This is a genomic window from Streptomyces sp. Rer75 (assembly GCF_013414305.1).
GTDB classification, from domain to species: domain Bacteria; phylum Actinomycetota; class Actinomycetes; order Streptomycetales; family Streptomycetaceae; genus Streptomyces; species Streptomyces himastatinicus.
On sequence record NZ_CP058693.1, the window covers coordinates 8,304,181 to 8,361,851 of the forward strand.

The 57,671-nt window shown below is 66.7% G+C and carries 45 protein-coding genes, 6 pseudogenes and 1 CRISPR repeat array (2 of these 52 only partly in view); of the genes and pseudogenes, 18 read left to right on the forward strand and 33 right to left on the reverse strand.

The window, feature by feature from the left end; translation table 11 throughout:
• A protein-coding gene (locus HYQ63_RS35855) for a helix-turn-helix transcriptional regulator (protein WP_218929601.1) crosses the window boundary here: on the forward strand, positions 1-324 show its 3' end. Its footprint begins 597 nt before the window's first position; only the last 324 of its 921 coding nucleotides appear in the window; the start codon falls outside the window, past its left edge; the stop codon is at positions 322-324.
• 745 nt (positions 325-1,069) lie between these two features.
• Here HYQ63_RS35855 and HYQ63_RS35860 read toward each other — a convergent pair.
• Both HYQ63_RS35860 and HYQ63_RS45715 read right to left on the reverse strand, forming a co-directional pair.
• The gene (locus HYQ63_RS35860; RefSeq protein ID WP_257232355.1) at positions 1,070-2,356 is read right to left on the reverse strand and encodes a site-specific integrase; all 1,287 of its coding nucleotides are present in this window, start codon (positions 2,354-2,356) and stop codon (positions 1,070-1,072) included.
• A gap of 363 nt (positions 2,357-2,719) precedes the next feature.
• The gene (locus HYQ63_RS45715) at positions 2,720-2,962 is read right to left on the reverse strand and encodes a hypothetical protein (protein ID WP_179937874.1); all 243 of its coding nucleotides are present in this window, start codon (positions 2,960-2,962) and stop codon (positions 2,720-2,722) included.
• Between the two features lie 710 nt (positions 2,963-3,672).
• Here HYQ63_RS45715 and HYQ63_RS35870 point away from each other — a divergent pair.
• The 3 genes from HYQ63_RS35870 to HYQ63_RS35880 all read left to right on the forward strand — a co-directional run bounded on the left by HYQ63_RS35870 (position 3,673) and on the right by HYQ63_RS35880 (position 5,939).
• Positions 3,673-4,299 carry a hypothetical protein gene (locus HYQ63_RS35870; protein ID WP_179937875.1) on the forward strand — a complete coding sequence of 209 codons (627 nt, stop codon included), beginning with the start codon at positions 3,673-3,675 and terminating at the stop codon, positions 4,297-4,299.
• A gap of 81 nt (positions 4,300-4,380) precedes the next feature.
• A complete protein-coding gene (locus HYQ63_RS35875; RefSeq protein ID WP_179937876.1) occupies positions 4,381-4,983 on the forward strand; it encodes an SdpA family antimicrobial peptide system protein in 603 nt (200 codons plus the stop codon).
• Complete coding sequence (locus HYQ63_RS35880; protein WP_179937877.1) at positions 4,977-5,939, forward strand: sporulation-delaying protein SdpB family protein; 963 nt, start codon at positions 4,977-4,979, stop codon at positions 5,937-5,939. The genes HYQ63_RS35875 and HYQ63_RS35880 overlap by 7 nt, the downstream gene beginning before the upstream one ends.
• On the opposite strand, the gene HYQ63_RS35885 is transcribed toward HYQ63_RS35880, so the two are convergent.
• Together HYQ63_RS35885 and HYQ63_RS35890 are read right to left on the reverse strand one after the other, a co-directional pair.
• On the reverse strand, positions 5,852-6,208 hold the full coding sequence (locus HYQ63_RS35885; RefSeq protein ID WP_179937878.1) for a GntR family transcriptional regulator: 357 nt from the start codon (positions 6,206-6,208) through the stop codon (positions 5,852-5,854). The genes HYQ63_RS35880 and HYQ63_RS35885 overlap by 88 nt on opposite strands.
• Position 6,209: 1 nt before the next feature.
• Entirely contained in the window at positions 6,210-7,097 is an 888-nt protein-coding gene (locus HYQ63_RS35890) for a DUF1648 domain-containing protein (RefSeq protein WP_257232691.1), read from the reverse strand.
• A 755-nt stretch (positions 7,098-7,852) separates the two neighbouring features.
• Here HYQ63_RS35890 and HYQ63_RS35895 point away from each other — a divergent pair.
• Together HYQ63_RS35895 and HYQ63_RS35900 are read left to right on the forward strand one after the other, a co-directional pair.
• Entirely contained in the window at positions 7,853-8,905 is a 1,053-nt protein-coding gene (locus HYQ63_RS35895; protein WP_179937880.1) for a hypothetical protein, read from the forward strand.
• Between the two features lie 207 nt (positions 8,906-9,112).
• Entirely contained in the window at positions 9,113-9,895 is a 783-nt protein-coding gene (locus tag HYQ63_RS35900) for an IS5 family transposase (protein ID WP_257232356.1), read from the forward strand.
• Here the strand turns inward: HYQ63_RS35900 and HYQ63_RS35905 are convergent.
• A complete protein-coding gene (locus tag HYQ63_RS35905; RefSeq protein WP_179933186.1) occupies positions 9,861-10,343 on the reverse strand; it encodes a hypothetical protein in 483 nt (160 codons plus the stop codon). The two genes, HYQ63_RS35900 and HYQ63_RS35905, sit on opposite strands and share 35 nt — an antisense overlap.
• A gap of 433 nt (positions 10,344-10,776) precedes the next feature.
• Between HYQ63_RS35905 and HYQ63_RS45115 the strand changes: the two are divergent.
• Positions 10,777-11,695: pseudogene (locus HYQ63_RS45115) on the forward strand (IS5 family transposase).
• A 508-nt stretch (positions 11,696-12,203) separates the two neighbouring features.
• On the opposite strand, the gene HYQ63_RS35915 reads toward HYQ63_RS45115, so the two are convergent.
• The 5 genes and pseudogenes from HYQ63_RS35915 to HYQ63_RS35935 all read right to left on the reverse strand — a co-directional run.
• Positions 12,204-12,467, reverse strand: coding sequence for a helix-turn-helix transcriptional regulator (locus HYQ63_RS35915; RefSeq protein WP_179937882.1), 264 nt, complete (start codon positions 12,465-12,467; stop codon positions 12,204-12,206).
• 1,187 nt (positions 12,468-13,654) lie between these two features.
• Entirely contained in the window at positions 13,655-14,335 is a 681-nt protein-coding gene (locus tag HYQ63_RS35920; protein ID WP_179937883.1) for a hypothetical protein, read from the reverse strand.
• Between the two features lie 18 nt (positions 14,336-14,353).
• A complete protein-coding gene (locus HYQ63_RS35925) occupies positions 14,354-15,823 on the reverse strand; it encodes a DUF4185 domain-containing protein (protein ID WP_179937884.1) in 1,470 nt (489 codons plus the stop codon).
• Entirely contained in the window at positions 15,741-16,784 is a 1,044-nt protein-coding gene (locus tag HYQ63_RS35930; protein ID WP_179937885.1) for a hypothetical protein, read from the reverse strand. The genes HYQ63_RS35925 and HYQ63_RS35930 overlap by 83 nt, the downstream gene beginning before the upstream one ends.
• Positions 16,785-17,341: 557 nt before the next feature.
• Positions 17,342-17,543, reverse strand: a pseudogene (locus HYQ63_RS35935) (IS5/IS1182 family transposase); the annotation flags it as partial.
• Positions 17,544-18,367: 824 nt separating this feature from the next.
• On the opposite strand from HYQ63_RS35935, the gene HYQ63_RS35940 reads away from it, so the two are divergent.
• The gene (locus HYQ63_RS35940) at positions 18,368-19,159 is read left to right on the forward strand and encodes an IS5 family transposase (RefSeq protein WP_179937887.1); all 792 of its coding nucleotides are present in this window, start codon (positions 18,368-18,370) and stop codon (positions 19,157-19,159) included.
• On the opposite strand, the gene HYQ63_RS35945 is transcribed toward HYQ63_RS35940, so the two are convergent.
• Positions 19,116-19,652 (reverse strand): hypothetical protein, encoded by a 537-nt coding sequence (locus HYQ63_RS35945; RefSeq protein WP_179937888.1) that lies wholly within the window; start codon positions 19,650-19,652, stop codon positions 19,116-19,118. The genes HYQ63_RS35940 and HYQ63_RS35945 overlap by 44 nt on opposite strands.
• 186 nt (positions 19,653-19,838) lie before the next feature.
• On the opposite strand from HYQ63_RS35945, the gene HYQ63_RS35950 reads away from it, so the two are divergent.
• The gene (locus HYQ63_RS35950) at positions 19,839-20,666 is read left to right on the forward strand and encodes a bifunctional lysozyme/C40 family peptidase (RefSeq protein WP_218929602.1); all 828 of its coding nucleotides are present in this window, start codon (positions 19,839-19,841) and stop codon (positions 20,664-20,666) included.
• 41 nt (positions 20,667-20,707) lie between these two features.
• Here HYQ63_RS35950 and HYQ63_RS35955 read toward each other — a convergent pair whose 3' ends face one another.
• The 8 genes and pseudogenes from HYQ63_RS35955 to HYQ63_RS35990 form a co-directional block, all read right to left on the reverse strand.
• A complete protein-coding gene (locus tag HYQ63_RS35955; protein ID WP_179937889.1) occupies positions 20,708-22,804 on the reverse strand; it encodes a helix-turn-helix transcriptional regulator in 2,097 nt (698 codons plus the stop codon).
• An 866-nt stretch (positions 22,805-23,670) separates the two neighbouring features.
• Entirely contained in the window at positions 23,671-24,270 is a 600-nt protein-coding gene (locus HYQ63_RS35960; protein WP_179937890.1) for an HD domain-containing protein, read from the reverse strand.
• 347 nt (positions 24,271-24,617) lie between these two features.
• Positions 24,618-24,893: direct repeats of the CRISPR family, unit length 32 nt; unit sequence CGTGGGACCATCCCCGCGGGTGCGGGGAGCAG.
• A gap of 279 nt (positions 24,894-25,172) precedes the next feature.
• Positions 25,173-26,255, reverse strand: a complete 1,083-nt coding sequence (locus tag HYQ63_RS35965; protein WP_179937891.1) for an integrase core domain-containing protein — start codon at positions 26,253-26,255, stop codon at positions 25,173-25,175.
• A gap of 69 nt (positions 26,256-26,324) precedes the next feature.
• A pseudogene (locus HYQ63_RS35970) lies at positions 26,325-26,753 on the reverse strand (integrase); the annotation flags it as partial.
• Positions 26,754-27,521: 768 nt separating this feature from the next.
• Positions 27,522-32,291, reverse strand: coding sequence for a putative T7SS-secreted protein (locus HYQ63_RS35975; RefSeq protein WP_179937892.1), 4,770 nt, complete (start codon positions 32,289-32,291; stop codon positions 27,522-27,524).
• Entirely contained in the window at positions 32,291-32,884 is a 594-nt protein-coding gene (locus HYQ63_RS35980; RefSeq protein ID WP_179937893.1) for a hypothetical protein, read from the reverse strand. Before HYQ63_RS35980 ends, HYQ63_RS35975 begins: the two co-directional genes overlap by 1 nt.
• 117 nt (positions 32,885-33,001) lie before the next feature.
• Positions 33,002-33,334: pseudogene (locus HYQ63_RS35985) on the reverse strand (lactate utilization protein C); the annotation flags it as partial.
• A 21-nt stretch (positions 33,335-33,355) separates the two neighbouring features.
• Entirely contained in the window at positions 33,356-33,880 is a 525-nt protein-coding gene (locus HYQ63_RS35990; protein WP_257232358.1) for an integrase core domain-containing protein, read from the reverse strand.
• A 325-nt stretch (positions 33,881-34,205) separates the two neighbouring features.
• Here HYQ63_RS35990 and HYQ63_RS35995 point away from each other — a divergent pair, with 325 nt between their 5' ends.
• Positions 34,206-34,688 carry a hypothetical protein gene (locus HYQ63_RS35995; RefSeq protein WP_179933186.1) on the forward strand — a complete coding sequence of 161 codons (483 nt, stop codon included), beginning with the start codon at positions 34,206-34,208 and terminating at the stop codon, positions 34,686-34,688.
• On the opposite strand, the gene HYQ63_RS36000 is transcribed toward HYQ63_RS35995, so the two are convergent.
• The gene (locus HYQ63_RS36000; RefSeq protein ID WP_257231714.1) at positions 34,654-35,436 is read right to left on the reverse strand and encodes an IS5 family transposase; all 783 of its coding nucleotides are present in this window, start codon (positions 35,434-35,436) and stop codon (positions 34,654-34,656) included. The genes HYQ63_RS35995 and HYQ63_RS36000 overlap by 35 nt on opposite strands.
• Before the next feature lie 374 nt (positions 35,437-35,810).
• Here HYQ63_RS36000 and HYQ63_RS36005 point away from each other — a divergent pair, with 374 nt between their 5' ends.
• Positions 35,811-36,329 carry an FCD domain-containing protein gene (locus HYQ63_RS36005; protein ID WP_257232359.1) on the forward strand — a complete coding sequence of 173 codons (519 nt, stop codon included), beginning with the start codon at positions 35,811-35,813 and terminating at the stop codon, positions 36,327-36,329.
• An 85-nt stretch (positions 36,330-36,414) separates the two neighbouring features.
• On the opposite strand, the gene HYQ63_RS36010 is transcribed toward HYQ63_RS36005, so the two are convergent.
• Entirely contained in the window at positions 36,415-37,881 is a 1,467-nt protein-coding gene (locus HYQ63_RS36010; protein ID WP_179937894.1) for a non-reducing end alpha-L-arabinofuranosidase family hydrolase, read from the reverse strand.
• 914 nt (positions 37,882-38,795) lie between these two features.
• Between HYQ63_RS36010 and HYQ63_RS36015 the strand changes: the two genes are divergently transcribed.
• The 3 genes and pseudogenes from HYQ63_RS36015 to HYQ63_RS36025 all read left to right on the forward strand — a co-directional run.
• Positions 38,796-40,226 carry an endo-1,4-beta-xylanase gene (locus tag HYQ63_RS36015; protein ID WP_179937895.1) on the forward strand — a complete coding sequence of 477 codons (1,431 nt, stop codon included), beginning with the start codon at positions 38,796-38,798 and terminating at the stop codon, positions 40,224-40,226.
• A gap of 100 nt (positions 40,227-40,326) precedes the next feature.
• Positions 40,327-41,628 (forward strand): RICIN domain-containing protein, encoded by a 1,302-nt coding sequence (locus HYQ63_RS36020; RefSeq protein ID WP_179940877.1) that lies wholly within the window; start codon positions 40,327-40,329, stop codon positions 41,626-41,628.
• 587 nt (positions 41,629-42,215) lie between these two features.
• Positions 42,216-42,541, forward strand: a pseudogene (locus tag HYQ63_RS36025) (transposase); the annotation flags it as partial.
• Positions 42,542-42,917: 376 nt separating this feature from the next.
• Here HYQ63_RS36025 and HYQ63_RS45120 read toward each other — a convergent pair.
• Together HYQ63_RS45120 and HYQ63_RS36035 are read right to left on the reverse strand one after the other, a co-directional pair.
• Positions 42,918-43,388: a hypothetical protein gene (locus tag HYQ63_RS45120; protein WP_257232360.1), complete on the reverse strand. Its 471-nt coding sequence runs from the start codon at positions 43,386-43,388 to the stop codon at positions 42,918-42,920.
• 650 nt (positions 43,389-44,038) lie between these two features.
• Positions 44,039-44,443: a hypothetical protein gene (locus HYQ63_RS36035; RefSeq protein WP_179937896.1), complete on the reverse strand. Its 405-nt coding sequence runs from the start codon at positions 44,441-44,443 to the stop codon at positions 44,039-44,041.
• A 1,025-nt stretch (positions 44,444-45,468) separates the two neighbouring features.
• On the opposite strand from HYQ63_RS36035, the pseudogene HYQ63_RS45130 reads away from it, so the two are divergent.
• A pseudogene (locus HYQ63_RS45130) lies at positions 45,469-45,653 on the forward strand (hypothetical protein).
• Positions 45,650-46,315 (forward strand): SMI1/KNR4 family protein, encoded by a 666-nt coding sequence (locus HYQ63_RS36040; protein ID WP_179937897.1) that lies wholly within the window; start codon positions 45,650-45,652, stop codon positions 46,313-46,315. Before HYQ63_RS45130 ends, HYQ63_RS36040 begins: the two are co-directional and overlap by 4 nt.
• A gap of 52 nt (positions 46,316-46,367) precedes the next feature.
• On the opposite strand, the gene HYQ63_RS36045 is transcribed toward HYQ63_RS36040, so the two are convergent.
• From HYQ63_RS36045 to HYQ63_RS36065, 5 genes are all read right to left on the reverse strand, one after another.
• Positions 46,368-46,964, reverse strand: coding sequence for a hypothetical protein (locus HYQ63_RS36045; protein ID WP_179937898.1), 597 nt, complete (start codon positions 46,962-46,964; stop codon positions 46,368-46,370).
• Complete coding sequence (locus tag HYQ63_RS36050) at positions 46,961-48,268, reverse strand: hypothetical protein (protein WP_179937899.1); 1,308 nt, start codon at positions 48,266-48,268, stop codon at positions 46,961-46,963. The genes HYQ63_RS36045 and HYQ63_RS36050 overlap by 4 nt, the downstream gene beginning before the upstream one ends.
• Before the next feature lie 67 nt (positions 48,269-48,335).
• Positions 48,336-49,148, reverse strand: coding sequence for an ATP-binding cassette domain-containing protein (locus HYQ63_RS36055; RefSeq protein ID WP_179937900.1), 813 nt, complete (start codon positions 49,146-49,148; stop codon positions 48,336-48,338).
• A gap of 55 nt (positions 49,149-49,203) precedes the next feature.
• Positions 49,204-50,097 carry a zf-HC2 domain-containing protein gene (locus HYQ63_RS36060; protein WP_179937901.1) on the reverse strand — a complete coding sequence of 298 codons (894 nt, stop codon included), beginning with the start codon at positions 50,095-50,097 and terminating at the stop codon, positions 49,204-49,206.
• Positions 50,094-50,624 carry an RNA polymerase sigma factor gene (locus HYQ63_RS36065; protein ID WP_179937902.1) on the reverse strand — a complete coding sequence of 177 codons (531 nt, stop codon included), beginning with the start codon at positions 50,622-50,624 and terminating at the stop codon, positions 50,094-50,096. The genes HYQ63_RS36060 and HYQ63_RS36065 overlap by 4 nt, the downstream gene beginning before the upstream one ends.
• A 372-nt stretch (positions 50,625-50,996) precedes the next feature.
• Here HYQ63_RS36065 and HYQ63_RS36070 point away from each other — a divergent pair, with 372 nt between their 5' ends.
• Positions 50,997-51,884, forward strand: a complete 888-nt coding sequence (locus HYQ63_RS36070) for a trimeric intracellular cation channel family protein (RefSeq protein WP_179937903.1) — start codon at positions 50,997-50,999, stop codon at positions 51,882-51,884.
• A gap of 51 nt (positions 51,885-51,935) precedes the next feature.
• Here HYQ63_RS36070 and HYQ63_RS36075 read toward each other — a convergent pair whose 3' ends face one another.
• The 4 genes from HYQ63_RS36075 to HYQ63_RS36085 form a co-directional block, all read right to left on the reverse strand.
• The gene (locus HYQ63_RS36075) at positions 51,936-53,969 is read right to left on the reverse strand and encodes an ATP-binding protein (RefSeq protein ID WP_179937904.1); all 2,034 of its coding nucleotides are present in this window, start codon (positions 53,967-53,969) and stop codon (positions 51,936-51,938) included.
• Positions 53,970-54,293: 324 nt separating this feature from the next.
• The gene (locus tag HYQ63_RS46160; protein WP_373689230.1) at positions 54,294-54,533 is read right to left on the reverse strand and encodes an RICIN domain-containing protein; all 240 of its coding nucleotides are present in this window, start codon (positions 54,531-54,533) and stop codon (positions 54,294-54,296) included.
• The gene (locus HYQ63_RS45135) at positions 54,425-55,210 is read right to left on the reverse strand and encodes an RICIN domain-containing protein (protein ID WP_257232361.1); all 786 of its coding nucleotides are present in this window, start codon (positions 55,208-55,210) and stop codon (positions 54,425-54,427) included. The genes HYQ63_RS46160 and HYQ63_RS45135 overlap by 109 nt, the downstream gene beginning before the upstream one ends.
• A 379-nt stretch (positions 55,211-55,589) precedes the next feature.
• Positions 55,590-55,922 (reverse strand): hypothetical protein, encoded by a 333-nt coding sequence (locus tag HYQ63_RS36085; RefSeq protein WP_179937906.1) that lies wholly within the window; start codon positions 55,920-55,922, stop codon positions 55,590-55,592.
• Positions 55,923-56,487: 565 nt separating this feature from the next.
• Here HYQ63_RS36085 and HYQ63_RS36090 point away from each other — a divergent pair.
• Positions 56,488-56,862 carry a CAP domain-containing protein gene (locus HYQ63_RS36090; protein WP_218929605.1) on the forward strand — a complete coding sequence of 125 codons (375 nt, stop codon included), beginning with the start codon at positions 56,488-56,490 and terminating at the stop codon, positions 56,860-56,862.
• Between the two features lie 631 nt (positions 56,863-57,493).
• On the opposite strand, the gene HYQ63_RS36095 is transcribed toward HYQ63_RS36090, so the two are convergent.
• Positions 57,494-57,671 carry the final stretch of an amino acid permease gene (locus tag HYQ63_RS36095; RefSeq protein WP_179937907.1) on the reverse strand. Its footprint extends 1,268 nt past the window's final position, so only the last 178 of its 1,446 coding nucleotides appear in the window; its start codon lies off the right edge, out of view — the gene reads right to left on this strand; the stop codon is at positions 57,494-57,496.

The window sequence follows — 57,671 nt, forward strand, 5'->3', positions numbered from 1 at the left end:
GGGCACCCGCGCGCCGTGGAGCTGGTCGGTGAACTCGCGGTCCGCAGCGATGAGTTCGCGACCTTGTGGGCCCGCCACGACGTGGAGGAAACGACGCGCGGCCGGATGCGCGTCAACCACCCGCTGGTCGGGGAGCTGAACCTGGACTGGGACGCCTACCCGATGCCGGGTGCTCCCGGGCCGATGCTGGTCGTCTACACCGCCGAGGAAGGCGGGCCCGACGACGAGCGACTCCAACTGCTCGCCGGCCTGCTCGACGCCCCCGGCCCGGCGTCGGCGTCCGCCCAACAGCGGTTGCCCGACACCCCGGCCGGGCCTGCCTGACGATTCCGGTCGGCTTGCGTCTACGAGATTCACCATGTCAGAGACGTCACCTACGGCGAGGACTCCTCCCGCGTACGCACCGGCACGGCGCCCCGGGGCATGGCCGCCCTGCGGAACCTGGCCATCGGCGCACTCCGGCTCACCGACCGCACCAACATCGCCGCCGGCCGGCCTCCGCCACGCACGCGACACCACCCGCCCCCTCGCCACTTTGGGCATCACATGATCAAACCGGACACCCCGCGAGAACGACGCAGCCCTGGGGCGCCGGGGAAAGGTGGGTATCGGCTCCGGACTTCGGATGGTGCTTGGCGCCCGGTCGGTGAGGGGGTGTTGCGGCCGCGCAGCAGGCACTCCCGGACGGTTCCCGGGTATTCCCGCTACTGGCGTCTCTCTGGTGGGTCCTTGTCGGATATTGCCAAGAGGTGCATGATGGGAGTAAGAGCGAAGCTGGCTTTTGGAGGCAATATCGTGGGGACCATTTGGGGACCACACGGTGTGCGCGACCCGGCACAACTCAGGCGTTACCGCACGTATTTCGCCTGCGGAAAGCGCCGTAATTCCGGGGAATTCGGCGTTCGCACTTCTGGGGGTCAAGGGGTCGCAGGTTCAAATCCTGTCGTCCCGACGGTGTTATTGCAGGTCGGAGGCCGTTTCCGCAGAGATGCGGGGGCGGTCTTTTCCGTTGGTGGTCGTTGGGTGGTCGTAGATCGAGTCCAGGCACGCTTTTGGCGCTGATGCTGTTTCATGCCGCTTGTGTGTACTGGTCACTGTGGGGCTTGCTTCGTGGGGCGGGCGGCCTGGTGGTCGTTGTGTGGTCGTAGCGCTTTTCCTCGTGGTCGAGCTGCTTGGCGATGGCGTCGACGGCTTGGCGGGCTGCGGGTTTGGTGAGGTGGCCGTAGATGTTGGCCGTGGTGGAGATCGTGGAGTGGCGCAGGGTCTTCGACACGATGGTCAGCTCGACGCCGTGGGTCAGCGCCAGCGTTGCGGCGAGGTGGCGGAGGTCGTGGACGCTGGTGCGCGGAACGCCTGCTTGGCGGGCGAGGTAGTGGAAGTGGTTGAGGACGTACTCCGGGTGTAGCGGGCGTCCGTCTTCGCGGTGGAAGACGAATCCGCCGCCCGGGCGTGCGCCCGGGGCGCTGGCTGTGCGGCGCTGGGCCTTGCGGCGGGTGAGGACAGCGTGGATGCGGGGTGACAGGGCGACCCAGTCGCTGCTCTTACGGGTCTTCGGGTGGGTCAGGGCGAGCTTGTTGTTGTCGATCGCCGAGAGTGTCCAGCGGACGTAGAGGGTGTGTGCGTGGAGGTGGACGTCGTTCCAGTGCAGGCCGAGGGCTTCGCCTTTGCGGAGGCCGGTGCAGATGAGGAACTCGATCAGTTCGGTGAAGTCCGGATCGGCTGTGCGGCAGTGGTGCAGGAAGCGGATGGCCTGGGCTGGGGTCCAGATGGTGCGCTCCCCGGAGGCGGGGCGGGGGATCACGGTGGGCCGGACGACGTTGGTGGGGAGTCGGTGCTGGCGGACGGCGTCGCCGATCGCGCTGGAGAGGGTGGCGAGGATGTGCCACACGGTGGGGCGTCCGCGGCCGGTGGCGAGCTGGGTCAGTACGTAGTGGTGGATGTGTTCGTAGGCGAGTTCGTCCAGGCGGATCGGGCCGAGGGCCGGGATCAGGTCGTGGTGGACGTAGTCGCGGTAGCGGACCCATGTGGTGGGCTTGAGTCGTAGTCGTTTGGCCGCGAGCCACTGGATCAGGTAGTCGGCGACGGTCTGGTTCGGGTCGGCACTGACCCCGATCCGGCGGCCGGCGCGGTAGCGGTGCAGGGCGGTGCGGGCGTCGTCCTGGGTGGGGAAGCCGCCGCGGCGCACGGTGCGGTTGTGCCCACCGGGCTCGGTGGCAGGAAGGTCGACGGCGAAGGTCCACGTCCCGTGGGCGGGATCGAACATCAGCTGGGGGCAGTGAGTGCCGAGCTGGCGGCGCTGCTCGTCGCGGCAGCCGCAGCGGCGGTAGACGCGCCCCACGGTCTCGTGGGCGCGCATGGTGATCACCTTCTACGGCGACGTGGAATTGTTGCGGTATTTTCATTGTGAATCGCGGCTAAGGAGAATGAAAATTCCTTACGACCACAATCCGACACCACGGTCCTGGTCTGTTGCCTGACCAGCGGTGATCCCTTTACTTTTCCCACAGGTGCGGTGGATCCGCTTTGAGTCTGGCGCGTGCAGAAAAAGTGTGCCAAGCGGGTTTCGCGTCTGTGTCGTTCAGAAAAACTCGCGGCTAGTGAACAGCACCTCACTGACTGCGTGGGCGATCTGGTCGGTGCCATCGCCGAGTCCTTCGGGTGCGTCTCACTCGGAAGCAGGTGTCACATTCGAGCGCCTGCACCAGGCACATTCCGGCAGTCAGGCCCTTGCGGGGACGCACTCGCGGGGCCGACTCATGCTCTGGCAAGCCAGGTGACGGGGTTCTGATCGGTCCTCGCGACCCGTCGCCGACAGGCGCGTGATCCGCTCACACACCTCGGTGGCCCGCCACTCGGCCGCGTCCGTGGACAGCCCGCGCAGCCGTACCGCGCGCGCGATCTGCTCCAGGACAGTGCGCCGCTCGTCGAAGGAGTTCCGTACCTCCTGCCAGACGTACTGCACACCGGGGATCTGGCGCGGGGCGCGGCGGGGCAGGACGGGCAGGGATCGCCGCAGAGCGAGATATGCCCGCGGTGGCGCTCATGGAGGTGTGGGCGTTGGCGTTCAGGGCGCCGTCGTTGGTTGGAGTGCAGGCTGACCCACAGCTTGGATGTGCCGTGGGCACGCTCGACCAGTTGCGCGGGTAGCGGGGCCACCGCTCAACGGCGGCCCGGCCAACCTCCGATGCGCAGCTTCTGAGACAACCTGCCCCCCTGCGCTCGCGGCGAGTTAGCGGAAATGCGTGGTAAGCGCTCTCTATGCATCCCAGGCCGACGCTCGAGCTGTCCGAAAAGATGCGACTAAGAGGTGCATGCATCCGAGATCCACCATAAACCGTAAAGATTCAGTCGGCTGAGAGCTTGATTGCGGTGAGTGAACGGGCAGCATCTGACTACCGGTATGCCGATTCACTCCTATATGCCGTCCTTTGTCCCTGATAAGCGGTGGGACTTATTCCAGTCCATGTGTATGTGACGTTCGTGTGACAGCTTGTGAGCGCCAGGTGACTACTGAGGTCGCTGCGGTGGGCTCCTGCCGTGGAACGCTGATGCGCTCGCGTGCTGCGCCCGCCACCCGGTCCTGCCTGGTGGTGATCCGAAACCACTGCCCTTACTGAGCATCCCGCTGACGTCGTCGGGCAAGGCGGGCACACGAGAAGAGAGGTACGCGACGTGAAGAGAGCCATTTTAGTCTCCGTGGCTGCGGGCTCACTCCTGATCGGTGGTGCGATCACGGCTGCAAATGCGGCTGGCGCGCCCGCTAGATCGGCTGTGAAGGCATCGGCTCCGGTGGCCGTGGGCGATGCCCGCGCGGACGGCAAGATGCTGTTCACCGGCCTGTACTTCGGCCAGGGAACGGTCGGCGAGAAGCTCCTGGCGAGCGACGCCTTCATCGGGGATCGCTCCGGCCAATTGGAGAAGAATGGCACCCCTGAAGCACTAAAGGCGATAACGGAACTCACGGCCGCGATAGACAAAGCATCTCCCGAGTTCTTCGCCACGTTCTCCGCGGATGTCCGCAGCGGCAACCCGTTCCGGGTCAAGGACGCCGTCGAAGCCGGTGCGGCCGAGGTCGACAAGGTCGCCAAGGTGGAATCCGAAGATGGCACCGCAAGCGGCACCTGCCTGGTCACCGTGAATGTTGGCGCATTCGTCAATGTGGTTGCGGGAATCAACGCAGCCACCCAGGCGAACGTGGTGCTCGAGCTGAACCTTTGGTGGTCAGCGTCTGCCGACTCCACCGGCCCGGCGAGCGACGAGCAGATCGCGGCGTTCACCGAGCAACTGCGCACCATCTAACGGACTCAACACGATGCGGCAGGCACCTCTCCGGCTGCCTGCCGCACCGTCGGCCCCGGGCGAGTTGAAAGGACACGCAGTATGCCGAGGCAGAAGGACCGGCAGGACCGACTACTGCTGACGGTGGAGAGCCCGCGTTCCACCGTCGGAATCTCCCGGCGCTGGGTGATGCTGGCCGCCGTGGCCTGGCTACTGCCTGCGCTTTACGTAATTCAGACGCATCTGCCGGGGAACGCCCTCACGCTGCCTGGGCAAGACTCCGCGGCCGCCACCGTCAATCGGGTGGCGCCCCAGGGCTGGAGTTTCTTCACCAAATCGCCGCGTGGCAGCGAGCTGCAGCCCTTCGTTCTGCGTGACGGTGTCTGGGAGGACCGGTTGATGGCCCCGCACGGTGCCCCGCACAACGCATTCGGCTTGAACCGCCGCTCGCGCTCCCAGGGCATCGAGATGGCGTTACTGCTCGCAGAGGCCGAAGGGCTGCGTTGGACGAAATGCGACCGCGACCTGTCGGCGTGCCTGGGCAGCGCGAAAGCACCCGGCAAGGTCGCCAACCGCGAGCCTGAGCCGACCTTGTGCGGCCGAGTCGCGCTCGTGGAGCAGAAGCCCGTGCCGTTCGCCTGGCGCAACCTCATGGATGCCCCCCACACCCCTGACCGCCTCACCGTCCTGGATGTCACATGCTGAGCCGCACGCCGGCACATCTCCCCTCTCCCTGGACGAACGTCTACGGCTTCGCCCGTACCCTCTTGGCGCTCGGTACCCTTCTCACGCTTGCGTTCAGCAACGCCGCGACGTTGTTTCGTCCGGTCGCATTCCAGGGCGACCACCCCACATGTCGCGGCATCGAGGCCGGTGGCGCTTTCTGCCTCGTGTCGGGTGACGACCTGGACTCAATGCGGTGGGTCTGCGTGGCGGTCCTGCTCGTGGTGATCAGCGGCTGGCGGCCGCGTCTGACCGCGCTTCCTCACGCGTACATCAGCTTCAGCGTCTTCACTGGCATTGCGATCGGTGACGGGGGCGATCAGATGACCGCCGTGCTCACCCTTCTGTTGACTCTTCCCGCTCTCGGCGACCGCCGACGGTGGCACTGGAATGCCGCAGACTCGGCCCCGCAGCATCCGCCCTGGCTGCTGCTGGCAGGGACAAGCGCCCTGGTCGTTGTGCGATTGCAGATGTCCTTCGTGTATTTCCAGGCGTGCGTGTCGAAGTTGCCGCATACGGAATGGGCGGATGGCACCGGCATGTGGTACTGGGGCAATAGCCTAGCCTTCGGGGTATCCGGATGGCTGCGGCCGCTGGTCGGTCCCGTACTCGCCAATCCGATCGGCGTCGCGGCGCTGACCTGGATTCCCTTGTTCATCGAGATCTCCTTGGCGGCGACGCTGCTGGTATCGCAGCGGGCGCGCTACGTATTGCTGATGGCCGGGGTGGGCTTCCATCTGTGTATCGCCGTGATGATGGGCCTGTGGAGCTTCGCGCTGGCTATGTGGGCAGGAATTCTGCTGCTGTGCCTGCCCCTGGGCGGGGAATTGCGCAAGCGTGAACCGGCCGGTCATGGCCCCTCCTTCCAGCAGTCCCGCAGCAAGGAGACGACCCTGGACTGTGAAAAGCCGGCCTCCCGCGCGGCAGCCACGAGCTGAGCGGCGGCCTCCCGCAGCCGCGCTTGCGCCGGAGCGGCGACGACGATGGCTCCTCGGCCGCGCCGGAGGTCGATCAGTCCTTCTTCGCGTAGCTGTTGGTAGCCGCGCAGGACGGTATGGATGTTGATCTCAAGCAACTTCGCCACTTCGCGGGCGGCAGGCAGCCGGTCGCCAGGACATAGGGCGCCCTCGGCCAGAGCCCGGCGTACGGCGGCGGCGACCTGCTCCGCCAGCGGGACAGCCGACCCGGTGTCGACACGGATGAGCATCTCAACGGTCCTGCTGCTTGTTCCTGACCAGGAGATCGCCCAGCAGCCCGGCCGCCGTTGCTGCGTCGTCCACGACCACGACGAACTGATTGCCTCCTGTCAGCTCCAGCCACACTGCCTGCCCGGAACGCAGCGCCAGTCCGCGCCTGCCCTTGGTGACCCGGTAGCCCCAGCCTCCGAGGTCTGACAGCGGTCGAACTTCCCCGGTCCATACCTTGTCGATCCGCTCCAGCGGGATGTGGATCCGTGGTGTGCGGAGCAGCGGTGGACGAATGGTCAGCCCGTCCCCGTCGACGATCACCCGGGCGCCGGCCAGCGCCGCGACCAGTAGTCCCACCGGCCACAGCCACAGACCAGGGCCCCAGCCGAGGAGGCCCGCGGCCACGGCGGCGACAGCCCCCAGCACTCCGACGGCTGTCAACCATCGCGCGCCGATACCGCGCACCCATACGGCCTTCTCACCCTGCCGCAGGCCCACGGAACCAGAGGCCGACGGCTGGCCCGTAACCGCGGGACATGCTCGCGGCATCAAGGCACCCACTCCGGCAACCGCAGCCACAGCCAATCCCGCCGCGACGGCCAGATGCCACAAGGGCATCTGCACCTTGTCAGCCGCGGCTGCTCCGTTGTTCACCAGGACCGCCACGGTGAACAGATATCCCAGGCTGGCAGCCGAGGCTGCGGAAGTGGCGTAGAGCGTCCGTAGAGTGAGCGACCCTCGCACCGCGCTCCGGGACAGCCCCGTGCCGAGGGCGAGCAGCGTCAGCTCCGAGATCAGCAGCAACTCAACTGGAGACGCGGAGCGGTTGGCCTCACCTCCCCCGTTGAAGTGCACAGCCATCGAATCCGGCAGGTTCGGCCACGACACGATGAAGACCACCGCCACCACCAACGCAGCTATCAGACAAGGGAGGCCGGCTAACCACCGCAGCAGGTCCGGCTGATGTACACGAGAACTCTGGTCAGGGTGATGCACTCCGCCTCCTCGAACGAGATTATTCGAGTACAACTAGCATAATTGGAGAATACCTTCCGCCCCCCGATGTCGCCTGCCGCGTTTCGGTCACACCCGTGGCGAGAATGAGGGCGGTTTCCGGAAGAAGTCAGCGGCCGCGTGCACCATGGGCGCGTCCACAGGGTGACACGTTCGACGACGGGGGGGCGCGCAACGCCATGCGCTGCCGACGCTCCTGAGCCCTCGGTGACCTGGCCCCGGATGAAGCCCTTGTAGGGGCCCAGGACCATGCTCGGCCACGACTCGTAGTGCACCCTCGAGATCTCCACCGCGTCCACGACTTCGCTCTCCATCACCTTGGCGACACGGCACCAACTCGGCGGTCATCGCCCCCCGACGCAGCGGCAGCATGCCCGTGCCGTTCAGTTTGAGCAGTACGGGGTAATCGTCCCGTAGTGGTAAGAAATGAGACGGGAGTGTTGAAGGGCCAGCAAGCCTTGGCCACGGACGGATCAGCCCTGGCCAAAGGTGAGCTCTTGCAGCGTTGTCGTACTCACCTTGGGGCTGGCATCAAGCCCAAGACGAGCGAACCCCGTGCCTTGCCGACATGAAGGCAGCACACTCCGTGTATGGGCGGACAGTCACGCTGGGAAGCACTTGCTGGGGACCGACAGAGGTTCGAGGAGGGGGTGGCCATCCTCCTCGGCATGGTCTATTCCGGCTTGCGGCATGTGGATGGTTCAGGTGGGGACCGTGGAGAGGACGCCGTCCGACTGCTACCCGATGGTAAGCGCCACGTCTTTCAGATTAAGAGCTTCACAGGTCGGTTGAGCCCTGCCAGGCGCCGTCAGGTGCGGAAATCGCTAGACCGTGCGGCACGAAACGTGCCGACATGCTGGACCCTTGTCGTGCCGCTCGATTTCACTCCAGGCGAGTGGGACTGGTTCGACAGTCTGCGTGAAACCTATCCGTTTTCGCTGGAGTGTCACGGCTTGCGCTGGCTGAACAGCAAAGCAGTCGAGAACCCGGCTATAGGAAGACTGTTCCAAGCCCCACAATCGCAGTCGCATGTGTGGCCCCGTGTGGCGGATACCGGGCCTGTCGATGCTGGAGTTCCCGTGGCTGAGGGCGGAGAGGTTCCCGCCTATGTCCCACGCGATATCGATCCGGTCCTACGCGCCTGGCTCCGCCAAGCGGGGGAGTCGGGCGGGGCGGTGGTAATTCTGGGAGATTCCGTTGCGGGCAAGACCCGGACTCTTTATGAAGCCCTGCGAGAGGAGTTGCCGGACCACTGCTTCGTGCGCCCCGCAGACCCTGCCGAGGTGCCCCAGCTGGCCGAAGGCATCATGACGGCAGCCGAGCCGTGCGTGCTGTGGCTCGACGAACTCCACCGCTATCTCGATCACGGTTGCGGTCTCATTGCCAGCGGGCTCAGGAAGGTCCTCCGCTCTGGGACCACTGTCCTCGCCACCCTTGACGGAGCGGCGTACGAATATTGGCGCCGCTCGGACGTGGTGCGCCAGATGCGGTCGCTCGTACTCGACCGGCGCTGGAGCGTGGCCGAACGTCAGAGGGCTCGTATGTCGCAGGACCCGCGCGTAGCGCAGGCTGCGCAGGCGGATCCTGCTATCGGAGTCGCCGAGTGCCTTGCCGCAGGCCCCTGGCTCTGGCAGGAACTGAGAAGCCGTTGCCCTATCGATCACGGTGATCACTGGTTCGAGTGCAGTGACTCGGTTGGGTGATCTCCAGCCGAAGCAGGCATGAAAGCAGGGCCTCCTGCCCAGCTCGGGATTGCTGAAGTCCTTCGAGCGTCAGGAGGCCCTGTGCCGCAGTCTTGCGTTCCGTTGTCCTCGTCGTCCAACTCGGTTGCTCGGTCGTGTGATTGCCTCGCGCACGTGTACGGCAATGCGGGGGATCGTTCGGACAGACGGCCTCGGTATCCGTCGGACATGACGGACGCCGAGTGGGCCGAGGTGCGGGGCTTGCTGCCGGTGCCGGGATGGCTGGAGGGCAGGGGCGGGCAGCCGGAGGGCTACTGTCACCGGCAGATGATCGACGCCATCCGCTACCTCGTGGCCGGCGGCATCACGTGGCGGGCGATGCCTGGCGATTTCCCCGCCTGGGACCGCGTCTACGCCTTCTGGCGGCGCTGGCGGGACAACGGCCTGATCAGCGAGTTCCACGACCGGCTGCGTGACCGGGTCCGCGAGGCCGGGGGACGGGACGCGGAGCCGACGGCCGCGGTCATCGACGCGCAGTCGGTGAAAGCCGCCGCGTCGGTGCCGACCGCCAGCCGGGGCTTCGATGGCGGCAAGAAGGTCAACGGGCGCAAGCGGCACATCGTGGTCGACACTCTCGGGCTGCTGCTGGCCGTGATGGTCACGGCAGCGTCGGTCACCGACCGGGACGCGGGCCGGGTCCTGCTGGCCCGGCTGCGGCACAGGCATTGGCGCGTGGCCAGGGTGTGGGCCGACGGCGGTTACACCGGGCCGCTGGTCGACGTCGCCCGCAGCCTCTGGCAGATCGCGCTGACGGTGGTCAAACGCAGTGACGGTGCCTCCGGGTTCACCGTGCTGCCCAAGAGATGGCTGGTCGAGCGCACGTTCGCGTGGCTGATGCGCTCCCGCCGCCTGGCCCGCGACTACGAGAGCCGCACCGACAGCGCGGAGGCGATGATCTGGTGGTCGATGAGCATGGTCATGAGCCGCCGCCTGGCCCGGCAGCCTCACTGAACCTGCCCGGCACCGTCTCGGCCAGCCAGCCCCGCGCGGCCAGGCGCTTGACCTTCGACCGCACCCCCTCGACTTTCGCCGGGACTACCGCCAGACCGAGTGCCGCAGCGAGCTGCCGACAGTCCACCGCCTCCCCGCCCTGGTCGGCCACGATGGCCATGATCCGCCGATAGTCCGGCGCCAGTACGCCGACATCGAGTCCTTCCCTCCACACCGGCACCACCGAGCCGGGCACCGCACCCACGACCGGCCGCTCTCGCCCATCAGACACGGTCACCGGTGCATCCCCGCGGCCGCTCGGCTCCGCCAGGACCTGCCCGACCGTCTCACGAGCGATCACGAACCGCTCCAACGCGGCCTCCGCTTCCCGCAACTCGGCCTGAAGAACCTCCACCCGCTGCTGGGCAGCACGCTCGCGTTCCTCCAGCAACCCCATCACCGACGGCACACGGCACCTCCACCGAGGAGACAACACGACACGCCATCACTGCCGCACGAGAAACGGACTATGCCTGGCCAGCACAAACGCAGCAGTCACGCTCGGAAAGACAACGGCTTCTTACAGATGTACTGAGAAGCCGTTGCTCTATCGATCTTGGTGAGCGTGAGTTCGAGGTCGTCGACTCGGTCGGGTGATCTCTTGGCTGGCTGCGCATGAAGGCAGGGCCTCCCGCACAGCTCGTGGGTGTCGAATCCAGCCGAGCAACAGGAGGCCCCTGGTGCTGCAGTCTTCCGTGTCCGTGCCAGTGTGGTCTAACTCGGCTTTTCTGAAGTGTGATTGTCTCGCTCACCGGTTCGGGAACGCAGGGGACCGGCCGTACAGGCATCCGAGGTATCCGTCCGACATGAGCGACGCGGAGTGGGCGGTCGTACGCGAGGCGATGCCGGTTCCCGGCTGGCTGGAGGGCCGCGGCGGCCAGCCGGAGCGCTATTGCCACCGGCAGATGGTCGACGCGGTGCGTTACCTGGTCGCGGGCGGCATCACCTGGCGGGCGATGCCCGCGGACTTCCCCGCGTGGGACCGCGTCTATGCCTTCTTCCGGCGCTGGCGCGACAAGGGCCTGACTGCCGAGTTCCACGACCGGCTGCGCGACCGGGTCCGCAAGGATGCGGGCCGGGACCCGGAGCCGACGGTCGGCATCATCGACGCGCAGTCCGTGAGGGGAGCCGCATCGGTGCCTGCCGCGACCAGGGGATTCGATGGCGGGAAGAAGGTCAACGGCCGTAAGCGGCACATCCTGGTGGACACTCGGACTGCTGCTGGCCGTGATGGTGACCGCGGCCTCGGTCACCGACCGGGACGCGGGCCAGACTCTGCTGGCCCGCCTGCACGAGCGGCACTGGCGTGTTACGCGGGTGTGGGCCGACGGCGGCTACACCGGGCGGCTCGTCGACTTCGCCCGCGAGGTCCTGCGCGTCGCGTTGACCGTGGTCAGACGCAGCGACGACTCCAGCGGTTTCACCGTGCTGCCCAAGAGGTGGCTGGTGGAGCGCACGTTCGCCTGGCTGATGCATTCACGCCGCCTGGCCCGCGACTACGAGACGCGCACCGACACCTCGGAAGCGGTGATCCGGTGGTCGATGAGCATGGTCATGAGCCGTACGTGCGACGGGCACGCTGAACAGTCCCGGATCTTCCTCCGCCAGCCACCCCGCGCGGTCAGGCGCTTCGCCTTCGACCGCACCCTTCGACCTTCGCGGGGACGGGCTCCAGCCCGAGGACACCGCGAGTTGACGGCAGTCCATCGCTCCCCTGCCGGTTCCGCCCCATCTGCCAGGACATCCATGATCCGCTGGTAGTCCGGCGCGAGAACCGTCGGGGCGAGCCCTTCCCGCCAGTGCGGCACCACCGAACCGGGCACAGCCGCCGTGACCTGCACCGACTCTCCGCCGGCCACCGCGGCCGACGGCGCATCCGCGCCGCCGCGAGGCTCCGCCAGAACCTCGCCCACCGTCTCACGGGCGATCACGAACCGCTGCCACACAGCCTCGGCCTCCTGCAGTTCGGCCTGGAGAACCTCCACCCGCTCCCGAGCGGCGCGTTCCCGCTCCTCCAGCAACCCCATCACCGACGGCATCCCGGCACCTCCACCGAAGAGGACGACACGACACCTCGTCCCTGCCGCCGAAACACCCCACCTACACCTGACCAGCAGAAACGCACCCGTCACGCTCGGAAAGACAACGGCTTCTTAGGTACGCGCCGCCCGGTCCGCCCGATGCGGTGACAAGACGGCGACAAGAATCCGAATCCAGGACGCGTGTGCGAGAGCGTCACCACGTTCGGGTGGCCGACGGGCGGCTGCGCTCAGGCGTCGGACATCGGAGGTTCGTGCCCCGTGCACAGCGGATCCAGGAGCTCACCCAGCGGGATGGAGAAGGCGTGGGCGAGGGCGTGCCACGTGGCCAACGTGCCGATCGTGCGGCCCTGCTCGATCTCGATCAGGGTCCGGCGAGAGAGACCGCTGTGCGCGGCAAGCTCGTCATAACTCCACCCGCGGTGCGCACGCAGGCGAGCGAGAGAGTGCCTGAGTGCCGTCGGGTCGGGCTCCGGCGGCGGGGTGATCGTCACGGATCCATCCGACGGTGCAGACCCCTGCCCTGACAGTGCAGACCGCTGCCCTATTTGTGTCAGTACGGACCAGCTCCAGCAGGGCAGGGGTCTGCACTACGGTGTCCGCGCCCGGAGCCGCCCGGACGCAGGGTCGGCGGCTGACCGCTCACGGCTTGGAGGGACCGATGTCCATGGCCCTGTCCGCACGCGCCTGGACCGTCACGATCAGCAGTTCGGCGGGGCGGCCCGTACTGACGTGCAGTACCTGCCCGCAGCCGTTCGTGGCCGTGGGCGCTGATGGGGTCGTGCAGGTCCGCCGGCATCTCGCGAGCCATCTCGTCGAGTCTCGGCTGCCGGCGTACCTGCGTACTTGCCAGTGCCGGGAAGGAGCCTGTGTATGGCACGGGCGCCAGAGGCCTTGTTCCGGTTCCGCTGCGGCTCTTGCTGATCCGGGCGGACCATGGCCTTACCTGGCACCTTGTGGATGCCTGCGCTGCGTGCGCCGCAGCGATCCCCTGCGCTGCCACCGTCCCCGAACCCCCACAGGACGCGGCCGTCCGCCATGTACGGGCGCCCGAAGGTGAGGCCGTTGCGGACCTCACGTGTGAGCCCGTCGAGTGGGTAGAGGCACTGTGAGACGGACACCTCGCCGCGGTGCCGGACCTGGGATGGGCCCGCTTCCGCCGACGACCGAGAACGCTTCCCGTGCCGACGAATCCGCCTGTTGTGTATCTGCGGGAGCAGAGCGGCCTATCCGATGGGATCCAGGACCTGGTCCATCACACGCAGGAGGGCCTGGGTGAGCGGGAGGGAGGGCAGGATGAACTCGCTGCGGTAGGTGTCGTGCGAGGCCCGGTGGCAGCTGAGGTGGCGGTTGAAGGCCCTGGGTGCTGACGCCGCCCTTGAAAGTGTCGGTCAGCCCTTTGAGGACCAGGTAGTGGTTGAACTGGAGCAGGGTCAGGTCGCGGGGGCTGTCCTGACCGATCGTCCGAAAAGCTCCGTAGTCATCTCAACGAGGGCGGACTGCCCCTTTGCCGTATTCGGAGGGATCTGCGGGGGGACGCACCCCTCTCCATCATCGGGGCGCCGGTCAGAGGAGGGCCTCCGGGGCCCCCGGAACCCGATGATCCCCTCCACCACTGACAACAAGAGGAGAGTCAGCTTTGGAGGTTGCACGGTGGCAGGCGAGCGGCTTCCCAATCATGTCAGCGTGGTCGAGTCTCGTCGCAATAGGGCTGGGCGCCCACATCCCCAACGGCGTCGCCGCACAGAACGATCTTCCCTTCCAGCTCTAGCGTGTGTTCGTTTGCGTGTCCGTCGATCACATAGTCGATTCGCATCTGATCGACCACCCCGCCTCTCTGATCGACCTTGACGATAAAGAGGAGTTCGGTGAATCCGCGACCATACCTTGGACTTCCACAAGGCCGCTCGATAGCGTGGTCTGCGCGCAACGGCTGGAGTTTACCGGCTACCTCATGGCGCGCACCGCTCTCCAGGTCTGTGAACCCTGGTGGTTTCCCCTGTATCGACACAAGCACGCTCGCATCTGTGTCCACTTCCCGCAGCAGTAGATCAACATCGAGTGGACGAACCGGGGTTTCGTAGCGCACTCGCTTGATGGTGACCGTATGTTCGCCTTCCACGCACAGCAGGTAGGAGCCAAACGTCCCCGCCCAAGGGTGGATGCTGGGTTCGCTCATCACGACGTAGCCGCCGGCATTCTGGGCGCTTAGGATCTCAACGGTGGACCGTGGCGTATCCGCGGCTGTCGTGAAGAGTACGAGTGCACCCGCGCACGCGACCAACGCGCTACGGGGGATTGGGCGGATGGCCCGCCAACGACGTAAAGGGGACACGCATTGGCGGGCCATCTCATGGAACATCGAACCGCTCCTCACTCGTTACCGGGGAATACCTCGACAGGTCGTACACGGCGGTTCGCCGACGCCTCGCTCGCGCGATACCTCGGCGCTCCCCTTTCCGACATCGAACTTGAGCCGCGAAAGATCCGAACCGGACGGAACCAGTTTGAACGAAACGAACCTCGGCCTGTAGATGCTCGGATCTCGGTAGTGCGCCCCTTGGGCCCCAACGGTTGAGTCGAAGCTGTTGACGTTGTAGGAGAGAGTCCAGCGGCCACCAGAGGCCAGGGTGGGATGAGCATGCGCATTATACGCGAAGATGTTCTTGTCACCATAGCTGCCAAATAGGCCAACTTCAGGCATCTCAGTGAGAACATCTTGCCCCGGAACACGCCCAAAAGCCCATGGCTGACAGTTGGACCAGATGCGGATCTTGCCGCTGAAGGCATCGAGGCTGTCTTGGCTGATCAGGACGAATGCGTTTCCTTCGTCCCATTTCGTGACGCTGAATTCGTTCGCGACCCCGACTGTGGAGTTAGTGCCATCCTCCCAGTCCGGCATCCACGCTTGGCGATCTGCATTATAGTACACCCATTTATCGACTTGCGACAGGTCGCTACCCTTCACGCGCGCAATCCTGAGCGCCTTGTTCGTCGGCGCGTCGTCGATGCCGTAGATGTACGTATATCCGTCACCGCTCATGGATGCGGGCATGACTGCGGCACCCCACTGGATACGGCTCCCCCGGTTGGACGAAACCGGTATCTCTTTCACCGATTTCGGGCTCTTCAGGTTGTTCAGTGCGAAGGTCGCGACAACTACCTTCTCCATCCCGAAATCCCAGCCGCCGGGACCAAACTTTTCCCACTGGTGATATATCACTTGGAGGTGATTTTCGTTTTCGACCTTCCCAATCATTCCATCGCCGAGCCAGTACCACCGCGGGTGGTCCGCCGTGGATGTCGCCGGCGGTGGCATGATCGCGGCCGGGGAACTGGTTGTCCCTCCCTGGACCGTCGAGAGTGAACTACCGTTCTGGATCACGAACGTATTGTTCACCAGCGGGGCGCTAGTCGGCCGAGTCCCGTTCGAGTTGAGGGGCCCGAGGAAGGTATCCGAGTACAGCCATAGGATTCTCCCGTCCGGCAAACGCACCGAGTAGGTCGAATCACCACCCGTCCACCCGTTAGGAGTGTCCTTCGCGTAATTGTTGAACGTCTTCTCCGGAGCCGCCTCTCTCTCCACAGCAGTCGCGACCGGCGTTCTCGTGCTGGAGCAATCCTTTGGCAGGATCTTTGAGAACTGGCCGACCTTACTGGCAAGCCCTGGCTTTTCATCCGATCCGCAAAGCCAGTTAGCGCCGTCCGCTCCACCCATTTTGTAGGTGATCGTGGAGTCTTTGGACCATTCCCGCTCGACCTTCAGGTCAAAGCCGCCCGCCCAGCCGCCTAGCTCCGTGATTCCCTTGGAGGATTTCCAGGTGTTCCCCTGTGAGCCCCCCCTCGCCATTGGATCTACTCCATAGCGATGCCGTCACTGGACCGCAATTCGTGAAGTCGCTGCCAATCCAATCCGGTCGATCTACGATCTGATGCCTCGCTGGACCTGTGTACGCGCTCGGGTACAATACATGCCAGGATCTCTGATTGTACGGGGGAACGCTGCATTTTATGAGTTGGTACCGAACCTCTACCTGATACTTGCGCGGTTTTCCGACATCGTCACCAGCGGCTGCTCCCCACGCCGGCCATTCGTATGTCTTCTCAGACGTAATGGTCGAGCTGCTCTCGTCGGACCAGCTCCCAGTCGGGAAATCAAGGTTCACGGCGACGCTGAACTTCGCGGTGGATCCCTCGGTAAACTTCATGCCGCCTCCCCCGTCGTCGACGGGGAAAGTTTCACCAATATCCGCCCAGGCGTCCCACTCCTTCTCCACCTCTTGGGTTCCACAGCGGTCAATGTCAGCGTCGAGCGTGCTGGGCGCTTGCTTCAGGGTGACGTCAAGAAGGACCGGTTTCACCGCCGAGATTCGAGGCTGGGCCTCCGATAGTGGGTGTTCCAGCGGGTCTACCCACTTTCGTCCACTTAGGTCGTCCCCGATGGATCGTACCGAAGCAGTAGTGAAGGTCATTTTGCCAGTCTTCGGATCGGCAATCTCGATCTCCAGCTGAGCAATATCCCCTTCCCAAACGAACTGCTTCTTCAGGGTTTTCCGGTCGAGGATGACAGCGAACTCGTCACCTTCTGCCGCCACTGCCGACCGCGGCAAGTGGAAGCGAGGTACCGTGTCGCCTGGTTTGAGCTTCTTCTGGACGTCTTCGTTCGGCCGCGCCCAGACATCGATGCGCGCCTCCTCCAGCCGAACGTCATCACGTACACGGCCCGTGAGTGCAACGGTGCCCTTGACGTCGAGCGATACCGGTACCGGTGCGACCTCTTTGCCATCCGTGCCCGTACTCGGGGACTGCACCTCGCCCGTACTCGGGGCCTGCACCTCAGTTTTTGTTGCCGCCGGCCCTTGCTCGAGGGTTTCGGCCTGAGTCGCTCCCGCGCTCAGGAGTAGTGCGCCGGCCGTAAGTAGCGGCAGCGCTTTCGAACCGAACGCTCCGTATGCTGCGCGTCTCCAGCGCGCTATCTTCTTAGTACGCCTCACTACGCCTCCAGACAGGGTCGATACGTGGGGTGTGAGGGGCGCCCAACGGCCAGGGAGGGCGCCCCTCAACCTCTTGAGGCTGATCGTGCTAACTGGTGTTTTTGCCCAAGCAGAACTACCTGATGCAATACCGCAAAGGGCGACTTGATGCGGATACAAACCGGCATGTCCGACTCTTCCGAGCGGGACGAGATTAGCACGTACATGCCAATGGAGAAAGGAAAATGGATCAGTTCGCTGTGAAGTGCTAATGGAGTTGAGTATTCCTTGAGGTAGTGATCATTCCGGTTACCTCGGGTCTGGCAATCAACTGGTCAGCTGGCCGAGAGGGCTCAGCAAAGGGTCGCGGGGCCTCGCGTGCATCGACGTCACAACCGCTCGGCGACGGTGTGGTCCCGGGTGGGCCAGGGCGCCGTCCTCGATCAGCACGGCGCCCTTGCGGAACCACTTGCGCTGCTGGAGGGCGAGCGTGCGTCCGAGGCGGTCGATGATGCGGTCGGCCGGGAACTTGGGCACCCCAAACGGCAACGTGAGTTGACGCAGCAACAGGTTTGTTCGCCCGTACGTGGCGAGGATCGGGCGCACGCGGCTGTAGGCGGTAGCCAACCACCGGTGTTGATCCACTCACCTACAGCGCAGCAGCGGCCCCCCGACGAAGGCACACACGAGCGACGATCCCGGCCTGGCGCATATTCGTTGAACTGCGCGGCTGCCAGCGGCTGCTCATGCAGGTCGAACTGCCCGACGAAACATTGATGCGCATCAGGAACCACCCGCCCCTCCCAACGGCACGGCAGGCGGGCGCTGCGGGGGACCAAGGCAAACACCCGGCCGGAACGCATCACCAGACGAAACGGCAGACTCGGACGACGTTGGGCAGGGCATTACGCTTCCGTCCGCCGTGGGGCAGAGATCAACACAAGTAAGCTGCTGGCTCCACGCCGAAGGCTCACCGGACTGCACGTCCGTCCGGCTCGATACATCCACCCATCAGCGGCGCCACCCAACTGGCTCATAGCCCTGGGAGTAGGCGCTGCGGCCGGTCAGGACACTCCTGTCCGGCCGCGCCCTGGCCTCCATTCCTGCGCGCTGCTCGCCCTGGCAGGGCGCAGCCTGGGAATCAGCGTTCTAAGTAGCTGTTGTCGTTCCGATCTCTTGAGGGGTGGGCGTCGAACGGGAGTCTCGATCGGGTGATCGCAGCTGGTCGCGGGCATGAAGGCAGGGCCTCTTGGTAGCTCGGGGTTGCGAAGCCAACCGAGATCCAGGAGACCCTGTTGCCGCAGTTCTACGTGCTCACGCCAGTGGAGTTCAACTCGGCCGCACCGAGGTGTGATTGTGCCGCTCACCGGTTCGGAAACGCGGCCGATCACCCGGAACGTGTTCGGCGTTATCCCTCGGACATGACGGACGCGGAGTGGGCCGTGGTCCGGCCGCTGCTGCCGGTGCCCGGCTGGCTGCGCGGCCGGGGCGGGCAGCCGGAGGCGTACTGCCACCGGCAGATACTGGACGCGATCCGCTACCTCGTCGACAACGGCATCAAGTGGCGGGCGATGCCCGCCGACTTCCCGCCATGGGACCGGGCATACGCATTCTTCCGCCGCTGGCGCGACCACGCCCTGGTCAAGGAGTTCCACGACAGACTGCGATCGGGGATCCGCGAGAGGGAGGGGCGGGATGCGCAGCCGACGGCCGGCGTGATCGACTCGCAGTCCGTCAAGGCGGACGCCGTCGTCGGATCGGACAGCCGTGGCTTCGACGGCGGCAAACTGATCAACGGGCGCAAGCGGCACGTCGTGGTCGACACCCTCGGCCTGCTGCTGGGGGTGATGGTCACCGCCGCGGACACCGGCGACCGCGCCGCCGCCCGGATCCTGCTTGAACGGGTGTCCGACGCGCACCATCGCCTTGCCCTGGTCTGGGCCGACGGCGGCTGCAGCGGCCCCCTCGTCGAGTACTGCCTGGCCACGCTCGCGCTGGTCCTCGCGATCGTCAAGCGCAGTGACGACATGCGTGGCTTCGTGGTCCTGCCCAAGCGGTGGATCGTCGAGCGTCTCTTCGCCCATCTGATGCGCACTCGCCGCCTGGCCCGCGACTACGAACGCCGCACCACCAGCGCCGAGGCGATGATCTACTGGTCGACGACCCTGCTCATGACCCGACGCCTGGCCCGGCCACACCCTGCGCGAGCATGAACCGTCCCGGCGCGGGCTCGGCCAGCCAGCCCCGCGCGACCAGGCGTTTCGCCTTCGACCGCAGTGCCTCCACCTTGGCCGGCACCGCGTCCAGACCGAACAACACGGCCAACTCCTGGCAGGTCAGCGGCCCTTGATGGAGCCGGACCCGGTCCGCGAGCGCGGTGAGGATGCGCTGGTAGTCCACCGACAGCACCGCCCAGGCCAGCCCCTCACGCCACACCGGCACCTGCGATTTCGGCTTCGCCGCATCCCGGGACGTCGGCGGCCCGCCTACAGCCCGCGGATCCGCGACGTCCTCCGTGTCGGCGGTGCTGCCGCAGTCCGGAACCAGCACCGCATCGACCCGCCTGCGGGCGATCACCCACTCCTGCCACTCCAGCTCGGCCACCGCCAGCTCGGCCTGGATACGGTCGGCCTCCTCACGCAGCCCGTCGACCCGACAGCGAGCTGCGAGCTCGTGCTGTTCCAGCAGTCCGACAACCGACGGCATCCGCAACCTCCCGGGGAGCGACGACATGACAGGTCACGACTCCCACGGAATCACCGCCCCTACTCCTGACCAGCGAAAACGCAGCCCTCAAGTCCGGAAAGACAACAGCTTCTTACCGACATACCGCCCAGCTATCTCGCGCTCTATCAGCAAGCTGCGACAACCTGTCCCGGGCTGGACTGGTCGGTGCCGGCTGCCATCGGCAAGATCGAGACCGACCACGGCCGATCCACCCTGCCGGGGGTACGCAGTGGCTCCAACGACAAGGGGGCCGAGGGTCCAATGCAGTTCCTTCGGCCGACCTTCGACGCGATAACCGCCAAGCACCCGATACCGCAGCGGGGAACACGAGCCCCCTCGCCCTACCACCCACGCGACGCGATCTACACGGCAGTCGCCTACCTCTGCGACTCCGGCGCCCGAGACGGGCGCAACCTTCACCAGGCAATCCTCACCTACAACCCCGCCGAGTGGTACGTCTCGAAAGTCCTCGCTCAGGCGCAGGACTACCAGAGCACCTCAAGCCTCGGCGGCACGGCGAAGGCAAATCCCTCCGCCCACGAAGCGATCAACTACGCGCAAGGCCAGCTTGGGCTCCCGTACGTATGGGGAGGCAACGGCCCAGTAGATGGGGATACGGGATTCGACTGCTCGGGACTGACCAAGGCTGCCTACGCCGCCGCAGGCGTTGCCCTGTCACGCACAGCCGAAGAGCAGTTCCGGACCGGCCCCCAGGTCGGCAAAGGTCAGCCGCTGATGTCTGGCGCTCTCGTCTTCTACGGCAACCCTCAGGGGGGCATTCACCACGTCGGCCTCTACATCGGCGACGGCCAGATGATCAACGCACCGAACTTCGGCGAAAAAATCAAGATCGCACCCTATCGCTACGAAGGCGACGACTACGCCGGTGCGACCCGACCAGCAATTTCGGCCTCCGCCGTTAGGGCTGCATCACAGCTGTCGGCTTCTCGACGACTTGCCAGCGTCGGTGCGGGAAATATCTCTGGTCATTAACAGTTACCGTGTGGACGGCCTCAATTATGCCTTGACATCCGTTACCACGGAGCAGAAGGAGTCCCGTCAGCATCCAAGCCATAGCGCCACAGCCGTTTCACCTCGCCCCCCGCCCCCAATGCGAGATGTCCACCTGGCGTTCGCATCCACTCAAGTTCGCGGATAGCGATTGAATATCCGGCATCGGCCGCTTGTCGTGCAACTTCCTCGGCACCACATTGATCCCCAAGCAGTTCTCGCAAGGTGGCTAAACGAACCAGTTCCCGAGGGTCACCGTTTTCGACTTCGGCTCGGTAACTAGGCTCCCATCGAGACAATACAGCTTCATCGAGGCCAAACTGACTCCAAAATCCGAAAGCGGGACCCTCGTCGGAATCATAGCGATAATCGAAGTTCTCCAAAAAACGCAAGTCTGCTTGCATATAACTTGGTTCGGGGACCTGAACGCTCATGAGCAGGCCACAGGCCTCCAGATCACCAGCGTTTGCGGCTTGTTCAAGGAGGCTTTCCGCGCCACGGAAGTCCTCGACCATGACTCGCAGATGCGCGAGCCGGATCAAGATGTGCGTGCTGCCGTCAGTCGCCGCCTTCTGCCACAGTCGGTCGGCCCAGCGAAGTCGGTGTCGGAAGTAGGCTGCCTCACCCAGTCCCGCCAGTTGAGCCGGAGGGAGATGGTCATAGGCGGCTTGCCAAAACGATTCCGGTGGACAGACTCGCGCCCGGTCCGTGATGGTCCGCTGCTCAAGATAGTCCGCCAATCGGTAGATCGGACTTTCATCATGTAGCCACATGCTTCTCCCAGGACGGGGTTTGACACGACTGAGCGGGGCCAAGTCACCATGGACCGGTCGGCCTGCATCAGCCAAGGCCCTCCCTATCCACGCCTCGGGAAGCTGATTAAACTCGTGGTCGAGGAAATAGTCGCAGGCACCGGCGCCCAATAGTTTCAGAGGAACTTCTCTCGCCGGTGGGTCGAAGTACGAAACGGGCTCGCGGGCTAGACGAAAAGCGTCCATCGCCACCTCCAGCACCGATCGAACTGGTGCAGATGCTTGCAGATAGCGGCGCACCAACCCTGGTGCGCCCGCTAGGAACTGGACGATTGGCAGTCCGTCAAGGCTACTAGCTCTGCCATTCGCCGTGCGCGTCACAGCCTCTTGCATGCGCTTGTCGCCGGTGTCTTCCGCCGCCTTAACCTCTTTGGCACTAAAAGTGGGCGGCACCGTGACCGTACGACCTTCGAGCAGTTGCCGCACTCGACGGCGCGCATCCCGTTGAGCTGGCATACGCGGCAAGAGGTAGGTTCCAGCATCTTCCTCCCACAATGTGCCCAGCACCAACACCGGCGCACGCCGCGAATCCGTGAGGGCTACATGCAGCGCGGCAGCGACCCGTTCCCCAGTCTCGGCGGTACCCATGTAGTTCTGAGCCTCGTCGAGCCATACAACCGTGCGTGGTCCGACATGTCCCAATTGATTGATGACTTCATCCGCGCCTTCAAGGGCAAACGGATCCCACAGCATCCACCCCTCCTCTACGAGGGGTTGGATGGCTTCCCAGCACGCGCGGGTCTTGCCAGTCGAGGAACTGCCCACTAGCACCATCAGCCGACTAGCCCCGGCACGTGCTTCGCGTACGACCTCGGCAAGCGCCGCATCGTGTGCGCGCAACACGTAAGAGGTCAAAGGCGCCGCCCGGCCCCGCGGTATCAGGGGATCAGAGGAGTCAACGGCAGGGTGCACTCTCTTGTCGTATGGATCACACTCAACGATGGGTGCCGCGTGTGTGTTGCGATAGCGATGCCGTTTAGGGGAGGCCGGAGCTTCGTCTCTGGCCATGTTAAGCAGGTCGAGCAGGACCTCCATCTCTCTACCAGTGATCTTCACAGCTTGCGCCAGGCGGATCACAGTTGAACGAGTTGGAGCAGGCGCCTCAGGGCTCAAGGCTTGACTGATGGTCGTACGCGACAGCCCGGTGCGCGCCATCAGGTCCTTTTGTTGCAGCCGACGCTCAGCCATGGAGGTCCTCAGCCGGTTCCGCAGCTCCTCGAGCGCAGCCTCCGGATCTCCCGATATCTCGCCACCCACGGCCCAAATCCTCCGTTCCTGTTGAAGTCCGTGGTGTTCATTCTTGTTCACCTGAACCTTTCTGTACGTCGGTCGAGGGAGATTCAGCGGTGTCACACACACGAACACCTCAAGGAGACGGCCCGTGTCCCTGCACAGCAGTGGTGACCAGCCTCACAGCCCGACCGATTTCTCCGTGACCACCTCGACATGCCTTCGACAGCCCGAGGCGTGCCCGTTTAAGCACGGAATGCAACAAGTCCAGGTGCCCTACTTGGAGATCCGAATCGGCTCACTGCACATCAGTCTCCGTCAGCGTCCGGTACGGCTGCTGATCGTCTTGTCTGCCGCAGCCGGGACACTTGCTGGTGCCCTGACTGGGATGCACTGGCCGGTTGGTTGATGAGGTAGGGATTGTGCCGCCGAGGTTGGCAAGCAGGACCCTGTGCAGCCGTGGCCACACGTCGACCTCGTTCCAGTCCCGGAGCGCCAGAAGCAAGTCATACCCGAGTCGATGCTTCCTGCGGTAGACACTCCCACTGGATGCCTGGATGCAGCATTTTGAGCACCCCTCACAGCACGTGTCCCGGCCCGACAGTTCATCGGACACGATCCACGGCCGAACAAAGCCCCGGGATTGCCCTCGCAACACCTTCTCCATCATCAGAAGCCCTCACAGGCCAAAGACAGCTCGCCGCGAGGTCAAGCCGACCGCCTCAACATGTCCTGTCGTCACGCCTGTGCGGCTCGCCCCGTTGTCCGGAGGTGCATCTTCACCGTGATCACCAATCCCACTTCTCAACGCTCTCTGCGCGCCCACCGTCCCAAACGCCTCAGCCAGCGTGCCGCGGCCACCGGCGAATACATCGCCCGGCTCGCCGCACATCTCACTGACCGGGACCGTTGGCTGGCCCGCATGCTCTACGAGCACAAAGTCCTCACCACACACCAGATCGCCGAGATCGCCTACCCGTCCGTCCGTCGACGCCGGCCGCAGCCGCCCGCACCCGATCCACGCTCGCGTGGATGCACGGCGTCGCCCTGCGGATGAAACGCCCCACGACACTGTCCTCCCCGTAGCGCCCCAGAATCTCGTCCAGCCGCTCCTGCAACGTGGTCCGCCCACCGTCCGGCGTCGTGGTCATATCGCAGTAGACGAGTGCGTCTACGAGCAGCGGGTCGTCGAGAAGCGGGAACTCGGCGGCCAACTCCTCCTGGAGCCTGCGCTCTTCGGCCTCCAGCAACGCGTACGTGTGGTTCGCCACCAGCCGGACGACGCGCTCGTCCAGCACGTGCACGTCCCGGAGGTACCGCGCACCATCAAGCGGATGAAACCCGGTATCGACAAGCGCCGACGCGTACCCGATGTCGTGCAGCACGGCCGCAGACTCCAGAATCTCGGCGCTGCTACCGACCAGCGGCGCCAGCATCTGAGCGCGAACCGCAACTCCCTGCGTATGCGCCCATCTACGCGGCAGGCTCTCCTCCAGCAGCTCGCCCGCCAGCGTATAAGCCCATTCACGATCGACCGTTGCCACACAGGGAGGATACGGCAGCGGCGGAAACAACGTGCGGACCGTCCTGTCCACAGTCGTACGCAACGGCGAGCCGCGAATGCAGCGAGGAGTTCGGGTAGGCAGGTATCCGCGGACCTTGCCGAGGACCACCAGAGAACAGGGCGAGAGGACGCGCGTCGTACCAAGGTTTGAGGGTCATCCCACGGGTGCGAGGAGCAGGTTTGCACGATGGCGCCGGTTACGACCTTGCCAGGACCTTCCCCACGGGTGCGGGGAGCAGCGCGGCGCCATTTACGCGAACGCGAAAGGGCGGGGAATCCCCGCGGGTGCGAGGAGCAGAGGGTGAGCGGCAGCAGCCCAGCGTGGTTCAGGGGACCATCCCCACGAGCGCGGGGAGCAGACAGCTGACGTGCCTTGAGTGTTACACCCTGTGGGGCCATCCCTGCGGATGCGGGGAGCAGCGTCATGCAGAGGTCTCCTCATTCCACTTCGTGGGACCATCCCCGCGGGTGCGGGGAGCAGACCCGGATGAAGGTCAAGGCCGCCGCCTACAAGGGACCATCCCCGCGAGTGCGGGGAGCAGTTGGCGCGGCGCTCGGCGAGGACGACCAGCGTGGGACCATCCCCGCGGGTGCGGGGAGCAGACTGTCTGACCTGCATGTCTACCTGCCAGTAGGCAGCACGCAAAGCACTTTCCCAAAGTCCGGCATTTCAGACATACCCATTCCGCCTCTTCAGCGATCCACACCGTGCATGCTTCGCCCCACCCAAAGCACTTCACATGACGACAAGCCAATAGCGCCCTGCCGCTGGGGCGAACAACACGAAGTGCATCCTCTCCGTCGACACCTTCGAGAACGAACACGGCCCCACAGAGCAGCCTCCGGGCCATCCTGTGCCGCTCGAAAAATCATCGCTGCACGTCATGCCGCATGTCTGTATTCGTTGATGAGGCCGCCGAGGATCCGGGTGCGCAGGACTTTGTGGATGTGGAGGTCATACACCGCGGCGGGTTGTTCGTGAGCGTCGGGTGGGAGCTGGCAGCGGGCCTGATGAGGTCGGTGCTCGTTGTAGTGCCGCTCGTAGGCGGCGAGGACGTGGCGCGCGTGGGCCTCATTCATGATCAGGACGTGGTCGAGGGCTTCGCGTCGGATGCTGCCGATGATGCGTTCACAGTGCGCGTTCGTGCGGGGAGCTTGTGGCGCACTTTTGAGGATCTCCATCTCCTCGGACTGGAAGATGGCGTCGAGCGCCTCGCCGTACTTGCCGTCGCGGTCGCGCAGCAAGAAGCGCAGGTTCGCGATGCGTACGCCCAGGTCGGATGTGAGGTTCCTGGCTTGCTGCACTGCCCAGTCCCGTGTTGGGCGGGCGGTGACCCCGGTGATGTGCAGCCGCCGGGTGCCGTGCTCGAGGAACGCCAATGCGTACAACCGCCTGCCGAAAGCGGTGTCGATGTGGAAGAAGTCTGCCCCGATGATGCCCTCGGCTTGCGCGGTCAGGAACTCGCGCCAGGTGGGGCCTGAGCGACGCGGCGCGGGGTCGATACCGGCCGCGTTGAGGATCTCCCAGACCGTCGAAGCTGCGATCTGATACCCGAGTCGGCTCAGTTCACCTTGGATCCGCCTATGCCCCCACTGCGGATTCTCCCGGGCCAACCGCACAACGAGTGTCTTGATCGGTGCCGGGGTGGGTGGGCGTCCGGTGCGTCGCCGCGCGGTGTAGTCCCACTTCGCGGCGATGAACCGACGATGCCAGGCGAGCAGGGTGCCGGGCGTGACGGGGAAGGCCTTGAGCCAGTGGCGTCGGGGTATCAGCGCGGACAGGGCTGCGAACCAGAACCGGTCAGCACGCTCATAGCGGACCGGTCCGGCCAACTGGCGGCGCAGGACCGCGTTCTCGTGCCGCAGCACCAGCAGTTCCGCGTCCTTCGCCGTCCCACGACGGAGGAGCACCGATGGAACCGTCAGCAGCTTCCGGGTCACCTTGTACAGCAATGACACGATCACGTACGCATGATCCCAGCGGCCCCGACCACACCCAGCTCACCTGCAGCGATGACTTTTCGAGCGGCACAGGATCGTGGCGGCGGCAACCCGATGGCCAAGCCGTCGCAGCTCACCTTGGATCCTGACGTACCCCCAGGTCGGATTCTCTCGAGCCAGACGCTGGATCAGCGCCGCAATCTCCTCTGCCAGCGGTGGCCGACCGGGTCCGACCGCCGCCTGACGCCACTTCCAGCACACCAGACGGCGGTGCCAGGCCAGCAGCGTCCCCGGGGTGACCAGCCGATGGCGGCGCAAGGCGGATGGCAGGTGCCGCGCGAGAGCGGAGAGCACGGCACGATCAGCCCATGAGAGCCGCGGCCGCACAACTTGCCGGCGCAGCACAGCGACCTCATGGCGAAGCACGAGGATCTCAGCATTGTTCGCGGCGGTCGAACGGCCCAGCAAGAGGAGGCAGCCCAGTAGCCGGCAGAAGATCAGGTAGAGCAGTCGAAGACCCACGATCACTGATCATGCCCATACGCGGACGATCACAAAGCCCCAGGCCAACGACCGTACAGCAATAAAGACACCCTTCAGGCATCCTCCACGAATACAGACATGCCGCGTGACCGGCGCGGACGAGGTATTCGGCAAGCGCAACGTCATGTATGAGTCGCGACGGAAATGCTCCCATCAGGGCGGGACCTGCCCCAGTCGCCGTTCGAGACAATCTTCCGAAAAGCTATTCCCTGCGATGGGCGATTGATAGCTGCCGTGCGCGTCAGCATCCGGGAGAATTTTAGTGTCTCGGTACAGTTTGTTGGCTTTTAGGTTTTCCCCATGAAGCCGTGAGGAAGTAGATCCACCAGACAGGGTTGATGAAATTGAGCAAATTCTTCCTGTTCTTGAGGTGACGTTCCCAGAAAACATCTTGCTCTTCCGGCGTCCCAGTCAGTTTGGCTGGGCAATATCCGAAGGTTGGGACCAAGTCGCGCACTGTGGGCGGACGCCACATATGCAGGCGATAGATCATCCAGGCGCCGTGTGATGCCGAAAGCCCAGAAGGTCTCACGTCGATTCGGGCACCATTGCAGCAGATTTTCACCCCTCTTGAGGAGAGATCGCTGCGCATGAACCGCAACGCTTCAAATACGTTGTCCCCGCTAGCGGTGGATTCGACTCCACGAGGGGATGCGAGGCATAGATGCCACGGCCCATCTCCCTCGACTGTAATCCTCCATTCAACCTCTCGACTGTCGACCTGTACGTAAATTGGCAGTTCCTCATTCATTGCCCGAATCCCGGATTCTCGATAATCTCCCCTGTGCGCATTCCGTAGCGCCACCTTTCTGCGCGAACAATATTACTCGGGTCGACATTTCTGAAAATCACTTCCCTCTCGGATGGGTATCCTGTCCCTTTTATGAAGGATCGAATGGCGCCACCCAGAGCCCGATTCATGTCTACCCCGTATCCGTTTCCGCGAATCTCGTACACCCATGTTCCGCGGCCTTGGGCGGATTGAGGAAAGTTGCCCGCTTGGCTGGCACTCTTGCTCGTCCCTACCCAGTTGGACGGAGTGTCGTGGAGTGCGTACTGGCCGATGTCCTCGTTGGTACCTTTTGGCGAAAACCCATTCTGGAATATCTCGTCGGGATGTCGTATATCCCCTCGGAAGACCCGCTCGGGATTCACCACAGCCCTGCGTCGTACATTGAAATCGTCCGCTACCGCCTGGCGGCACGGTACGAGTCCCTCAGGATCAGTTGCTCCCAGCGGGTTTTGGACGTAAGTGGCGGGGTTGGGGGCGGGGGTTAGGCCGAGGGGGTCGGGGGTGAGGTAGCGGGCGGTATCGGGGTCGTAGTAGCGGTGGAAATTGTAGTGGAGGCCGGTTTCGGGGTCGAAGTATTGGCCGGGGAAGCGGAGGGGTGTGTAGGCGGTGCTGTTGGCGGCCCAGGTGGTGGTGCCCCAGAGGGTGGAGCGGGTGTGCCACGCGATGGTGCCTGATTCGTCGACGAGTTCGGTGGGGGTGCCGACGAGGTCGGTGATGATGGCGAAGAATCGGGCGTCGATTTCGCGCTGGGTGGTGGCTTCGGTGATGCGTTCGGTCTGGGCTATGGGGCGCAGACCGTCGTGGTCCCAGGTGAGGGTGATGGGGTGGGGAAGATCTGGGGTGGTGGTTGTTTGCTCGACTAGGGTCGGGCCGTCCCAGGTGAAGTCGGTTTGTTCCAGGACGGTTTCGCCGTCGGCGGCGAGGCGTTGTTTGGTGGTGCGGCGGCCGAAGGGGTCGTACTGGTAGCGCCAGAGGGTGTCGTCGGGGGTGGTGACGCTGGTGAGGCGGTCTTCGGGGTCCCAGGTGTAGTGCCAGGTGTCGGGCTTCTTCGAGAGTCGGGTTTTCTGGCGGAGGGTGAGGCGGCCCGCGTCGTCGTGTTCGTAGCGGATGGCGCCGGCGCGGGTGATGCGGGTGCCGGTGTAGGTGCGGGGGCCCGTGGCCTCCTGGGGTGCACCGTTGGTGGGCCAGGTTGCCTGGGTTTGGTTGCCTGCTTCGTCGTAGGCGTAGGTTTCGGTCCAGCTGTCGGCTCGGACCGTTGTTACGCGGCCTGCGGCGTCCAAATCGAAGGAGCGTCGGCCGGACAGGTGATCGTTTACGGCGGTGACATTGCCGTCCGCGCGGTAGGTGTAGGCGCGGTGTTGGATGGGGGACGCGTCGGATGCGCCCGTCAGGGATTGTTCGGTCAGGCGGCCGAGCGGGTCCCAGGTGTTGGTGACCGTCAGGGTGTCGCCGATGCGGCGGGTTGTCTCGCGGCCCGTGGCGTCGTGTTCGGAGGCCAGCGTGTGGCCACCGGCGGTCAGGGCGGTGCGGTTGCCTGCCGCGTCGTACGCGTACGTCGTCGTTGCGCCGCTCGGGGTGATGCGGCGGGTGCGGCGGCCCAGGGGGTCGTACGAATGGGCCAATACGCGGCCGTTCACCATCTCGGACTTGACCCGGCCCAGGCGATCGTGCTGGTAGATCACTTCGCTGTCGGGGCCGGTGGCCGCGGTCAGGCGGCCTGCTGGGTCGTAGGTGAAGGTGGTCACCTGGTCTTCGGCGCTCTTGCGGGTCACCTGGCCGAGCGTGTCGTGCTCGTACGTGACCCTCTGGCCCAGCGGGTTGGTGCGACGGATCAACTGGGCGGCCGCGTCACGTTCGTACGTGACCGTGCGGTCGTCGAAGTCCGTCTCCGAGGTCAGGCGGCCCGCCGGGTCGTACTCGTAAGACCAGGTCAGACCCTGCGGGTTGGTCACCTGTGTGAGACGCAGGGACGCGTCGTGCTCGAACTCGTACCGGACGCCGTCCGGGCCGGTGCGGGCAGCGAGCAGGTCGAAGTGGGTGTACTCGAAGAGGGTGGTGCCGCCGATGGCGTCGGTGTGGGTGGTGCAGTTGCCTTCGCCGTCGTACGTCCAGGTTTCCGTGGAGCCGTCGGGGTTGGTGCGGCGGGTGAGTTTGCCTTCCACCGTCCAGGTGAGGCGGGTGGTGGACCCGAGCGCGTCGGTGATTGTCACCGGGCGGCCGAAGGCGTCGCGCTCGTAGCGGGTCACCGCGCCCAGCGGGTCGGTGATCTCGACAGGGAGGCCCGCTTTGTCGCAGCGGACGTGGGTCGTTTCGCCCAGCGCGTTGGTGACGGACGACAGGTGGCCGTACGCGTCGTAGGCGTAGCGGGTCGTGTGGCCCGCCGCGTCGGTGGTCGAGGTGCGGCGCCCCGCCTCGTCGTACGTCTGGGTCCAAGTGGTGCCGTCGGCGCCGGTGATGGACGTCGGCAGGCCGAGGTCGTTGTACGAGGCGCGGGACTCGCTGCCGTCGGGGGCGGTGATCCGCGTGAGGTGGCCAGCCTCGTCGTAGACGAAAGCCGTGGTGCGGCCCAGGGGATCGGTGCGGGAGAGGACTCGGTCGTAGCGGTCGTACTCGGTGCGGGTTGTGTGGCCCAGGGGGTTGGTCTCGGCGACCACCTTCCCCGCATCGTTGACGAAATACCGCGTGGCGTGACCCTCGGGCGTGGTGACCTTCGTGACTCGGTGGCCGGTCGCCTGATCGACCTCGTCGTACGAGATGCGGATGGATATGTGACCCGCCTCGCCGCCCTCGGCGATGCAGCGGTCCCGGTGGTCGTAGACGTAGTCGTACCGGCGGTCGTTGGTATCGGTCCACGCTATGACGCGGCGTTCTTCGTCGTATTCGAAGCGCAAGGGCAGGCCGGAGGAGCCCGTCACGTGCGTGAGGTTGCCGTCCGTGTAGGCGTAGCGGATCAGCTCCTGATCGCCGCCGTCCTCCGCCGCGCCCGCCAAGTGGAGGGCGGTGATCCGGCCCTCGGCAGTGCTGAGCTTCAGCTCGTATCCGGCGCTGTGGGCGATGGCGACCGGGGTGCCCTCGGCGTCGTACTCGAAGGTGATCCAGTGGCCGGAGCGGTCGGATATCTGCTCCAGCAGTGCGACCCCGTCGCCCCCGAGGTCCACGTCCCGCGGGCCGTTGAAGTGGCGGACCCGGCCGGTGGCGGGGTCGGTGACGGTGTAGTCGCCGTGCGGGTCGCGTTCCAGGGGCCAGCGGGGGCCCGCGGAGGGGAGGGTCGGGAGACCGGGGGCAGGATGTGGGTACTCCAGCAGCAGGCCGTCCTCGCTGACGAAGATGACGCCCTCGGCGTCGATCTCCAGCCGCTGGTCCGCCGTGCTCGACCAGGACGGGCCGAACCAGCGACCGACCCGGTAGCCGGACTCCACCTGGCGGCGGAACACCAGCGGCAGCGCACCCGGCAGGGAGACATCGGTCTGCGGGAGGTACATCTTCCCGGTCGCCAGGTCGACCGGGTCGGTGTTGCCGTTCTCCTTGTTCCTCTGCTCGGTGGTGTTCTCGCCGGGCCCGCGGCCCTTCGTCGCATCGCGAGCCTCGTTCAGGCGACGACCATACTTGCCGACGGTGGCACCCTTGCGGGCGGCACCCAGGCCCTTGGCGCCGAGCAGCTCGGGGAGGGCCCGGCCAAAACCTTCCGAGGGGTCCTTGGAGAACTCGTTGAACATGTTCTTCAGGGCCGCGCCCGGGTTGCTGGCCACCGTGTGGAGCTGGGCCGCCGTGCTGTTCAGACCCGTGAGGTACTCGGCCGGGTGGGTCAGGTTGTACGGGTCCATCGGATTCAGGCTGCGCGCGAAGGAGTTCAGCCCCGCGACGCCCTTGATGACTCCACCCGTCAAGTGCATCGCGTCCGCGCCCAGCCCGTCCAGGCCGGACCCGAACTGCTCGCCGTACGACGGCTTCGGCGGGGCCGCGTCCTTGGCCTGCTGGACCGCCTTGCGCGCCGCGACGACCGCCTCGTCCCGCTGGCGGCGGGCCTCGTCCAGCTTCTCCTGCGCGGCCTTCGCCTTCGCGGTGCCGGGATCGTGGAACTCGCCCGGCTTGGTGGGCTTCGTACCCGGGTCCTTGCCGTCATCCACCTTCGCGTTGTACGCCTCGGCGGCCGTGTTGTACGCATCCACCTTGGCGTTGTGCGCCGAACGGGCCTCCTCGGACGCGGTCTTGGCCGCCTTGTACGCGTCGATCGCCTCCTGCGCCTGGCCCTGCGCCCACTCCACCGTCCCGGCGAAGTCCTCCAGCGCCCCCGCGGCCTTCTTACACGCATCCGCCGCCTTGAACCACTCCTTCGGCTTGACCGACACCTCCTCCCGGAAGGCGTCGGCCGCCTCGCCCTTCCAGTGGGAGGAGTCCAGCGCCTTCAGACCGTTGCCGACCTTCTCGAACGCCGACTGGAAGTCCTTCAGATGCTTCACCGTGGAGCGGATCTGGCTCACGCTGCCGTAGATCAGCTTCTTGGGGTCCTCGGTCTCCCCGAGCTGCATCTCGGCGACATCCGCGCCCAGGTAGTTGGCGGTGGAACGGGACTTGTCGCGGACGAAATCCGCGCCGCTCTCCCAGCCGACCTTGTCCAGCCCGTCGGCGGTCTTGTTACCGGCCCATTCGACGCCGTCGCCGACGAGCTCCCCGCCCTTCTCGACCGCGTCGTCGACAAAGTCGGGCGTCAGGTCCCACCCCATCAGCCGTCGCCCCTCTTGGTGCTCTCTTCGGCCGCCTGGTCGACGAAGTGCTGAAGGCCGGGCGCCTTATGGGACGTCTCCTCGCGGGCGGCGTCCCAGGCCTTCTCGGAGTCGGACGCGCTCTTCTCAAAGGACTCCTTGCTGTAGTCCGGCGTCCAGGTGTCGACCGAGATCAGCTCCCCCATGTCCTTCTTCACGACCGTCTTCTCGTCCAGGTGCGGATTGCCCAGCACCGAGTTCGCGGCCACCTTGAACGTCCCCTGGGCGTACTGCTCCTGCTCCCACTGCGAGCCGGCCGCCAGTCCCACCTTCTCCGCGAGCTTGCCGGCGTCCTCGATCAGGCCGCGCACACCCCAGTCCCACAGCTCGCAGAAGTCCTCGAAGTCCTTGGCCAGTCCGTTGTGTCCGGCCTCCATGGACGTCATGGACAGCTCTTCGAAGCCCGCCCCGGTCTCGGCGTCCGACGCCGAGGCGATGTCCCTCAGCTCGCCAATCGCCGCCCGCAGGCCCTTGACGATCTCGGCCTGCGAATCCTTGTCGAAGGCCAGGTCCACGTTGCCGCCCTTGGCGCCGCCGCCGTCGCCACCGCTCACCGCTCGCCCTCCCCGTTCGACACAGCGTCAATCCAACCAGCACCGTACGACACGCGGTCACCGCGAGCGACGGAGGGTAGGCGGCGTGTTCGAATCCGTGGAGGATCGTGGAGGGCTTCAGTCCGCTACGAGCACGGCTTCCAGCGTGCGCGGGCCGTGGACACCCTCCACGCGGTCCAGCTCGATGTCGCTCGTCGCCGACGGGCCCGAGATCCAGGTCAACGGACGTGCCGGGTCGAGGCGTTCGAGGCCTTGCGGGACCGAGTCCACCACCTGGGCCGGGACGCGGACCACGCAGATGTGGTGGTCGGGGACGAGGGAAATGCGGCGGCGGCCCTGGTCGGTGTCGCCGTCCAGGACGATGGTGCCGGTCTCGGCGATGGCCACCGCGCAGGCGGTGACCACGCTGGACACGTCGTCCAGGTCGTGGGGCGTCTGGTCGGGGGAGTCTGAAGGGTGTCAATATCCCGATCAGGCTGCTGAGCTGGGCATTTCCTGTGGATAGTGAGGCGGTCGGGGTGGCCTGGTGTGGTACTCGTCGAGCAGTCCACCAAGTACCTGTCGGCGCCTGACCGCGACAGCAGGCAGGGGGATGACGTTCGGGTCGTCGTCGGGCGCTCGTAGGTCGAGGCCGCGGTAGGCCCGTCTTGCGTTGTAATGCTCGGCGTACTGGTCGAGGACCGTGCGCAGGTGCCGTTCGCCGGTGATGAAGATTCGGTCGGTGCACTCGGCGCGGGCTGTACGTATCCATCGTTCGGCAAACGCGTTGGACCGTGGGCTTTGCGGCGGCGTCGGGATGACAGCTGTGCCGTTGCCGGCGAAGACGGCGTCGAATGCGGCGGTGAACTTGCTGTCCCGGTCCCGGATGAGGAACCGGAAGCACCCAGCCCTCTCCTCAAGATCCATGAGCAGATTGCGGGCGAGCTGGGTGCCCCATACGTCTGTAGGACGCGCGGTGACACCCAGGACATGGACGCGCCGGATGGCGATCTCCATGACGAAGAAGACAGAGAGACGTTTAAGGAAAACGTCTCCACGTGCATGAAGTCGCAGGCGAGCAGCGTGTGGGCCTGGGCGCGGAGGAAGGAGCGCCAGGTCTGCTGGGAGACGCGCTGCGGTGCGGGCGGCAGACCGGAGCAGCGCAGAATGCGCCGGATCGTGGCGGCGGCAACCCTATGGCCAAGCCGTCGCAGTTCACCCTGGACCCTGAGAAGCCGTTGTCTTTCCGAGCGTGACTGCTGCGTTTGTGCTGGCCAGGCATAGTCCGTTTCTCGTGCGGCAGTGATGGCGTGTCGTGTTGTCTCCTCGGTGGAGGTGCCGTGTGCCGTCGGTGATGGGGTTGCTGGAGGAACGCGAGCGTGCTGCCCAGCAGCGGGTGGAGGTTCTTCAGGCCGAGTTGCGGGAAGCGGAGGCCGCGTTGGAGCGGTTCGTGATCGCTCGTGAGACGGTCGGGCAGGTCCTGGCGGAGCCGAGCGGCCGCGGGGATGCACCGGTGACCGTGTCTGATGGGCGAGAGCGGCCGGTCGTGGGTGCGGTGCCCGGCTCGGTGGTGCCGGTGTGGAGGGAAGGACTCGACGTCGGCGTACTGGCGCCGGACTATCGGCGGATCATGGCCATCGTGGCCGACCAGGGCGGGGAGGCGGTGGACTGTCGGCAGCTCGCTGCGGCACTCGGTCTGGCGGTAGTCCCGGCGAAAGTCGAGGGGGTGCGGTCGAAGGTCAAGCGCCTGGCCGCGCGGGGCTGGCTGGCCGAGACGGTGCCGGGCAGGTTCAGTGAGGCTGCCGGGCCAGGCGGCGGCTCATGACCATGCTCATCGACCACCAGATCATCGCCTCCGCGCTGTCGGTGCGGCTCTCGTAGTCGCGGGCCAGGCGGCGGGAGCGCATCAGCCACGCGAACGTGCGCTCGACCAGCCATCTCTTGGGCAGCACGGTGAACCCGGAGGCACCGTCACTGCGTTTGACCACCGTCAGCGCGATCTGCCAGAGGCTGCGGGCGACGTCGACCAGCGGCCCGGTGTAACCGCCGTCGGCCCACACCCTGGCCACGCGCCAATGCCTGTGCCGCAGCCGGGCCAGCAGGACCCGGCCCGCGTCCCGGTCGGTGACCGACGCTGCCGTGACCATCACGGCCAGCAGCAGCCCGAGAGTGTCGACCACGATGTGCCGCTTGCGCCCGTTGACCTTCTTGCCGCCATCGAAGCCCCGGCTGGCGGCCGGCACCGACGCGGCGGCTTTCACCGACTGCGCGTCGATGACCGCGGCCGTCGGCTCCGCGTCCCGTCCCCCGGCCTCGCGGACCCGGTCACGCAGCCGGTCGTGGAACTCGCTGATCAGGCCGTTGTCCCGCCAGCGCCGCCAGAAGGCGTAGACGCGGTCCCAGGCGGGGAAATCGCCAGGCATCGCCCGCCACGTGATGCCGCCGGCCACGAGGTAGCGGATGGCGTCGATCATCTGCCGGTGACAGTAGCCCTCCGGCTGCCCGCCCCTGCCCTCCAGCCATCCCGGCACCGGCAGCAAGCCCCGCACCTCGGCCCACTCGGCGTCCGTCATGTCCGACGGATACCGAGGCCGTCTGTCCGAACGATCCCCCGCATTGCCGTACACGTGCGCGAGGCAATCACACGACCGAGCAACCGAGTTGGACGACGAGGACAACGGAACGCAAGACTGCGGCACAGGGCCTCCTGACGCTCGAAGGACTTCAGCAATCCCGAGCTGGGCAGGAGGCCCTGCTTTCATGCCTGCTTCGGCTGGAGATCACCCAACCGAGTCACTGCACTCGAACCAGTGATCACCGTGATCGATAGGGCAACGGCTTCTAACGGACAACGCCTGGGTCGGTATCGGTTCCCGGGGCGTGCGACACCGACAGCGGTGGCCTCCTGACTGGTCCGCGACGACGTGTTGGGTGAGAACTCGCATCGGTGCGGACCGGGGAGGCCACTGTCCTCCCTGGACTTGTCCAGGCCCACCACCTGGGCACTCAAAGATCAACCAACTTTGCGATCGGCGTAGGACAAACCCGCCACTCGTCAGGCGCGGATTCCCCATACCGGCCGCGGCGGGCGAGCTGGGTCGCCTTCCACGACGTCATCATGCAGGCGTCGGGGAACCGCATCGCCCGTGGGGTGGTCCGCGCGCTGGAGAGCCAGGTCGTCAACACCGCGCGGTACATGGGCCGGCCCGAGCGCGCTGTGTGCGTCGCCTCCAACCGCGGCCATCGCCGCGTGTACGAGCGCATCGCCGCCCACGACCCGAGCGGTGCGGCCGAGGCGATGTTCACCCACATCACCGAAGCTTGGCTCGTCCGCCGCAGCGCACCAGGCGACCCGGTGCGCCTGGACCGTTGGCAAGCGCCGCTGGCGGCGGCACCGTGTTACGGGATGGCCCTCGGGCTGGTGAGCGTTGCCCGCCCCCGCGCTCCGTCGCCGTATGAGCGCTGACGTCGTCGCGTGACCCGGGCGGGCTCGGCCTTCCGCCGAGCCCGCCACGCCGGCTCCATACCGGAGCCGGACTCGGGTCACGCCGTCAGCGCCGCAGTGTCAGCAGACCCGGACGGTAGGGCAGGAGGCCGTAGTCGCCGCCGGAGTTGGGGCTGCGCCCCTGGTAGAGCAACTGCAGATTGCAGGGATCGACGGTCATGGTCTGATCGGGGCTGGTGCGGATCAGTTCGCCATGGCTGATGTCGTTGGTCCAGGTGGCGCCACTGTTGGCCTTGCCGGCGAAGGGATTGCTCTCGGTCGCGGCCTGGGGTGTCCATGAGCCGTTCAGACTGGTGGCCGTGAACGAGCGGAAGTAGCGGCCCTGCGAGCCGATCGCCTCGACGATCATGAGGTAGCGGTTCTGGCCCTGTAGCTTGTAGACCTGCGGGGCTTCGAACAGGTTGTTCCTCGTATCGCTCATGACCACTGTCGAGGTCGCGCCGAAGCTGCCCGGGAAGTTCCCGATCGGCATACTGGCCCGGTAGATCTTGCCGTTGTCACCGGCGAAGAACAGGTACATGTTCGTCCCGTCACCGATGAGCGTCTGGTCGATGGGTCCTGTGCCGGAGTCGGGGATGCTGCCGGAGAAGAGCACCTGCTGGGATGACCAGCCATTCGGGTTGGTGGGGTCGCTCGACGTCCGGTAGGAGAAGGCGGTCCCGCCCCACTGGTAGGCGAGCACCCAGATGTTCTTCGGCGCGAAGTAGAAGAGCGTGGGTGCGACGGTGGAAGCCGACATCGTGTTCTGGCTGGCCGAGGCCATCTCCGGCCAATTGGTGAACAGGCCGAAGTTCATCGAACCCCAACTCGTCCCCGTGTCGTGCGTCGTCGCATAGACGAGTTGCCTGCCGTTGTAGGGGACGACGGTGAAGTCCTTGAGCGAGACCCACCCCGGCTTGGGCTGCGCCAGCGCGCCCGTCGATGTCCAGCGGTATGTCGACGGAAGATCGCACGGGCCGGGGTTGTCGCCGCCGACCTTGACGAGCTGCCACTGCTGGTTGGTGCCGCCCCAGTCGTCGTACTGGACGACGTTCCCGTTGTCGGCGGTGGAGGCGCCTTGTACTTCGAGGGCCTTGTTGCTGTGGCGCGAGATGAACCTCACGTAGCCGTCCGAGCTGTCGGCCAGCCGCCACTGCTGGTTGGTGCCGTTCAGGTCGGCCCACTGGACGATCGAGCCGCCGTTCGCGGTGGACCAGTTGTGAACGTCCAGCACCTTGCCCGAGTGGCGGGACTTGATGCGGTAGTAGCCGCCCCCGGAATCGACGAACTGCCACTGCTGCTGCTTCTGATCGTTCCTGGTCCACTGGGTGATGCGGGCGCCGTCGTCGGTCGCCATGTTGTAGACATCCAGGACCTTGCCGCTGTTGCGGTTGACCAGCACATACGAGGCGTTGGGGTCTACGGTCGCCGCGCCGGCGGGCTGGGCACCGAGGAAGGTAGCCACGAGCAGCAAGGGCGCAAGGACGGCGAGTAAGCGTCTTGGACGGACCGGGGACGGGTGGCGAAACCACATCAGAGGGCACTCCTTTGAGGGCAGGGGTGAGGTGACCCCGATGAACCGCGGGGCGGACGTGCCGGGAGCGGGGACGATCTCGAAACGTTTCGGAGAATTCCCGGAAGGTTTGACGCCACAAGCTAGGAATGTGGGGCCCTCTGGTCAAGGCCTGTCGCCGATCTGTCCACAAACAGCGCCTCCCCTTTGGGCTTGACAAGCTGTCGCGCCGACCGGAAACACTCCGGAGCCTGCGATACAGCTCGCCAGTCCAAGGCGTCCGCGAGAGGAGAGGTGTCGAGCAAGCAGCGTCCGCACACTCGTCCCGGCCCTGGCCCCGGCCCCGGTCCTACGGCATCCGTCGACGCCGGCGCCGGGGGGTCGCCGTCCGGTTCGCTGGGATTCCGGAAAGTTTCGGGCGAGGAACGGAAACTTCTTCTGCGGGGAGTATTGCGATCCATCGTCAATGCCTCAATCATCCCTGCCTGAGAACCCGGTCGTAGTTCGAGATATCGAACCACGTCGGCCCTGAGGGACCTGTGCTGTACGGCAGATCCACGCACAGCTGCACGACAGATCCGCGCACCAGAGCACCTGCGCCACCCTGTTTCGTTCCGGTGAGGTTCGCACCAGCGCATCCTGGCTCTTCGCGCAGTTGGAGAGGTACGCGACGCCGCGTGGCGGTCCCCCGGCTGAGCCGCGATGGAGTGCCCCCATGCCTGTGTCGAAACACCGCCGCCGCCCGCCGTACGTCACCCGACGGCCGACCGGGTGCCGTCCGTGCCGGTTGAGATCGTCCCGGTCCCGTGACCGCGGTGTCCGGTGATTCCGTGCTGCCCGGGTTCCGGCCCGCCCGTCCGTCTGCCGAGTGGGAGCGGACGACGCATTCCCCTGCGCTTCAGTCCTTCCGTGATTTCTACCTTGGAGGCACAGTCATGGGCTCGTATGCCCTTCCCAGACCCGTTATCCGCCGGAAGATCCGCGGCCTGCTGTTAGCGCTGGTCGTCGGCGTCCTCGGTGCGGTCGCCGCACTGGTCGCGCCGCCGACCGCACACGCCGCCGAGAACACGCTCGGCGCCGCGGCGGCGCAGAGCGGCCGCTACTTCGGCACCGCCATCGCCTCGGGCAGGCTGGGCGACTCGGCGTACACGACGATCGCGGGCCGTGAGTTCAACTCGGTGACGGCCGAGAACGAGATGAAGATCGACGCCACCGAACCGCAGCGGGGCCAGTTCAACTTCACCGCCGGTGACCGTGTCTACAACTGGGCGGTGCAGAACGGCAAGCAGGTGCGCGGCCACACCCTGGCCTGGCACTCCCAGCAGCCAGGCTGGATGCAGAGCCTCAGCGGCAGCACGCTGCGCCAGGCGATGATCAACCACATCAACGGCGTGATGGCCCACTACAAGGGCAAAATCGCCCAGTGGGACGTCGTGAACGAGGCCTTCGCCGACGGCAGTTCGGGGGCTCGGCGCGACTCCAACCTGCAACGCACCGGCAACGACTGGATCGAGGTCGCCTTCCGCACCGCGCGCGCCGCCGACCCGGCCGCCAAGCTCTGCTACAACGACTACAACGTCGAAAACTGGACCTGGGCCAAGACCCAGGCCATGTACGCCATGGTCCGAGACTTCAAGCAGCGCGGCGTGCCGATCGACTGCGTCGGCTTCCAGTCGCACTTCAACAGCGGCAGCCCCTACAACAGCAACTTCCGCACCACCCTGCAGAACTTCGCCGCCCTCGGCGTCGACGTGGCCATCACTGAACTCGACATCCAGGGCGCCCCGGCCACGACCTACGCCAACGTGACCAACGACTGCCTGGCCGTCCCGCGCTGCCTCGGCATCACCGTCTGGGGTGTGCGCGACACCGACTCCTGGCGACCGGAGCACACGCCGCTGCTGTTCAACGGCAACGGCAGCAAGAAGCCCGCCTACACCGCCGTCCTCAACGCACTCAACGGCGGCTCCCCTACGCCCCCTTCGGATTCCGGACCGATCAAGGGCGTCGGTTCAGGCCGCTGCCTGGACGTGCCCGGCACCAGTACCACCGACGGCACCCAGCTCAACCTGTGGGACTGCCACAACGGCACCAACCAGCAGTGGACGTACACCGCCGCCGGCGAGCTCAGGGTCTACGGCAACAAGTGCCTGGACGCCGCCGGCACCGGCAACGGCACCAAAGTCCAGATCTACAGCTGCTGGGGCGGCGACAACCAGAAATGGCGCCTCAACTCCGACGGATCCATCGTCGGCGTCCAGTCCGGCCTCTGCCTTGACGCCGTCTCAGGCAGCACCGCCAACGGCACCCTGATCCAGCTCTACTCCTGCTCGAACGGCAGCAACCAACGCTGGACCCGCACCTGAGGGGACCTGCCACAAACGAAAGGGTGAATCGATGACGGCCTACGATGCGGCTTGTCTCGTCCCTCCGGGAAGACATCGCTGGTGGTCCCGGGTCGCCGCGCTGGTGGCGGCGACCCTCGCGATCGGCATGCTCGCCGTGGTGAATCCTGCGCCCGCCGAGGCGGCGACGGTGGACACCAATGCCTGGTACGTCCTGGTCAATCGCAGCAGCGGCAAGGCGCTGGACGTCTCCGGCGCGTCCACCGCCGACGGCGCGCGGGTCAGCCAGTGGACGCGCAGTGACGGAGCCAACCAGCAGTGGCAGTTCGTGGCCTCCGGCGACGGTTTCTACCGCCTCAAGGCCCGGCATTCGGGCAAGGTTCTCGACGTGGCCGGCGCCTCGACCGCGGACGGTGCCGCGATCCAGCAGTGGGCCGACCACAACGGGGCCAACCAGCAGTTCCGCCTGGCCGACTCCGATGCGGGCCACGTCCGGCTGATCAACCGCACCAGCAGCAAGGCGGTGGAGGTGCAGGGCGCCTCCACCGCCGACGGAGGCAACGTCGTCCAGTACACCGACTGGGGCGGCGCCAACCAGCAATGGCAGATGGTCAAGCTGTCGTCCGGTGGCGGCGGCGCATGCGGCAGCGCACCGACTCTGGCGAGCGGTACGCACACGATCCAGAGCGGCGGCAAGAGCCGCAGCTTCATCCTCAGGGTTCCCGCCAACTACGACAACAGCCACCGCTACCGGCTGATCTTCGCGTTCCACTGGCGGGGCGGAACCGCCGGCGACGTCGCCTCGGGCGGCACGGGCGGGAACGCCTGGTCCTACTACGGCCAACAGGAACAGTCGAACAACAGCGCGATCCTCGTCGCCCCCCAGGGCCTCGGCAACGGCTGGGCCAACTCGGGCGGTGAGGACATCACCTTCGTCGACGACATGATCCGGCGCATCGAGGGCGGCCTCTGTGTCAACCCGGCACAGCGTTTCGCCACGGGATTCAGCTGGGGCGGCGGTATGAGCTACGCACTCGCATGCAGCCGGGCGAACGTCTTCAGGGCCGTCGCGGTCATATCCGGCGCTCAGATCAGCGGGTGCAACGGCGGCACCCAGCCCATCGCCTACTTCGGAATCCACGGCATCAGCGACTCCGTCCTCAACATCGGGCAAGGGCGGTCGCTGCGCGACAAATTCGTCAGCAACAACGGCTGTACCCCCCAGAGCCCGCGCGAGCCCGCGCCGGGCAGCCGAACGCACATCACCACCGCCTACTCGGGCTGCCGTGCCGGATACCCGGTCCAGTGGGCCGCGTTCGACGGAGGCCACATACCCGGTCCGGTCGACGGCTCCCCCGGCGAAAGCGGCGTCGCCACCTGGACCAAAGCAGAGATCTGGAGGTTCTTCGCACAGCTCCAGTGACACACCCGCACCACGGAGTGGAGCCAGGATGATCCTGGCTCCACTCCGTCGACGTCGCCTCGACGACGCCGCGCGTGCGCCTGTGGGGTTCCAGAACTGGGACGCTGCGTTGACCTGCGGCTTTATGCCGCTCTGTCGTATTGGTTGATGAGGCCTCCGAAGAGGGGGCGGCGTTTGATCCGTTCGTGAGTGAGGTTGGTGATGCGGTGGTCGGGTCGTGGTGGCTGTAGTTGGAGTTGCACCGTGGGGACGGTGGCCGTTGTAGTGCCGGGCGTACTCGCCCAACGTGGTCTGTAGGTGGCGTTGGCCGAAGATGAGCATGCGGTCGGTGACCTCGGTGCGGACGGTGGGCACAAATCTTTCCGCCTACGCATTCGCTCGTGGACTTCGCGGAGGGGTCTTTACCACGGTGATGCCGGCGCTGGTCAGGACGGCGTCGAAGGAAGTGGTGCGGGCCTGTGGTGCTTCATCGATTCTCGCTGGTCACGGGGCAGGACGCGGCGGACTGCGTGACTACGAGTCGGGCTCGGGCGCCGGACACAGTGCCACCACCGGGGCGCGCTTGCGGTCGGCTGGCCGCGAAGCGGATCTTGTACGTGGACCGCACCAGGGTGCAGTGGCGCTCCTTGCCGCACGACTTCCTGCCGTGGGAGATCGTGTACGGCTACTTCGTTAAGTGGCAGAAGGACGGTGTGTTCGCCCGGCTCACCGGCGTGTTGCGCAGGCTGTTACGGCAGAAGGAGGGCAAGCATGCGGAGCCGTCCGCGTGTGTGATCGACGCGCAGAGCGTGAAGACCTCCACCAGCGTCCCGCCGCCGGCCAGGGCGCCGACGCGGCGAAGAAGATCGTGGGCCGCAAGCGGAGCATCGTCACCGACACTCCCGGACTGCTGCTGGTCGTGCTTGTGCGTGCCGGAATCTATGTCACCCTATGCGACCTGCGAGTATTCGTGGATGAGGCCGCTGAGTCGATCGCGTCGGGAGATGCGGGTTTTGCCAGTGGCGATAAGTGGTTCGGACTCGGTGAGTCGGCCTGGCGCCCGTTGTCCGAGGGATCGATGCGGCCGGTGACTGTGGACGAGGCGGAGGTGGCGCTCTCCAGTGATCAGGATGCGGTCGGTGGCCTCGCGTCGGCATGATCCGATCCAGCGTTCCGCGATGGCGTTCATCCGGGGCACCTGGGGCAGTGTCGGAATGACGTGTACGCCGATCGTCTGGAAGACGGCGTCGAAGCTGTCGGTGATGTAGGCGCCGCGGTCCCGGATGAGGAAGCTGATCGACTCTGCGCGGTCACCGAAGTCCACGAGGTAGTTCCGCGCCTTGCTGGGTGATCCAGGGGCCGGTCGGGTGCCGGGTAACGCCCGCGATGCGCACGCGGCGGGCGTCATGGTCGATGAAGAACAGTACGAACCAGCGCCGCAAGAGGACGGTGTCGATGTGGAAGAGGTCGGTGGCCACGATGGCGGAGGCCTGGGCTTTGAGGAAGGCGGGCCAGGGCTGGTTGGTGCGCTGGAGTGCGGGGTCGATCCCGACCTTCTGCAAGATCTCCCAGACGGTCGAGGTGCCGAGTTTGCGTCCCAGGCCGAGCAGTTCGCCGTGGATCCGTCCCCACCCCGGGTTCTCCCGCGCGAGGCGCAGGACCAGCTGCCGCAGTGCTTCCGGCTTCGGTGGTCGGCCCGGACGGCGGTGTGGACAGGTCCACTTCCGGGCCACCAGCCGTGCACGCTGCTGCTTGTTCACCATCCGGAGCAGCGCTGCCATGACAGCCCCGATCGCTACAGGAAAATTGAGGTCGTGGCTGGATGCGTTGCGCGACACCGAGCTGGTGCCGGAGCATCAAGATCTCGATGTCTTTCGCCGCACTCGACCGGGCCAGCAGCGCAAGCCATCGGAAGAGCTGACACGCGAGCTGATAGATCAGACCTATGCCACGACCCAGCATGATGCCGCACAGCACCCGTCAGCCTCCTGCGCTCTGGCAGATCCGAAGCCGCAGGTCACCTCGGGTGACACATTTTCCGGCACCCACAGGCCCGGCGAGCCAGGCACAGCGCGGTGCTGGACGCATGGGGGAGGACCTGTACCTGATGCGACCGCAGTAGGAGCGCGGTCGCCGACTCGAGTGGTCACCGTGAGTGGTCACCGGGGGCATAGTGCCGCGATGATTACACGCGCGGCCCGGGCCACCAGACCCTTGCCCACTGCCGATGGCTCCAGCCAGCACCACGCCTCGGTGGTGCCGCGCTCGACGTCCATCGTCCGGAAGAGGACTCCGCCGACCAGCTCGCCGTCCGCCCAGATGCCGTGGATCCGCCCGGCATCGGCTGCAGTCTTCTTCGTGTACTTGGAGGAAGGCGCGGAGTTCGCGCATCATGGCGCTGGCGCGTCTATCGATGCTGCTCCATGCCAAGTCACGGAACGGGAGGAAATTCCACTTCGTCCACCGAGTATGTGAGAATGTAGCACGCATCATCGCAGGTGAACTGAATTCTCTTGTCGCCATTCGAGTCTTCGTATGGAACGACGTGAGTGCCAAGCCAGTCTGGATCGTCGAGGCCGAACCAGTTGAATCCCTCGTCGTCGTATAGACTGATGTGCAGGTTCGGCGGAAGTGGAACGGTGAGCGGAGCTAGGGGGCCCAAAATTCCCACACTTTCTGTGGTCAGGTTCCAGACGTCGCCGTTGCCCATTGACCTGCCACCACTTGCGAGCGGCGGCCCGTCACCTCTGGATAGTACGAGACGCGTCTCGTCTGGTCCGGTCCAATCCTCAGTCTGGATGGCTTCAAGCTTCTTGAGTGTGATGGTGTAAGACACGTAATCGCTGATGATTACAGGCGAGACGGGGCGACATTCTGTCGCCAACGAAGGGACGGACACGGAGAGCGTGTGGGGCGGGCCAAAAAGTTGGGGCCTGGGAAGTTGAACCTGGATCTGTGTTTCTCTCCAATCCAGGACTGTGAGGCTCCTGGTCGCCCCGCCTGCTCCTCCAAGGGTGACGCTACCCTGGGCCCTGCCGAAAGTTCCAACGTCGGCAGTGAGCCGCCACTTGAAGCCCCAGAAACCGAGATCAGCCCTGTAGATAGGGCAAACTTGTGGCGTCGCTTCGACGATTTTGATCGGGCGAAGGCAGGCCGAACTCGGAATCTGAAGCCAATACAGTGGGCCGATGGGGGCAGTTGCGGGTAGGTCAACGACCACGCGCTTGTTTGACGAATCCCAGGCAGTGGGGTGTTAGTTCAGTCCGAGAGGCCGTCAGAGGGTTGGCTCCCGCGAGCATCTGGACGGTCCCAGGAGGGCGCGGCCCAAAGTCCCCCGACAAGGCATTAATTTCCAGGCTTTCGCCCCAATGACCTGTTATGGGATTGGTGGTGAAGGACGGACAGACAATACCGTCACCTAGAGGATCCAGATCCCCTCTTCTGGCCTCTCGCAGGCGGCGACGATAGTTTCCCCGAGGCCCCCGGCGAGCCTGGCCTGTCTTCACCGTGCGTGGTCGCCGGGAGCATAGTGGCGCCAGGTTCCTCCGTTCTCGGCGGCGAGCTGGGCCCAGTGGTGTCGTCGTGGTAGCCGAGCATGCGGGCGACCACGGGAGCGGGGGCCTGGAGCACGAGGTCGGCCTCGGTACTGGTGGGCTCTCGTATTCAACTGTCGCACGATCTGACCACCCGCCTGCGGCTGCGCAACCGAGCGCACGTCGTGGCATACGCGTTGCGCAAGGGCCTCCTTTGACCATTCCGCAGCGGTCCGCGGTCGACGCATTGACAGCAAGACCGCTTCAGCACGTCTCGTCCTCCGCGCAGCGCCTGTTCGTCCGTGTCCACAATGCCGGCCGTTCGCAGATGGCCGCGGCGTGGCTGAGTCGCCTGGGGTGTGACCATGTCGAGGTCCGCTCGGCGGCTCCGCCCCAGCCGACCAGGACGACCCGGTCGGCCAGGGTGTCGAGGACGTACGGCCCATCCGAAAAGGGCTCAAGCGACGTGTTGAAGACCTGATCGAGGACATCGCCCCGGAGGCGGCCAAGTGAGCGCCGAACCGATCCCGGGCGGAGGTTCCACTGAGCTGCCCATCACCCAGTCGCAGTGGCGCGCTTTCCTGACGGGGTACGGGGCCGAGGTCAAAGCGGGTCTGGTCGCCAAGGTGGAGCAGGACGGATGGCACGCCGCCGAGCCGGTGGACGCGGTGGCGGCCGGAAAACCCGAGGACATCACGGACGAGCAGTGGTCCGGTGAGTGGCTGGGGACGCGAGGAGCGAGCGAGCAGCAGGTCGCCGCGCTGGAGGAACGGCTCGGGGAGCGACTGCCGCCGAGCTACCGCTCCTTCCTGCTGACCTCCGACGGCTGGAGCACCATGGGCTCCTTCGTGTACGAGATGCGTACGACCGAGGATGTGGTGTGGGTCGGTGAGGACGAGGAAGAGTTCTTGGACCTCGACACGCTGGAGGACGCGGGCGCCGAGGACCTGTGCGACCTGTTCCGGCGCTGCCTGCTCGCCACCCGTGAGGGCGATGGCCAGCACTGGCTCCTGGATCCCACGGACGTGGCCGAGGACGGCGAGTGGGCCGCCTACGTGTGGACGACCTGGGCAGCCCGGAACCAGAGGTTTCCCTCATTCGCGGCGCTGGTCGCCCATGAACGGGACCTGCACAGGCGCGTGACGGTTGGTGAGGGCGGCGCGGACGCAGACTGACACGGCACCACCTGAGCGAGTGTCGACACCGGCTCAGATGGTGCCGTACCCGTCACCGGTGGCTGCCCCGCCGGATGTAGTCGCCCACGCCGACCACCGTCACCACTGCGGCCACCGTGATGGAGATGGTCGTTCCTGGATCCTGGACCATCCAGGTGAGTGCTTCGCCGGACGGAGTTCCCTTGGGACCCACGGTCAGCGCCGTCAGGCCCCATCCGACCGGGAGGGACCAGGCACGGGCGGCCCCGAGGACAGCCGCGCCCAGCGCGCTGAGGGCCAGGAGTCCGAACACCGCCTGGACGAGCATGCCCTCGGGGACGGCGACACCCCCAGGGCCGGCGCCGAATCGATGGGCCGCGGTGAGCAGCGCCAGCAGCGTGCCGCCGAGCGCGGTCACGTGGACGGTACGGATCAGCTTCCAGGGCGCGGCGGTGCTGCGCTCCAGGTCCTCGTCGGGGCCCGCGAGGGTGCGGGCCGTGGCGGCCATGCCGAGCACGATGGCGGTCTGGCCGATGATACGTGTCGTGCCCGGGTCGTCGGACGCGTATGAGGACCAGGTGACCGCGGCGGCGGCCAGGAAGACCAGGGCGGTGGCCGGGATCGCCCGGCAGCGCAGGTGGAGGACGGTACGGCGCAGACTGAAGATCATCGTCCCGTCTCCTGCTCCTTGAGAACGCCCATCGGGTCCCCGCAGGTCAGTCCCGCTTTCCGGGCGTCCCCGATCCGCTCGTACCGCTTCTTGTCCGGCAGGACGCGCAGGGTGTCGTACGCCGTGCGCGCCGAGGGAGTCAGTTGCCGCGGGAGCGGGTCCTTCACGAGGAGCGCGGTCATCGCTTGGGAGGCGTCCAGAGCCCGGTTCCACTCCTTGTCCTCGGGGTAGCAGCCGATGTTCACCGTGGCCAGCCGGGCGGCGCTGCCGAGGAGCTGAGACGGGGTCCAGGCGAGGCCGCCTTCCCTGGTCTGGTAGTTGAGCTCGACACGCACCGTGTCGAGGTCTGCGCGGTCGGCCGGTGGTGTGCTGTCGTCCTCGAACATCCAGGTCGTGGTGTCTTCGTGTACCCGCTTGGGACCGTCGGGCACCTTGGCGAAGGCGGCGAGCAGCTGCCGCGCCGGTCCGGTGAAGTCCCGCAGGGTGCGGGCGTGCACTGTGGTGACGCAAACGCGGTCGTCTTCCGGCGCGCACACCATGGCGGTGGCCCCCGGGTCGGGGACCACCGCGGCCGAGGGCGCGGCCAACGCCCCGGCCACCAGCCCGGCTACGGCTGGGATCATGGCCCACGCCCGGGCCCGCGCCGTGGCGGCGACGGCCAGGAGGATGCCGGTCACCGCCAAGGCGGCGAACCAGATGAGTTGTGCCACCGACACGGACGTGAGCACCCGGTGGAAGTCGTCCGTCCACGGCGGTGACGGCTTGACGATGTCCAGCAGGGGGCGGGGCCGCGCGTCCCCCGGCTCGCCCTTCGCCAGGAGGAGGAAGAGCACCACCGCGCCCAGTGGGGCCGCTACGGGCGTCGGCGCCATGCGCCCGATGCCGAATCCCAGGAGCGCGACGGCCAGAATCGCCAGCAGAGCCACGGTCAGGCCGAGGAGCCACGTGCCGTCGTCATAGGTGGTGTACGGCGCGATGGTGGTGGCCGCGCCGACCGACAGCGTCGCCTGGGCCAGACCGGCCACGCCGGCGATGACGAGGAACGCGGGGGCGAGGCGCCCGAGGCGTGGCCGTGGCGTCGTGGCCATCAGTTCGGTGACGTCGGCGCGCCGCTCCCGGCCCCCGTGCCAGATACCGGCGGCCAGCGTCACCGGCGCGGCGACCAGGGTGGGGAGTCTGAGCGAATAGAGCAGGGCCGACCAACTCGCGGACGATTGGTCGGCGCCCAGCCACACAGCGGCGGACAGGCCGAGCAGAACCACGAACAGTGCCACAGCGATCGAGCGCTTGACTTCCAAGCACATCGCACGGAACATCACGTCCTGCTTTCGGTCAGCGGTTCAGTGGGGTGTCGACGGGTGTGGCCGTTCATCACGCCGCCCGGCCCTTGTCCGCGCGGTGGCGGTTCAGCAGGGCCGAGTACCCCCGTTCGATGTCGCTGTCGCCGGCGTCGGCTTCGGTGCCCGCGCCGCGGAGGTGGTCCGGGTGGCCGGAGAAGACCGTACGGCCCTCGTCGACGAGCAGCACGCTGGTGCACGCCGCGCCGACATCCTCGACCAGGTGGGTCGAGACCAGAACGCAGGCCTGGCCTCCGATGTCGCGCAGCAGGTCGCGGAAGTCCATGCGCTGGGCCGGGTCGAGTCCCACCGTCGGCTCGTCGAGCAGCAGGATGTCGGGATCGTTGACGATCGCCTGGGCGATGCCGGCCCGGTGCAGCATTCCACCGGACAGCGAGCTCATACGGTCGTCCGCGCGGCCGGTGAGCCCGACGCGGTCGATCGCGTACTGGACCCGTTCAGGTATCCGCGTTCGGGGCACCTCCTTCAGCCAGGCCATGTACTCGACGAACTCGCGTACGGTGAAGCGCCGGTAGTAACCGAACGTCTGCGGCAGGTAGCCGAGCCGACGTCGCAGATCGCGCAGCTCTCGACGGCTCGCGTGCGGGGCGGTGCCCAGGAGTTCCAGTTCGCCGCCGTGCGGGGTCAGGAGGGTGGCGAGCGTGCGGATCAACGTGGTCTTGCCGGCGCCGTTGGGACCGAGCAGGCCGTGCACGCCCGTGCCCAGGTTCATATCGAGCCCGTCAACGGCGGTGCGGCGGCCCACCCGCACGGTCAGCGCGTGCGTGCGGATGTGATGGGCGTACATGATCGGGGCCGTCTCGTTCGGATGAATGGTTCGGACCATGGTCAAGGCTCCTTGCTGCGGAGGGCGGGGGTGGGAACGGGGGCGCGCGGTGGGCTCAGCGAAGGCGAGCCCGGCCCTCGCGGGGGTGGAGGTAGGCGTCTCGGCGCAGGACGACGGCGGCGCTCAGCACGATGGCCAGGGCGGTCCAGCCCGGGGCGGTGGACTGGCCCAGGTAGGGGGGCAGTGCGCCCTCGTTGAGAGCGGGAACGGTCACGAATGCAGCCCAGGCGGCACTCAGTCCCGTGGCGGCGCGCTGCATGCCCACCACACTGCCCAGTGCCAGACTCCCGCTGGTCAGCGCAAGCGCCGGCAACAGGATCAGCGCAGGTGCGGTGCCGCACGCCCAGCCGGCGATGAGCAGAGCGGGGATCACGACGGCCAGGACGGCCACGGTCCTGCGCAGTACCAGCGACAGTCCCGTCCGTGGGGTGGCGGCGGCCAGTTCGTGGCTGGGATCGGAGTGCGGCCCCCAGCTCGCCGCCACCCCCAGCAGCGGCATCAGGGGGGCCAGGAGCAGCAGCACAAGGGAGCCACCATAGGCGGCTGAGGACAGGATCAACGCGAGGAGCGTGACCAGTACGGTCCCCATGACCCAGGGTCCCAGGACCGGGGGCGCCCACCGGGCCAGCCCGGACCGGAGCCCGGACCACCGGCGGGGCCTGGTCGTCGGCAGCGATGCGGCCAGGCGCTCGCGCACCCCATCCACCACGGCCATGGTCGCCGGACTATGGACGCGGACCACCTCGGCCACCTCGGCCTGGCAGATTCCGCACTGCTCCAGGTGGGCCTCCACCGTCCACAACGCCCCGGTGCTGAGCGGGGCGTGGGCGTCCTGCTTCTCCGTACGCGGCACGTGAGGGTCGTGGGCGCCCGTACCGAGGACGTAGCGCACCATGGCGCCGTGCGAGGGGTGATCGGAACCGGACGCAGGCATGCGGTCAGCGGTCATGACAGAGCCTTTCGCAGTTCTGAACGGGCGCGGCGGGCACGTGTCTTGACGGTGCCTTCGGGAATCCGCAGCAGCGCGGAGGTCTCACGGGTGGTCAGCCCATCGAGCACCATGGCGGTCAGAACCTGGTGGAGCTCGGGCGCCAGCCGTTCCAACGCGGCTCCCAGGTCCCCACCGACGGTGGCCTCGAGCGCTTCGTACTCCGCGGAGGGAGCCTCGGGAGCGGGGGCGGAGGACAGCGGGAGCGTGGCGTGCCGCCCCCGGCTGCGGAAGGCGTCCACCAGTCGCCTGGCGGCGATCGTCCATAACCAGCCGCCGGCCTCCTCCCGCCCCACGCTGCCGGCGAAGGACGCCGCCGCCCGCCATACCGCCAGGTAGGTCTCCTGGAGCACTTCCGCGACGATCTCGTCGTCCGCGCAGCGGCGACGCAGCCGCGCCGTCAACCAGGGAGCGCTACGCCGGTACAGCTCGTCGAAGGCAGCCATGTCCCCGCGGGCGATGCGCCGGACCAGTTGTGCCTCGGTCATCGAGGCCGGTGAACGTCTCACGTCCAGGGCTGACGGAGACCGGTGCCGTTGGGTTTTCCCTCACTGTGTGAGCTGAACCACACTTTCGTGGGCCTGTCGGGGGGAGGGGCAGGAACCGGCCACGACGGCGGATGGTCAGCCATGACCAGTGTTGGGCAGAGTGCGGCCTTGTCCATGAGCAGCGGGCCACCGCACCATCAATCGCCGATGCCACTGAGGCGGAAGCCGCCACCTCAACGTGAAAGATCTCCCTGGCCGAACCGCCCGCGTTGTGAAACGCCTCTTCCGTCGCGGGTCGGTCGCGTCTCCTCAGCCGCGCATCCAGTGCACACCCGTCGCGTTCACCGACAGCTGGAAGAGTTACTGATCTCTATGCACCAACTGACCATGCTCGTCCAGTACCCGCTGGACCTGGCCGGTATCTTCGCCTTCGCGTTATCCGGGGCGCTTCTCGCCGTCCGCAAGGATTTCGACTTCTTCGGAACGGCGGTCCTGGCCGAGGTCACCGGAGTGGGCGGCGGGCTCTTCCGCGACCTGGTGCTCGGGGTCAAGCCCATCGCCTTCACCGACCTCGGCTACGCCCTCAGCCCACTCGTCGCCGCGGCTCTCGTCTTTTTCAGCGTGACCGTCCAGCGCCACGAGATGGCCTGTGAGGTGCTCGACGCCGCCGCTCTGGGACTCTTCAGCGTCACCGGCACGATGAAGGCACTCGGCTATGGGTTCGGGCTGCTCCCGGCCGCCGCGCTGGGGGTCGCCACCGCCGTGGGCGGAGGCGCCTTCAGCAGCGTCCTGGCCCGTGAGATCCCGCCGGTCCTGCGCTGGGACAAGGACCTGTACGCCCTGCCCGCGGTGACGGGCGCCGGCGGGGCGGCAGCCTTGTACGCACTCGGGACGCTGACGGTTGCCACGGCGACGTGGGTGGCCATGAGCGCCTTCGTCCTGCGGGTTCTCGCTCTCCACTACCACTGGCGCACTCCGCGGTCGCTCACCTGGCGGAGGAAGCACGTGGCCGGACTCTCTCCGTCGGCCCAACCCCTGATGGCTCAGCACGCGAGCATGCTGCCGCAGCCTCCCCACACCCTCCAGCACACCGTGCGCATGCGCCTTCCCGGGCCGATGGCGCGCGGACGCGGGCAGGAGCGTGACCACACTCCGAGCCCGCGGCTCCCTTCTGAGCACACGCTCCAGCTGCGGCTTCCCGCGCACGTTCGCTCCTCTCCCCGCCGCACGCCCTCACACGAAGCGCAAACGGGCAGGTGACCGCACGGATGGTCGCCTTGGGCGTGGCCGGGGTGACCGGTCCGTGGTCGCTCAGCGGGGGGTTGCTCCGTGCAGTTCCTGCCGCCAGAGCAGGTCGCTGACCTGCTGGATACCGAGGGTGAGGTGGCGGCGGTAGGTACTGAACGGCAGCCCCAGACGCCGGGCGGCCGCTTCCTGGGTCGGTGCCCCATTGATGAACGTCATGGTCAGGGCGCGGTGCGCCTTCGTGCTGCGGGGGTCGCTGTCCAAGGTGTCGATCGCGCCCTTGAGTACATCCCGCAGGGACGTACCGGTGTCGGCGACCAGCCTGCTGCGGGAGAGGGGGTTGCTGGACAGGGTGTCGGGCCGGTGCCAGCATCGCAGCGCGTCGCGGAGGGCGGCGTCGAAATCGGGCCGTGACAGCACGGCCAGCTCGCGTGCGGGCACCGGTGACTGGGCCGTGGGGTGGGATGCGTCCACAATGCTGGCGCGCGCGAGCAAGCGTTCCATCGGCACCGCCCGCCAGTCGTGGTCGAACAACGCGTAACTGCGGCCTCCGACGGCCGCGTCGGTCGCCATCCGGTGATGCGCGCCGTATGCCATCGCCGGTGCCCATAAGTCCGGGTCGGCGAAGACGATGAATGACCAGGCGGCTCGTCGGGGCAGGAGAACCTCGGCCATGATCCGCAGCAGCGTCAGGTCCATCACCGCCGACGGGCGCTGGTAGGCGGCCGGGTACACCATGAAGCGCGCGATCCCCAGATGCTCACCGGGCCGGAGGGGTCCCGCGGCGCGGCTGTGCGTCCACGCCGCGCCTGCGACCGGATCGGCCCTGAGCTCCTCCTCGCTCGGGTCCGACAGGTGGAGCCAGGCCATGAACCCCACGAGCTCCCCGGTGTCGGACCGCCGGTGGACCCAGAATGCCTCGGGCTGCCGGTCGAGCCAGAAGTCCACAAGGGCGGCGGATTGGCTCCCTTCCGCCTGGGCGGCCAGCCGCAGCAGGACGGGCCGGTCCTCCTCGCGGAACTCCTCCTCTCGGAACTCCTCTTCACCCTGCCAGGTGATGACGTCGTTGAGAGGGCCGCTGGCGCCGTGCACGTACATGATGGGCCTCATCGCGGCGATCACATGCGCGCTGTCGGCCATGGCAGCACGCTCTATCAGGTGATCGCGGATACGGCTGTGCATGACGGTAAAGCCCTGGGGGTCACGCCACCGCAGGTCCGCGTTGAGCGCCTGGCGTATGACATCGTGCGGATACACGCCCTGTGGCCCCGACTCCACAAACGGCAGCCGGCGCAGCCAGGTGAAGAGGCTTCCCGCATCTTCCTCCGGCATGGCTGCCCGCAGCAGTTCCTCGGTCGTGGTGCGTGCGTGGCAGCACACCTCCAGCGCGTGCCGGTGAGCCAACGACGGCAGCTCACCGACCAGATGAGCCAGCAGCCTGGCACATACGTCCTGCGTCGGAAGCTCCCCGACCGCCGCCGCGGGGTCCTGGAGGGCGACCTCGGCGGCCAGCGACAGCGCCAGCGGATGCCCGCTGGCGAATGCCAGCAACGGCGCATGCGCCACACCACGCGACTCCAGCAGCGCCACCGCGTCCTCAGGCGGCAGGTCACCAAGGCGCACCACGCGCACCACGTCCGCCCACCCCGGATCGGTCTCCCAGGTCGAGGCCGGTTCCTGGCGCCCCGCGATGACCGTCAGCGCCCGGGCCGGCAAACGAGGCAGGAAACGCTCCCGCAACCAGCCCTCGAGTGCCTGGCAATGTTCGAAGTCGTCCACCAGCAGCACCGCACCGTCACTGGAGAACACCTGCGCGGCCGCGGCCTCGAACCCCGCCGGAGAGGGGTCGATCGTCCGCCCGCTGACCTCGACCACCATCCGCCCGGCGGCACGGGTGTCCTCACCGAAGCGTCGCAGCAGGGTGGACTTGCCCACGCCCCCGAGCCCGTGGAGGTACAGCACCGCGAACGAGCCCGGCTCACCGTCCAGCGCCGACCGGAACAGCGCCAACTCCCCGGCCCGGCCCACGAAAGCACGGTTCCGCGCGGCGTCCAGACGTTGTGCGAGGCTGCCGCCCGAAGGGTCGTCAAGATAGTGCATGCGCGCACTATATGGGACTGCCGCAGGCTGCTCCGCACCTGCGGAAGCTCGCGTGCATGTCGCAGTTCAGCGGTTCCGGTTGTGCGGTAACACCTTGGTGAAAGAGCCATAACCGGACTGCTGCGAGGACCGGGTTCGTCGTCGCAAGTCGCTGCCTCACGGCCCTGTCCCAGGTGCGTGCGACGGCTCGAAGGGTCAGGACCGTGCGGTCAGCCCCAGGCGAGACGGTCCGTGGCGGAGCCCCTCACCATGGGCCGCTCGGCGCGCCGCCATGGTCGGCCGCGACGACGCGGCGGAGATGCGGTGGCTGTCCGGCACCGATGGTCACTGACGGCTCCAGCTCTGGTTCGTCTGCCCGTTGCAGATCCATGTCGTGACCTTGGTGCCGTTGGACCTTCCATGCCAGACATCCAGGCAGTGGCCCGAATTGCGAGCGACCAGCTCATCGTTGGCGTTCAGCCGGAACTGTTGCCCGAGGGCACCGTCGCAGTGCCACAGCTGGAGCTCCGCCTCGGTGGACGTGGATCCGTGCGCGATGTCCAGGCACACCCCGTTGTTCCGCACGGTTCCGTGTTCGCCAACTGCCATCGCTGCTTCCGGGAGCCGTCGCAGTCCCAGATGACAAGCTTCGACCTCGGCTCGCCGTCGCCGGCGCTGAGACACTTGCCGGTGTCGTCATTGGTCAGTCGGAACGTCCTGACGGAACGGGTGGTCGGGGGCGGGGAACTCTTCTTCTCTTTCACCGCGGCCTTCTTCGCCGGAGGCGCCGGCTGCGTCTTCTGCCGCCGGCCGGGAGCGGCGGACTCGGAGCGGCCCGGCTTGGCCTTGGCGCTGGACGACGGTGTGCCGGAGGGCTTCGCGGACGTCGGGTCCGGGGACGGCTCGTCCGGAGCGTATTCGGCCGACGGAGCTTCGAGGGACTCGTCGTCGAGGGCGGTGTCGGTCTTGGCCGCCACGGCCACCTTGTCCTTTTTCTCATCCGAGCCGGCCGTAGCCCAGATCAGCAGCGGTACCGCGACGAGAATCGCGCCCGCGATGTCCGCGGCCGCGAGCAGCGGCTTCTTCGGGTTGCCGGAATCAGGCCCCTCCTCATCGGGCACGATTCCGTCACCGGGAGTGTCACCGGCGACGGCGGCGGCATCGTGATCCGGCTCCGCTGTCCCGGAGGCCGCCGCCGCGGCCCGCGTACGCTGCTGCGCCGACTCGTCCGCTGCGGGCTCGCCCTCCCGTCGTGGAGCCACTGAACCGGTCGTCGCACCCAGCGACGTTGCACCGGTTCGCCCGGTCGCGGTGGTTTCCCCCTCCGGCGAGGTGTCCGGTCGCGACCGTACGGACTCCTCGCCCTCGCCGCCCGCCGCGGGGGCGGACGGCCGCGCGGCAGGAGCCAGCGCGGATCCGGGGTCCGCGGCCACGGACGGCAGGGCGACCGCCCTGCGAACGGACGACTGGTCCGTGGTTGCCTCCGGATCCGTGCGCCCGGCAGCCGAGAGATCCCGCGACGGCCCGTCGGAGGACCGTTTCTGGCGACTTGTCATCGTTCTCCATTGGCCTTGTAGGTCGTTCGGTGGTGTGTCCCCCGGTTGCCCTGGGGCGGTCTCGGGGCGGACGCGCGGTTGGCGGCTAGGTGACAGGCCCCACGGGGCCGACGCAGCGCTCGGGCCAGTCCTGGGCCTCACCGGCCGGAATCTCGTCGGCGAGCGCTACTTCGAGGCGGGCGAGGGCCTTGCGGTCCAATTGGCTCAGTTCCGATGCCTCGTCCACGTAGGCGGTCGCGGTTGCGGGGAGCTCCCGCAGCAGAACCACCGGAGCGCCGCGCACGGTCCGCACCCCGAGCACCCGGAATCCGGTTCCCGGCGCGAAGACGACTTCGTCGTGCGCTTCCCGCGTTCCGGCCGGACGGTCCAGCAGTTGCCGCACCTTGCGCCCGGTGACGGACCAGATCGCGTACGCCACGGGCCCCCGCCGGGCAGCACCGCGGGCAGGGTCAGGGAGCTGACCGGTGCCGGGTCTTGGAGAAGACGGCCGGCACTGGGCTCGGACGCAGCGGCCCCGGCGGCCTGGGCGCCGCGCAGAGCCACGCCACGGTAGGAAGGAAGCCGCCGCAGGGCGGACGCCAGACAACCGGCGTAGGGCGGCAGCCGACCGTCCCCGACGTGCATCTCCCGGGCCAACTCGCGGTGATGCAGTAGCCCTTTCCTGGGTCCTGAGATAGGCGTGCGCGGCGATGAGATCGGTCCTCGCCGCCTCCAGCTCCTGCCCGCGCAGCGCGGGCATCCGCGTGAGAACCCGGGAGACGGCCGCGGCGTGATGCTCCCAGACGTCCGCGGCGAGGTCACGGAACGCCGCTCGATCGGCGGCACCGCTGACATGGCTGGGGACGACCGGTACGGGTACGCCGGGCGCCGCGGCGGTCCGCGGGGGAGCGGTGGCCGGACCAGGTGGCGCGTCCTCCCGGAGTCAGGGCGCCTCGGATAGGGCAACGGCGGATTCCTCGCCTGGCGCCGCCCGGCTGGAGCGTTTGCTGGAAGACGCCGTCGCCGTGCTGGTCAACCGTGAGCGCACGCGGCGCGGCCTGGTGCCCCTGAGTACCGACGAGCGGCTACGGCAGTCCGCGCGGAGCCACAGCGCGGACATGGCGCGCCGGGACTTCTTCGATCACGTCACACCCGAGGGGCGCTCCCCGGCCGACCGCATGCTGGCGGCCGGCTTTCCGCTGCCCGCCGGGGAGAACATCGCCGCCGGGCAACCCCACCCCGCGATCGTGATGGTTGAGTGGATGAACAGCCCCGGCCACCGGGTCAACATCCTCAATGGGGACTTCCGGGTCATCGGCGTGGGCGTACACATGGCGGAGGGGGGACCCGTGTGGACACAGAACTTCGGCTACGCGTGACCGTCAGCGATATCCCAGACCGTGGAAGCAGGCATGACGGCGGATCAGGCGGCGTCCACGCCATGAGCCGCCAAGGCGGATTTCAGCGCGCGCATGGCGTGGTCCGTACGGGGCTTGACGGTGCCCCGTGGAATGCCCAGCGCTTCCGATGCCTGGAAGGTGCGCTTCCTGAACGATGTCCTCGGCCCGATGCCAGTCTCCATCGAGCATGCTCGCGGCGAACCTCCGGAGCACCATTCCGTACCGCTCGTACACAACACGCGCCAATCCCCCGGGAGTTGCGTGAGCGGACTCGAACCGAGGCTCGCAGAGAGTATTCGGCACATTGGCTTTGACCTGCATGATGGGTCGGCTTCCTCACCCGAATTACGTCATGTGAACAGAGCGTTCCCGGTCGTCTCCGGGGACCGTGAATCCGATGCCCGACTCTATCCGGAGTGTCGGCGAGTTATTGCTCGCTCATGTGTCCAGTTTCTGTTCACTTCAGTTCAGTGATGAGCCCGCAGTGCCCATGAGTCAACGGCTCGGTAATCCGTGAAAGGGGATGCGTACTTTCTCCGGCACGAGCGGCGCACAGGACAGAGCCCGCCAGGACCCGGTCGGCGTCCTGGCGGGCTCGCACCAACGGCTGCTACCGCGCGACGTACTTCCGTTCCGCCGCGGCGTCGGCGATGCGCGGGTCGCGGCTCTTGAGCACGTACCAGCCGATCACCATGGCTACGGCCCAGCCGGCGCCGATGTACAGCGAGACCCGGGCGTCCTTGTCGTAGGCGATCAGTCCGGTCACACCGATCAGGAAGACCAGCGCG

Excerpts from the sequence above, each read along its gene's own strand:
- HYQ63_RS35990 (WP_257232358.1), bottom strand. The coding sequence starts at position 33,880 with ATGGAGATCGCCATCCGGCGCGTCCATGTCCTGGGTGTCACCGCGCGT.
- HYQ63_RS35900 (WP_257232356.1), top strand. The coding sequence starts at position 9,113 with ATGACGGACGCCGAGTGGGCCGAGGTGCGGGGCTTGCTGCCGGTGCCG.
- HYQ63_RS35920 (WP_179937883.1), bottom strand. The coding sequence starts at position 14,335 with ATGTTCCATGAGATGGCCCGCCAATGCGTGTCCCCTTTACGTCGTTGG.
- HYQ63_RS36050 (WP_179937899.1), bottom strand. The coding sequence starts at position 48,268 with ATGTGCTTGGAAGTCAAGCGCTCGATCGCTGTGGCACTGTTCGTGGTT.
- HYQ63_RS36010 (WP_179937894.1), bottom strand. The coding sequence starts at position 37,881 with ATGTGGTTTCGCCACCCGTCCCCGGTCCGTCCAAGACGCTTACTCGCC.
- HYQ63_RS36075 (WP_179937904.1), bottom strand. The coding sequence starts at position 53,969 with ATGCACTATCTTGACGACCCTTCGGGCGGCAGCCTCGCACAACGTCTG.
- HYQ63_RS36055 (WP_179937900.1), bottom strand. The coding sequence starts at position 49,148 with ATGGTCCGAACCATTCATCCGAACGAGACGGCCCCGATCATGTACGCC.
- HYQ63_RS35925 (WP_179937884.1), bottom strand. The coding sequence starts at position 15,823 with ATGGCGAGGGGGGGCTCACAGGGGAACACCTGGAAATCCTCCAAGGGA.
- HYQ63_RS36045 (WP_179937898.1), bottom strand. The coding sequence starts at position 46,964 with ATGATCTTCAGTCTGCGCCGTACCGTCCTCCACCTGCGCTGCCGGGCG.
- HYQ63_RS36060 (WP_179937901.1), bottom strand. The coding sequence starts at position 50,097 with ATGACCGCTGACCGCATGCCTGCGTCCGGTTCCGATCACCCCTCGCAC.
- HYQ63_RS35875 (WP_179937876.1), top strand. The coding sequence starts at position 4,381 with ATGCCGAGGCAGAAGGACCGGCAGGACCGACTACTGCTGACGGTGGAG.
- HYQ63_RS35945 (WP_179937888.1), bottom strand. The coding sequence starts at position 19,652 with ATGCCGTCGGTTGTCGGACTGCTGGAACAGCACGAGCTCGCAGCTCGC.
- HYQ63_RS45120 (WP_257232360.1), bottom strand. The coding sequence starts at position 43,388 with ATGGCAGCGCTGCTCCGGATGGTGAACAAGCAGCAGCGTGCACGGCTG.
- HYQ63_RS35885 (WP_179937878.1), bottom strand. The coding sequence starts at position 6,208 with ATGCTCATCCGTGTCGACACCGGGTCGGCTGTCCCGCTGGCGGAGCAG.
- HYQ63_RS35880 (WP_179937877.1), top strand. The coding sequence starts at position 4,977 with ATGCTGAGCCGCACGCCGGCACATCTCCCCTCTCCCTGGACGAACGTC.
- HYQ63_RS36015 (WP_179937895.1), top strand. The coding sequence starts at position 38,796 with ATGGGCTCGTATGCCCTTCCCAGACCCGTTATCCGCCGGAAGATCCGC.
- HYQ63_RS36000 (WP_257231714.1), bottom strand. The coding sequence starts at position 35,436 with ATGACGGACGCCGAGTGGGCCGAGGTGCGGGGCTTGCTGCCGGTGCCG.
- HYQ63_RS36070 (WP_179937903.1), top strand. The coding sequence starts at position 50,997 with ATGCACCAACTGACCATGCTCGTCCAGTACCCGCTGGACCTGGCCGGT.
- HYQ63_RS35940 (WP_179937887.1), top strand. The coding sequence starts at position 18,368 with ATGACGGACGCGGAGTGGGCCGTGGTCCGGCCGCTGCTGCCGGTGCCC.
- HYQ63_RS36065 (WP_179937902.1), bottom strand. The coding sequence starts at position 50,624 with ATGACCGAGGCACAACTGGTCCGGCGCATCGCCCGCGGGGACATGGCT.
- HYQ63_RS35975 (WP_179937892.1), bottom strand. The coding sequence starts at position 32,291 with ATGGGGTGGGACCTGACGCCCGACTTTGTCGACGACGCGGTCGAGAAG.
- HYQ63_RS35860 (WP_257232355.1), bottom strand. The coding sequence starts at position 2,356 with ATGCGCGCCCACGAGACCGTGGGGCGCGTCTACCGCCGCTGCGGCTGC.